At 72.3% G+C, this 42,038-nt stretch carries 35 protein-coding genes; 16 read left to right on the top strand and 19 right to left on the bottom strand.

The features are described 5' to 3' along the window. Positions 1–179 precede the first annotated feature (179 nt). From Asi02nite_RS30865 to Asi02nite_RS30875, 3 genes are read left to right on the top strand one after another with little or no spacing between them, the layout of a single operon-like run. The gene (locus Asi02nite_RS30865) at positions 180–497 is read left to right on the top strand and encodes a hypothetical protein (protein WP_203717525.1); all 318 of its coding nucleotides are present in this window, start codon (positions 180–182) and stop codon (positions 495–497) included. Beyond that, positions 422–1,036, top strand: coding sequence for a DUF4394 domain-containing protein (locus Asi02nite_RS30870; RefSeq protein ID WP_239127280.1), 615 nt, complete (start codon positions 422–424; stop codon positions 1,034–1,036). Before Asi02nite_RS30865 ends, Asi02nite_RS30870 begins: the two co-directional genes overlap by 76 nt. A gap of 37 nt (positions 1,037–1,073) precedes the next feature. After that, entirely contained in the window at positions 1,074–1,811 is a 738-nt protein-coding gene (locus Asi02nite_RS30875) for a class I SAM-dependent methyltransferase (RefSeq protein ID WP_203717526.1), read from the top strand. Positions 1,812–1,865: 54 nt separating this feature from the next. On the opposite strand, the gene Asi02nite_RS30880 is transcribed toward Asi02nite_RS30875, so the two are convergent. From Asi02nite_RS30880 to Asi02nite_RS30910, 7 genes are read right to left on the bottom strand one after another with little or no spacing between them, the layout of a single operon-like run. After that, positions 1,866–2,852, bottom strand: coding sequence for an ABC transporter substrate-binding protein (locus Asi02nite_RS30880; RefSeq protein ID WP_203717527.1), 987 nt, complete (start codon positions 2,850–2,852; stop codon positions 1,866–1,868). After that, positions 2,849–3,940, bottom strand: coding sequence for an ABC transporter permease (locus Asi02nite_RS30885; RefSeq protein WP_203717528.1), 1,092 nt, complete (start codon positions 3,938–3,940; stop codon positions 2,849–2,851). Before Asi02nite_RS30885 ends, Asi02nite_RS30880 begins: the two co-directional genes overlap by 4 nt. Next, positions 3,937–4,695 carry an ATP-binding cassette domain-containing protein gene (locus tag Asi02nite_RS30890; protein ID WP_203717529.1) on the bottom strand — a complete coding sequence of 253 codons (759 nt, stop codon included), beginning with the start codon at positions 4,693–4,695 and terminating at the stop codon, positions 3,937–3,939. The genes Asi02nite_RS30885 and Asi02nite_RS30890 overlap by 4 nt, the downstream gene beginning before the upstream one ends. After that, positions 4,692–5,597, bottom strand: a complete 906-nt coding sequence (locus Asi02nite_RS30895; RefSeq protein ID WP_203717530.1) for a hypothetical protein — start codon at positions 5,595–5,597, stop codon at positions 4,692–4,694. Before Asi02nite_RS30895 ends, Asi02nite_RS30890 begins: the two co-directional genes overlap by 4 nt. Continuing rightward, positions 5,581–6,963 carry an FGGY-family carbohydrate kinase gene (locus Asi02nite_RS30900; RefSeq protein ID WP_203717531.1) on the bottom strand — a complete coding sequence of 461 codons (1,383 nt, stop codon included), beginning with the start codon at positions 6,961–6,963 and terminating at the stop codon, positions 5,581–5,583. Before Asi02nite_RS30900 ends, Asi02nite_RS30895 begins: the two co-directional genes overlap by 17 nt. Next, positions 6,960–7,994 carry a LacI family DNA-binding transcriptional regulator gene (locus Asi02nite_RS30905; RefSeq protein ID WP_203717532.1) on the bottom strand — a complete coding sequence of 345 codons (1,035 nt, stop codon included), beginning with the start codon at positions 7,992–7,994 and terminating at the stop codon, positions 6,960–6,962. Before Asi02nite_RS30905 ends, Asi02nite_RS30900 begins: the two co-directional genes overlap by 4 nt. Continuing rightward, positions 7,991–8,995, bottom strand: a complete 1,005-nt coding sequence (locus Asi02nite_RS30910; RefSeq protein ID WP_203717533.1) for a 1-phosphofructokinase family hexose kinase — start codon at positions 8,993–8,995, stop codon at positions 7,991–7,993. Before Asi02nite_RS30910 ends, Asi02nite_RS30905 begins: the two co-directional genes overlap by 4 nt. 197 nt (positions 8,996–9,192) lie before the next feature. Here Asi02nite_RS30910 and Asi02nite_RS30915 point away from each other — a divergent pair, with 197 nt between their 5' ends. After that, positions 9,193–9,861: an AAA family ATPase gene (locus Asi02nite_RS30915; protein WP_203717534.1), complete on the top strand. Its 669-nt coding sequence runs from the start codon at positions 9,193–9,195 to the stop codon at positions 9,859–9,861. Between the two features lie 38 nt (positions 9,862–9,899). Next, positions 9,900–10,892, top strand: a complete 993-nt coding sequence (locus Asi02nite_RS30920) for a class I mannose-6-phosphate isomerase (RefSeq protein WP_203717535.1) — start codon at positions 9,900–9,902, stop codon at positions 10,890–10,892. Between the two features lie 47 nt (positions 10,893–10,939). Here the strand turns inward: Asi02nite_RS30920 and Asi02nite_RS30925 are convergent, their stop codons facing one another. Genes Asi02nite_RS30925 through Asi02nite_RS30940 form a run of 4 tightly spaced genes read right to left on the bottom strand, consistent with a single transcriptional unit; the run spans position 10,940 to position 14,376 of the window. Then, complete coding sequence (locus tag Asi02nite_RS30925; RefSeq protein ID WP_203717536.1) at positions 10,940–11,209, bottom strand: hypothetical protein; 270 nt, start codon at positions 11,207–11,209, stop codon at positions 10,940–10,942. Continuing rightward, the gene (locus Asi02nite_RS30930) at positions 11,172–11,612 is read right to left on the bottom strand and encodes an SMI1/KNR4 family protein (protein ID WP_203717537.1); all 441 of its coding nucleotides are present in this window, start codon (positions 11,610–11,612) and stop codon (positions 11,172–11,174) included. The genes Asi02nite_RS30925 and Asi02nite_RS30930 overlap by 38 nt, the downstream gene beginning before the upstream one ends. 32 nt (positions 11,613–11,644) lie before the next feature. Continuing rightward, the gene (locus Asi02nite_RS30935; RefSeq protein WP_203717538.1) at positions 11,645–12,229 is read right to left on the bottom strand and encodes an SGNH/GDSL hydrolase family protein; all 585 of its coding nucleotides are present in this window, start codon (positions 12,227–12,229) and stop codon (positions 11,645–11,647) included. Further along, positions 12,226–14,376, bottom strand: a complete 2,151-nt coding sequence (locus tag Asi02nite_RS30940) for an alpha-galactosidase (RefSeq protein ID WP_203717539.1) — start codon at positions 14,374–14,376, stop codon at positions 12,226–12,228. The genes Asi02nite_RS30935 and Asi02nite_RS30940 overlap by 4 nt, the downstream gene beginning before the upstream one ends. Positions 14,377–14,493: 117 nt before the next feature. On the opposite strand from Asi02nite_RS30940, the gene Asi02nite_RS30945 reads away from it, so the two are divergent. From Asi02nite_RS30945 to Asi02nite_RS30965, 5 genes are all read left to right on the top strand, one after another. Further along, entirely contained in the window at positions 14,494–15,453 is a 960-nt protein-coding gene (locus tag Asi02nite_RS30945; protein WP_203717540.1) for a carbohydrate ABC transporter permease, read from the top strand. Next, positions 15,450–16,340: a carbohydrate ABC transporter permease gene (locus Asi02nite_RS30950; protein ID WP_203717541.1), complete on the top strand. Its 891-nt coding sequence runs from the start codon at positions 15,450–15,452 to the stop codon at positions 16,338–16,340. The genes Asi02nite_RS30945 and Asi02nite_RS30950 overlap by 4 nt, the downstream gene beginning before the upstream one ends. Beyond that, positions 16,337–18,706 carry a glycosyl hydrolase family 95 catalytic domain-containing protein gene (locus Asi02nite_RS30955; protein WP_203717542.1) on the top strand — a complete coding sequence of 790 codons (2,370 nt, stop codon included), beginning with the start codon at positions 16,337–16,339 and terminating at the stop codon, positions 18,704–18,706. Before Asi02nite_RS30950 ends, Asi02nite_RS30955 begins: the two co-directional genes overlap by 4 nt. 111 nt (positions 18,707–18,817) lie before the next feature. Beyond that, positions 18,818–20,167, top strand: a complete 1,350-nt coding sequence (locus tag Asi02nite_RS30960; protein ID WP_203717543.1) for an ABC transporter substrate-binding protein — start codon at positions 18,818–18,820, stop codon at positions 20,165–20,167. 107 nt (positions 20,168–20,274) lie between these two features. After that, complete coding sequence (locus Asi02nite_RS30965; protein ID WP_203717544.1) at positions 20,275–21,447, top strand: ROK family transcriptional regulator; 1,173 nt, start codon at positions 20,275–20,277, stop codon at positions 21,445–21,447. Positions 21,448–21,511: 64 nt separating this feature from the next. Here the strand turns inward: Asi02nite_RS30965 and Asi02nite_RS30970 are convergent, their stop codons facing one another. Both Asi02nite_RS30970 and Asi02nite_RS30975 read right to left on the bottom strand, forming a co-directional pair. Continuing rightward, complete coding sequence (locus Asi02nite_RS30970; RefSeq protein ID WP_203717545.1) at positions 21,512–22,174, bottom strand: tetratricopeptide repeat protein; 663 nt, start codon at positions 22,172–22,174, stop codon at positions 21,512–21,514. An 87-nt stretch (positions 22,175–22,261) separates the two neighbouring features. Beyond that, positions 22,262–23,911, bottom strand: a complete 1,650-nt coding sequence (locus Asi02nite_RS30975; RefSeq protein WP_203717546.1) for a glycosyltransferase family 39 protein — start codon at positions 23,909–23,911, stop codon at positions 22,262–22,264. Between the two features lie 114 nt (positions 23,912–24,025). On the opposite strand from Asi02nite_RS30975, the gene Asi02nite_RS30980 reads away from it, so the two are divergent. After that, positions 24,026–24,742, top strand: a complete 717-nt coding sequence (locus tag Asi02nite_RS30980) for a VOC family protein (protein WP_203717547.1) — start codon at positions 24,026–24,028, stop codon at positions 24,740–24,742. On the opposite strand, the gene Asi02nite_RS42465 is transcribed toward Asi02nite_RS30980, so the two are convergent. After that, complete coding sequence (locus Asi02nite_RS42465; protein ID WP_203717548.1) at positions 24,663–27,470, bottom strand: ATP-binding protein; 2,808 nt, start codon at positions 27,468–27,470, stop codon at positions 24,663–24,665. The genes Asi02nite_RS30980 and Asi02nite_RS42465 overlap by 80 nt on opposite strands. A gap of 100 nt (positions 27,471–27,570) precedes the next feature. On the opposite strand from Asi02nite_RS42465, the gene Asi02nite_RS30990 reads away from it, so the two are divergent. The 3 genes from Asi02nite_RS30990 (at position 27,571) to Asi02nite_RS31000 (ending at position 30,093) form a co-directional block, all read left to right on the top strand. After that, a complete protein-coding gene (locus Asi02nite_RS30990; protein WP_203717549.1) occupies positions 27,571–28,374 on the top strand; it encodes a methyltransferase domain-containing protein in 804 nt (267 codons plus the stop codon). Positions 28,375–28,417: 43 nt separating this feature from the next. Then, complete coding sequence (locus tag Asi02nite_RS30995; protein ID WP_203717550.1) at positions 28,418–29,566, top strand: FAD-dependent monooxygenase; 1,149 nt, start codon at positions 28,418–28,420, stop codon at positions 29,564–29,566. Between the two features lie 83 nt (positions 29,567–29,649). Continuing rightward, positions 29,650–30,093, top strand: coding sequence for a VOC family protein (locus Asi02nite_RS31000; RefSeq protein WP_203717551.1), 444 nt, complete (start codon positions 29,650–29,652; stop codon positions 30,091–30,093). 13 nt (positions 30,094–30,106) lie between these two features. On the opposite strand, the gene Asi02nite_RS31005 is transcribed toward Asi02nite_RS31000, so the two are convergent. Then, the gene (locus Asi02nite_RS31005; protein ID WP_203717552.1) at positions 30,107–31,135 is read right to left on the bottom strand and encodes a lactonase family protein; all 1,029 of its coding nucleotides are present in this window, start codon (positions 31,133–31,135) and stop codon (positions 30,107–30,109) included. A gap of 555 nt (positions 31,136–31,690) precedes the next feature. On the opposite strand from Asi02nite_RS31005, the gene Asi02nite_RS31010 reads away from it, so the two are divergent. After that, on the top strand, positions 31,691–32,041 hold the full coding sequence (locus Asi02nite_RS31010) for a PadR family transcriptional regulator (protein ID WP_203717553.1): 351 nt from the start codon (positions 31,691–31,693) through the stop codon (positions 32,039–32,041). Then, on the top strand, positions 32,038–33,105 hold the full coding sequence (locus tag Asi02nite_RS31015) for a hypothetical protein (protein ID WP_239127281.1): 1,068 nt from the start codon (positions 32,038–32,040) through the stop codon (positions 33,103–33,105). The genes Asi02nite_RS31010 and Asi02nite_RS31015 overlap by 4 nt, the downstream gene beginning before the upstream one ends. 1,239 nt (positions 33,106–34,344) lie before the next feature. Here the strand turns inward: Asi02nite_RS31015 and Asi02nite_RS31020 are convergent. The 4 genes from Asi02nite_RS31020 to Asi02nite_RS31035 all read right to left on the bottom strand — a co-directional run. Then, entirely contained in the window at positions 34,345–35,655 is a 1,311-nt protein-coding gene (locus tag Asi02nite_RS31020; protein WP_203717554.1) for a DUF2399 domain-containing protein, read from the bottom strand. Beyond that, positions 35,652–39,836 (bottom strand): SbcC/MukB-like Walker B domain-containing protein, encoded by a 4,185-nt coding sequence (locus Asi02nite_RS31025; protein ID WP_203717555.1) that lies wholly within the window; start codon positions 39,834–39,836, stop codon positions 35,652–35,654. Before Asi02nite_RS31025 ends, Asi02nite_RS31020 begins: the two co-directional genes overlap by 4 nt. Further along, the gene (locus tag Asi02nite_RS31030; RefSeq protein WP_203717556.1) at positions 39,823–41,037 is read right to left on the bottom strand and encodes a DUF2398 family protein; all 1,215 of its coding nucleotides are present in this window, start codon (positions 41,035–41,037) and stop codon (positions 39,823–39,825) included. Before Asi02nite_RS31030 ends, Asi02nite_RS31025 begins: the two co-directional genes overlap by 14 nt. Then, on the bottom strand, positions 41,034–42,038 hold a 1,005-nt coding region (locus Asi02nite_RS31035; RefSeq protein ID WP_203717557.1), incomplete at its 5' end, for a DUF2397 family protein. The genes Asi02nite_RS31035 and Asi02nite_RS31030, both read right to left, overlap by 4 nt.

Consider the following 42,038-nt stretch of genomic DNA (forward strand, 5'->3'; position numbering starts at 1 on the left):
GGCGGCCCGCCACCCCGAGTCCCGGGGTGGCGGGCCGTTCCGCCGCTCACCAGCGAGACCCTGCGCCGCCCGCGGTGTCGGAAATCGGCACCGCCCCCGACCCAGCCCACGTACCCGGGTGCTCCGAATCAGCTATGTGCCGACCCGTCCGGGACGGTATGACCTGAGTGGAGGATCGGATGCGTACCAAGTGGATTGCCGGCGGCCTGGCCGCCGCGGGTGCGGTCGCGGTGGGCGCGCTCGCCATCGATGCCATGCGGCCCGGGCCGGCGCCGGCCGATGCCGTGCTCGTGGGCAACTCGGATCAGGTGCCGCGGGTCGTCGGGCTCACCCGCGGCGGTGACCTGGTGAGCTTCCGGGCCGACAAGCCCGGCGACGCCCGCCGGATCGGCGCGGTCAAGGGCCTGACCACCGACAAGCGGTGGTCGGCATCGACGTCCGGGTGCAGGACGGCAAGCTGTACGGCATCGGCGACAAAGGCGGCGTCTACACGCTGAACACGTCGACCGCGCGGGCCACCCGGGTCTCGCGGCTCACCGTGCCGCTGGCCGGCACGCGCTTCGGTGTCGACTTCAACCCCGCCGCCAACCGGCTGCGGGTCGTCAGTGACACCGGCCAGAACCTGCGCCACAACGTCGACGACCCGGCGGGCGCCCCGGCGGCCGGCAGGACGGCCACGGACACGATGCTGACTGTGCCGCCGGCGACCGCGGCCGCGACCGGCGTGACGGCGGCGGCGTACACGAACAACGACCTCCACGCCGCGACCGCCACGACGCTGTTCGACCTGAACACCATGACGGACCAGATCGTGCTGCAGTCGCCGGCCAACCAGGGGACGCTCGCCCCGACCGGTGGCCTCGGCGTCGACGCGGCCGGCGACGCCGGATTCGACATCGCGCGCGGCAACACGGCGTACGCGGCGCTGACCGTCGACGGCCGGCAGCGGTTCTACCGGATCTCCCTGCTGACCGGCCGGGCCGACCTGATCGGCGGGTTCCGGACTCCGGTCATCGACATCGCCGTCGGCAAATAGGTTTGCGAGCGGCGGGGTCGCTGGTTGGCTGGGTGTCATGAGCAGATTCGGCGACCCCGCGTTCTTCGGAGACCGCTACGCCCACGAGTACGACGGGCACAACGAGCTCGATCCCACGCCCGCCGTCGACTTCCTGGCCGGTCTCGTGCCGGCCGGTGGGCGAGCGCTGGAACTGGCCGTCGGCACCGGGCGCGTGGCCGTCCCGCTGGCCGCCCGCGGCGTCACGGTCGACGGCATCGAGGGGTCCGCGGCCATGGTCGAGCGCATGCGCACCAAGCCGGGCGGCGTGGGCATCCACACCGTGGTCGGTGACATGGCCGACCTCGCCGGCCTCGACGGCCCGTACGACCTGGCCTATCTGGTCTACAACACGCTGTTCAACCTGCCCACGCAGGAGCGACAGATCGATTGCTTCCGCAACGTGGCCCGGGTGCTGGCCCCCGGCGGCCGCTTCGTCGTCGAGGCGTTCGTCCAGGACCTGACCGTGTTCACCAACGGGCAGCGGGTCAACACCCGCGCGCTGACCGAGGACGAGGTCCGGATGGAGTACGAGCTGCACGACCCGGTCGCGCAGACGGTGACCTACCAGCGGGTGACCATCGACGCCACGGGGCGCACGACGCTGCGCCCGCTGCTGCTGCGCTACTGCTGGCCGAGCGAGCTCGACCTGATGGCCCGGTTGGCCGGCCTGCGCCTGACGGCCCGCTACACCGACTGGGACCGCTCGCCGTTCACAAAGGACAGCAGGCGACACGTCAGCGTGTACGGGCGATGAGGGACGGCCCGGCATCCCGCGCGTGCGGGATGCCGGGCCGGTTTGTCGTACGGGTCAGCAGCTCGCCTTGTAGGCGGCCGCCTTGCCCTCGGGGCTGTCGATGGTGTCCTTGGTGATGATGGTCGAGCCCGTCTGGATGTTGGCCTCGTTGGCCTCGCCCTTCAGGGCCTTGACGGCCTGCTGGACGCCCTGCACGCCGATGTCGCCCGGCTGCTGGGCGATCAGCGCCTGGACGGTGCCGTCCTGCAGCGCCTTGATCTGCTCCGGGCCCGCGTCGAAGCCGACGACGTTGACCTGGCCCTGCTTGCCGGCCTGACGGATGCCGGTCGCCGAGCCCTGCGCCGAGAACAGGTTCGAGGCGAAGATGCCGACGATGTCGGGGTCCTTCTGCAGCGCGGCGGAGACGATCGAGGCGGCCTTCGCCGGGTCGTTCTGCGAGTACTGCACGCCCAGGTAGGTGAACTTCGAGTCGGCCTTGGCGGCGTCGGCGAAGCCCTTGTCGCGGGCGTCGGTGGTGCTGATGCCGGGCTGCACGCCCACGCCGAGCACCTTGCCGCCGTTGGGGGCCAGCTTCTGGATCGCCTCGAACGCCGCCTTGCCGCCCGCGCTGTTGTCCGACGAGATCGCCGAGACCGCGACCGACGGGTCGTTGAGCGTGGTGTCGACCAGCACGATCTTGATGCCCTGGGCCTTGGCCTGGGCGATCGGCTGCTGCATCGCCGCCACGTCGGTCGGCGCGATCAGGATCGCGTCGGGCTTGGAGGCGATCACCGACTGCAGCACCGGGGTCTGCAGCGTCGGGTCGAACTTCTGTGCACCCTGGACGGTGACGGTGGCGCCCTGCTTGGCCGCCTCCTCCTTGATGCCGCACTCCATGGTGATGTAGAACGCGTCGCCGGCGACGCCCTGGACGAACGCCAGCTCGTAGCCGTCCGACCCACCACCGGCGTTCGAGCCGCCGTCGCTGTCGGAACCACAGGCGGCCGCGCCGAGCGCGACGGCGGCCAACACGGCGACTATGACGGTTGACTTGCGCTTCATGCTGATCCCTTTCTCGATGCGCTTCCCGCTCCTCCTGCTCGGGACAGGAATGGCAGGCGTGGTGACGTGCCGCGCAGAGCCGCGGCACGACGGAGCTGGTCGACGTAGACGACGGCGACGAGCACCGCGCCGACGACGACCTGCTGCCAGAACGGCTGCACGCCGACCTGGATGAAACCGTTCTGCAGCACGATCGGGATGAACAGTCCGATGACGGTGCCGAACACGGAACCGATGCCACCGAACAGGCTGGTGCCGCCGATCGCGACACCGGCGATGACGTTCAGCGGCGTGTTGCTCTGGCCGCCGATCGTCGTCGACTGGAAGAAGCCGAGGTTGAGCAGGCCGGCGAAACCGGCGAGCAGCCCCGCGAACGCGTACACCTTGATCAGGTGTCGTTCGACCTTGACGCCGGACCGGCGGCCGGCCTCGGCGTTGGACCCGATGGCGTAGGTGTAGAGGCCGAACCGGGTGCGGTGCAGCAGCACGATGCCGAAGACGACGACCACCGCCGCGACGACCGCGATGGTCGGCACCTGGCCGACGATGTTGCCGAATCCGATGTCGTTGACCAGCGCCTGCGGCGCGTCCCGCAGGTCGAGGCCCTTCGTGATGATCTGCGCGAAGCCCAGCGCCGCGCTCAGCGAGCCGAGTGTCACCACGAGGGGTGGCACCTTGGCCTTGGCCACCAGCACGCCGTTGACCAGACCCCAGGCCAGGCCCGAGGCGAGGGCGGCGACGAGTCCAACCAGGACGGTGGCCCAGCCCTGCCCGCCGTACCAGACCATCACCTTGTCGGCCACGACGCCGCTGAACACCAGCACGCTGCCGACCGACAGGTCGATGCCGCCGGTGATGATGACGAACGTCATACCCACGCCGAGTACGGCGTAGATGGCGGTGTTCTGCACGATGCCCCGGATGTTGAACCCGGTGAGGAACGTGTCGGGGCGTAGCGCCGTGAACACCGCGATCGTGACGACCAGCAGGATCAGGATCTGCAGCGCCTGCAGGCGGGAGATCCGGGAGAGGCGGCTGGCCGGCGCGTCCTCGGTGGCCACGGTCGGTGTCGTCTGCGTCGCACTCATGACGCCTCCTGCGCCAACGCGCCGGTCATCGCCGACACGAGTTGTTCCATCGAGGTGTCGGCCTTGTTGTAGGTGGCCACGCGGCGGCCGCGCCACATCACCTGGATGCGGTCGGCCACCTCCATCACGTGGGGCATGGAGTGGCTGATGAACACCACGCCGATGCCCTCACCGCTGACCCGGCGGACCAGTTCCAGCACGTTCTGGGTCTGCACCACGCCGAGCGCGGCGGTCGGCTCGTCCAGGAAGATGACCTTCTGCGCCCAGGCGGCGGCGCGGGCGACCGCGATGCCCTGCCGCTGGCCGCCCGACATCGAGCCCACCGGGCCGTTCAGGTTGCGGACGGTCGCGCCGAGGCGGTCGAAGGCCGCGCGGCTGCCGTCCCGCATGGACTTCGCGTCCATGAAACCCAGCTTGCCGAGCAGGCCGTTCCGCATGACCTCGCGGCCGAGGTACATGTTCTGCACCGGCGACAGGTGCGGCGCGAGGGCCAGGTCCTGGAACACCGTCTCCATGCCGAGCGCGCGGGCATCGGTCGGCGAGCTCAGGTGGACCGGCCTGCCGTCGAACAGGATCTCGCCCGAGTCCGCCGGCTCCGCGCCGGAGAGGATCCGGACCAGCGTGCTCTTGCCGGCACCGTTGTCGCCGATCAGCGCGACCACCTCGCCGGCCTGCACGTCGAAGTTGGCGTCGGCCAACGCCTCGACGTGTCCATAGTGCTTGGTGATGCCACGGGCCTCGAGCACCGCGCTCATCCCGCCACCTCCGTCCAGGGCCGGGCCCGGCCCGCCACGGTGTCCAGGCAGGTCTGCAGGCGCGGGCGGGCGACGGTGTCGAGGAACTCCCGCCGCGCCGGGCCCGCCAGGCCGATCGCCTCCTTCCAGATCGAGCGGCCCGCGATGAAGCCGGACGCGCCGCCCTCGTCGCAGGAGACCCGCAGGACGGTCTGGAACTCCTCGAAGCCCACGCCCGCCGAGAGCACGGCCCACGGCGCCTTGACCGTGTCGGCGACGCGGCGGCAGCCCTCGGCCGAGCCCGGGTACTCGATCTTCACCAGGTCGACGCCGGTGTCCGCGATCTGGACCGCGGCCTCCACGATCAGGTCCTCCCGCTGTTGCGCGGTCAGTTCCTCACCCGGCAGCGCGTAGACGAGGTTCTCCACGACCGACGGGATGCCGGCTTCCCTGCAGTCGGCCGCCACGGCGCGGACGATGTCGAGCACCTCGGCGGCGATGTCCGGGCCGTCGCCCACCGGCCGGCCGGGGCGGAGTTGCACGAGGAACTTCACCGCGTCGCCGCCCTGGGCCCGCACCCACGCGGCGTCCTGCTTCGGGTCGCGATGCGTACGCGGCTCGCCGTTGTAGTTGCCCCGGTCCGCCGGCTCGGCCGCGACGAGCAGGCCGCACCTCCCGGCCCGGGCGCCCGCCTCGGTCGTCGCGGGCACGCCCCACGTGGGGTCGAGCAGGATGCCGCTGGCCAGTGGCGTCAGGGCGGCCGCGACGTCGATCTTCGCCTGGCGCAGGTCGGCGTCGCCCGCGTCCGGCTGCCCGACGGCGGCGAACATGCGGCGCAACGTGTTGCGCTGGTCCATCGCCACGATCGAGAAGACGCCGTCGGCGTCCGCGATCGCGGCCAGACCGCTATTTCGGTCCGTCATGTGTGGTCCTTTCCGCGGTGTCGTGGAACTGCCGCGTCACCTTGTCGAACGGGACGTCGTAGGCGGCCCGGGCGGCGAACATCGCCGCACCGCGCACGCCCGGTTGTTCGAGGGCGGAGATCCGCAGTCGCGGGATCACCTCGGCCTTCGCGCGCCGTACGCTGGCCATCCGGGTCCAGCCCCCGGCCGCGACGGCCGTGCGGTGCTCACCGACCACGGAGTTGACGGCGGCCAGCAGGGCCGCGGTCTGCTCGCCGAGGTACGCGAGGGTGGCCGCCCAGAGCTGGTCGGGGCCGGCGCCGTCACGGATCCGGATGGTCACGTCGTTGTCGTGCGGGGCGGCCGGCAGGATCGTGACGCCGTCGCCCGCGCCGGGGCTCCACCCGTCGTCGAGCGCGGCCCGGCGGTCCGCGTCCTGGGCGCCGATCAGGGCGAGCACCCGGCGCATCACGAGGCCCGAGCGCATGCCGCCGATGAGCACGGCGTGGTCCGGCAGCACGTGCCGGCCCGCGTCGATGCCGAGGCCGACCAGGGTGGCGCGCTCGTCGTCGGTCAGGATCCGGGGCACCGAGCGCAGCAGCACCTCGGCCGTGCCGCACGAGTTGAACAGGTCCTGCGGTCCGGTGGCACCGGCGCCGATCGCCGCGACCGGGTGGTCGTGGCCGGCGACGGTGACCGCGGCCCCGCGGATCGCCGTGCTTCCGCTGGTCACGTGCCCGGCCGGCTGCCCGGCGACGCGCGTCTCCGGCAGGAATGCGGCACCGGCCCCGATCCGGTCCAGCGCCTCCGGCCAGGGCCGGCCGGTCGACTGGTCCAGCAGCCCGGTACGGGAGGCCAGGGACGGCTCGCTGACGAGCGCGCCGGTGAGCGCGTACGCCACGTACTCGGGCATGTTGAGCCAGCGCGACGTGTGGTCGATGCTGATCCCGGCGCCGCGCATCCACAGCAGCTTCGGCAGGCTCCACTGTGTGCCCAGCGGCAGGCCCGTGCGGCGCGGGAACTCCTTGACGAACGCCGCGCCCTGCGCGGCCAGCTCGGCGGCGCCGCGCTCGTCGAACCAGGCGATGACGGGTGAGGTCTCCCGGCCCCGAGTGTCGAGCACGACGCCGCTCTCGGCGAGACCGGCCAGGCCGATCCCGGTCACCCGGACGGGCCCGAGGGTGCTCTCGGCGACCGCGACCGCGTCTTCGAGGGTACGCAGCACGTCGCCCGCCAGTGCGGCGCCCGTCGTCTCCAGCCGGCCGTCGGCGGTCGTCGTCCAGCTCGTCGCGGTGCGGGCGAAGGCGACGGTCTCGCCGTCGGGCCGGGTCAGCACGGCCTTGGTGTCGGTGGTGCCGAGGTCGACCCCGGCGACGAGCTCGGTCATGGCCGCGGCCGGTCGGGCGCGAGCTCGCCGCTGCCGCGCGCGACGATCCGCAGCGGGGCGAAGATGGTCTCGACGGGTGGCTCGTCGCCGGCGAGGCGGCTGAACAGCCGTTCCGCGGCGAGCCGGCCGATCGCCTCGGGCGAGTGGTCGACGATGGTGATCGCGGGCGTCAGCGTGTCGGCCATCGCGAAGTCACCGAACGAGACGAACCCGAGGTCGGTACGGCGCAGCCGGTGCAGCGTCGGCAGCGTACCCAGTGAGCAGCGGGTGTTGGCACTGAAGATCGCCGTCGGCGGCGCGGGCAGCCGCAGCAGTTCCTCCGCCGCCACCCCCGCGTCGCCGTCGGCCGGCTCGACCTCGGCGACCAGCGCGTCGTCGGCCGCGATGCCGGCCCCGTCGAGGGCGTCCCGATAACCCAGGAGGCGGTGGCGGGCGGTCGCCGTGCTCAGCCGGTCGCCGATGTAGGCGATCCGCCGGTGCCCGTGGCGCAGCAGGTGCTCGACCGCCATCCGGGCGCCACCGCGGTCGTCGACCACCACCGCGTCGGCGGCCAGGTCCTCGGCGGCACGGTCGATGAAGACCAGCGGGCAGCTCGAGTGCCGCAGGTAGGCGTGGTTGTCCGAGATGGACGCGATGATGAGGCCCGCGACCCGGCGTTGGTAGAGACCGTCGAGGACGATCCGCTCGCGCTCCTCGCGGCGCCGGGTGCTGGCGATGATGACCGAGACGTCGCGGTCGATCGCCATCCGCTCGATCTCGCCGATCACGCTGGCGAAGAACGGGTCGCCGACCTCGTCGACGACGACGCCGATGGTCTCGTCTAGGCCGCGGCGCAGCGACCGGGCGAGCGGGTCGGGCCGGTAGCCGAGGTCGAGGACGGCCTGCTCGACCCGCGCCCGGGTCTCCGCGGCCACCCGGTCGTCGCCGTTGATGACGCGGGACGCCGTCTTGGTGCTCGTACCCGCCGCCTCCGCGACGTCCCGCAGCCGGGCGCGTTGCTGGCGTGCCGAGCGCGCGAGCCGGTCGGTCATGGCATCGGCTTCTCTGTCACGGGCTGGCGCTCGACGAGCGCCAGCAGCTCGGCGGCGCGGCGCGGGTCGACGCCGCCGGCGAGCAGGTGCTCGCAGGAGGCGCTGGCGGTGGCGGACCCGCGCCGCACCGCGGCGCCCCACGCCTCCCGCGTCTCGAGCGCGAGCAGCACGCCGGCGAGGAACGAGTCGCCGGCGCCGACGGCGCTGACCACGTCGACCTTGACCGCGGGGAACCAGCGGATCCGCCCGGCGCCGGTCTCCGCGAGCGCGACGCCGTGCGCGCCGGCCGTGACGGCGGCGTTGCGGGCCCCGAGCCGGCAGAGCGTGGCGGCGGCGTCCATGGCGCGCTCGCGGACGTCGCTGTCGGCGTCGGTGAGCAACAGGCCGGAGGCGCCGGTGATCGCCGCCTCCGCCTCCTGGAGGTTGGGCTTGACCAGGTCGGGTCCGCTGGCGAGGCTGGCGCGCAGGGCGCCCGGCGCGGAGTCGACGAGGGCGAGCACGCCGGCCTCGTGGGCGAGCGCGACGAGCTGGCCGTAGCCGTCCTCGGGTGCGCCCGGCGGGAGGCTGCCGGAGCAGGCCAGGGTCCGGGTCCGGCTGCTGTCGAGACTGCGCGCGACGGCGTCGCGGTATCTTCCCCAGGTCCCGGCGTCGATCGTGGACCCTTGCTCGTTGACGATCGTGGTGCGCCCGCCCTGCTCGATCATGATGACCGCGTTGCGGGTGTCGCCGGGCATCGGCACGTCGACGACGTCGGCGCCCTCGTCGGCGAGCAGCCGCAGGAGCCGCGCGCGGTCGTTGTCGGCGACGAGCCCGACGACGGTCGCGGGGCGTCCGTGTGCCCGGGCGACGCGCGCGATGTTGACGCCCTTGCCACCGGCCGTGACCTCGACGGACCGGGCGCGCATCACGCCGCCCAGAACGAGTTCCGGGACGAGCTGTGTCCTGTCCAGACACAGGTTGGGCGTCGCGATCAGCACTGATCGGGTCCCCTCTACGCGCATCGGGTAATCGTTGTCAGCAGACGAGGTAATCGATGTCACAGCGGTGCCCGAACTATGTGCACGGACCTTCATGACTGTCAAGATGACGAAGAGTTTTCGCGGACGTTTCGTGACTGGATCGTTTCCATGGCCGCGGTACGCGACATCGAGAGTGACCGTTTCGTCACCGGATGTCGTTCCGGGGAGGAGGTGCGCGCGTGCCACCGCTCGCTGTGCTCGTCGGCGGCCCGCCGGCAAGCGGCAAGACCGCACTGGCACGGGCGTTGGCGGCTCACCTCGGTGCGACGCTGCTCGACCTGGACGTGCTGACGGGAGCGCTGACCGCGGTGGTCGCGGAACTGGTCGGCGCCACGGACCTGGACGACCCGCGGCTCGCGGGCGTGAGCCGGGAGGCCCGTTATGCGACCGTGTTCGACGCCGCGGCGGACAACCTCGCGATCGGCAACGCCGTGGTGCTCGTGGCGCCGTTCACCCGCGAACGTCGGTCGCCGGCCGCTTTCGCGGCCGCCGCGGAGCGGCTTACCACCGCGGGCGGAGTCGCCGCCGCGTTCGGGCCCGACGCCGCGAGCATCGCCGCAGACCGGACCGCCGACGTGGGTGGGGTCGAGGCGGCGGGTCCGGTCGGTGCGGTTGTCGGGCGTGGCCGGCCCGTGCTCGTGTGGCTGCGTGCGTCGCCGGAGCTCGTGCGCGCGCGGATCATCGCGCGCGCTGCCGACCGGGACCGCGACAAGATCGCGGACGTCGCGGCCTTCCTCGAGCGGGTCGATTTCGGCCCGCCCCAGGTCGACCACGTGCCCGTCGACGCCGCGCTCCCGGTGGCCGCGCAGGTGGAGCTGGTGGTTGACGCCCTGCGCCGCGCACCCTGATGATCACCGACAGCCCCCGTCTCCCGGAGGAGAACGTCATGAGCGTCGTCGTCCTGCCCGCCAACCAACCCGCCGACCGGTTCTATCTCGGCGGTGACCGGATCGCCGCCTTCCGCGGCACCGCGCCGGCCGGCGACCACGTGCCCGAGGACTGGGTGGGCTCCGCCACGACGGTGGCCGGCTTCGACGAGGTCGGGTTGACGGTGCTGCCGGACGGCCGGTTCCTGCGGGCCGCGCTGGCCGAGGATCCGGTGCGCTGGCTCGGTGCCGCGCATGTCGCCCGTTTCGGGGCCAAACCCGCGCTGCTCGTCAAGCTGCTCGACGCGGGCGAACGGCTGCCCGTGCACGCGCACCCCGACGACGCGTTCGCCCAGTCGCATCTCGGTTGCCGCAACGGCAAGACCGAGTCCTGGATCATCCTCGACGCCGAGCCGGGCGCGAAGGTCCACCTCGGCTTCCGGGAAGACGTACCGCCGTCGACACTGGCGTCGTGGGTCGAGACCCAGGACCGCGAGACGATGCTGGGCGCGCTCCACGACATCGAGGTGACGGCGGGCGACACGGTGTACGTCCCGGCCGGCTACCCGCACGCGATCGGCCCCGGCATCCTCCTCCTGGAGCTGCAGCAGGCGGCCGACCTGTCGCTGCTGCTGGAATACGACGGTTTCGCGATCGACGGCCCGCGCGACGGCCACCTCGGCATCGGCTTCGCCGCGGCCCTCCCCTGCGTCCGCCACGAGGCGGTGCCGGCCGGGACGCTCGAGGAGATCAGGGGCAGGATCGACGACCGACACATCTTCCCGGCGTACGCGGACAGCTTCTTCCGGGCCGATCACCACAGTGGACCGTCCACGTGGGAGCCCGGCTTCTCGATCGTCGTCGTCCTGTCCGGCACCGGCCGGCTGACCTGGGGCACGGACTCGTCGGTCGACCTGCGCCAAGGCACCACCGTGCTGGTCCCCCACGACGCCGGCAGCATCCGGATCGACGGCGACGTCGCCCTGGTCCGCTGCCGCCCGCCGGCGGCCTGACGGCGTGGGGCACCCTGCGGCTCGACCCGATGATGGCGCCGGAGCCCCTACTCGGCCCGGTCTCCGAGCCACTCGCCGGGGTGGGCGACGCGGAACTCGGCGAGTGCCTCGTCGGTGCGGGCTGAGATCATGAAGAAGTCGCCGTGGCGCTTCAACAGGATGTCGCGGCTCGCGTGCCACACCGCGGTCCACGGCTGTGGCGGCAGCAGCCGGTCGAGCGGCGTGAACCCGGCCAGCAGGTCGCCGTCGTAGTCGTTGACCCGGCGGCAGTCGGTGCGCTCACCGGCCTCGATGTTCTCCAACAGCACGAGGTCCACCAGGCTGAGCGAGAAGCGATCCGCGTACGGGCGGGTGCCCACGAACACCGGCGGGTCGTCGCTCCACGGCCGCAGCCGCGCGGAGAAGAACGCCGTCGCCCTGGTGGGTGCACCGGAACTCCAGCATCCCGTCGCCGCGGTCGTACTCCAGCTCGTCCAGCTCGTACAGGTCGTCATGCCGGCTCGTCAGGTGGCGATGCCGCCCCACCAGCCGGTAGCCCTCCCGCACCGCCTCCGGCAGCCGCACCCCCAACCGCTCCTCGACCGCGTCGAGCTCCGCGTCGGTGACGTCGTCGGCCGCGTCGACGGGCGTGGCCCACGCGGCCGCGAACGCCCGGACGAACCGCCACGCGTCGTCCCTGGTGTCGAGCTGCCCCAGCCCGGCCACGACGTCGAAGATCATGGCCACCGAGCATACGAGGCCGGGCAACGGTTCTAGGCCGGCAGGTGCGCCTCCGCGTGTTCCAGCCACAGGGCCGCGAGGACGTCGTGGCCGCGGGCGCTCGGGTGCACGCCGTCAGGGGCGATCTCGGCCGGCGTGCCCGCCGCGGCCAGCGCCGCGTCCGCCGGCACGAGCACGGCGCCGTACTCCGCCGCCAGCGTGCGGACCACCGCCAGCTTCGGGTCCAGGTCCGCGCGCCAGGTCACCTGCTCCGCGTCGATCGGCAGCAGGAACGGCTCGATCAGCACCAGCGGTACGCCGGCCAGCGGGTCCAGCAGCGCGCGGTAGTTCTCCTCGAACGCCGCCTCCGTCGTGACCGTGCCGCTGTCGTACCGCCGCCACGTCTCGTTGATGCCCACCAGCACGCTCACCAGCGACGGGCGCTCCGCCAGCACGTCGGTCGTCCACCGGGCCCGCAGGTCGCCGGCCGTGTTGCCGCTGATCCCGCGGTTGACGACCCGGACCTCCGGGCCCAGGGCCGACGCCAGGCGCCGCACGTACCCGTCGCCCAGGCCGGCCGGGTCCGTGCGCCGCTCGCAGTCCGTGATGCTGTCGCCGGCGAAAACGATGGTGGTCATGAGGTCCTCTCGATGTCGAACAGCATTGCCTGTTGCGGGTTCAGCGTCGGCAGCGGCACCCCGGCCACCGCCAGCACCGCCCCCGACAGCTCGATCGGCGCGTGCGCCACCCAGTCCGGGTCGTCGGCCTGATGCCGGCTCGCCGCGCCCAGTTCCGTGCGGACCACGACCCGGTAGCGCGCCGCCGGATCCAGCCCCGGGAAGCGGACCCGGCCCGTCTGCCCGGCGGGTGAGGTCCGGAAGCGCAGCCAGGTGAACAGCGCCCGCGACCCGTCCCGCGCCACCGTGCCGTACAACGCGACCGCGTCGTCCGCCAGGTCCGCGTTCACCACCCGCCCGGTGTGCAGCAACGGCCGGAACTCGCGGTACAAGGCCGACCACGCCGCGATGATGGCGAGGTCGGCCGGAGACGCGGCGGTCAGATCCTGCTCGATGCCCGCGTGCGCGGTCAGCGACACGGCGAGCCGGAACGACAGGTCCGTCGTCCGGGACGTGGTGTGCGACCGGGCGGCACCGAGGTGGGAACCGATCAGCTCCGGGGGTACGAGCACCCGCGTCCACCGCTCGATCTGCGCCCGCTCCACCGGGTCGTTGCAGTCCGAGGCCCACACCCGGTCGGTGCGGTCCAGGATGCCGAAGTCGACCCGGCCGCCACCGCCGGAGCACGTCTCGATCTCCAGGCCGGGGTGGCGGGCGCGCAACTCGTCGAGCAGCCGGTAGAGCGCGAGCGTCTGCCGGCGCACCCCAGGCCGCCCGGACGGCCGGCTCACCGCCTCCAGCAGGTCCCGGTTGTGGTCCCACTTCAGGTGGTCGACCCCGTGGGCGGCCACCAGGGCGTCGAGCCGCGACAGCAGATACGCGTACGCGTCGGGGCGCGCGATGTCGAGCACGTACTGCCGCCGCGCGCTCGGCCCCAGACCGTCCGCCGGACCCAGGATCCAGTCGGGATGCGCTCGGGCCAGCTCCGAGTCGAGGTTCACCATCTCCGGCTCGAACCAGAGCCCGAACTGCATCCCGTGCGCCCGCACCACCTTGACGAACGGTTCGAGCCCGTCCGGCCAGACGTCCGCGTCGACGAACCAGTCGCCGAGCCCGGCGTCGGCCGCCCGGCGCCCGCGGAACCAGCCGTCGTCCAGCACGATCCGCTCGACCCCGACGGACGCGGCCCGCTCGACCAGCGCGGTCAGCCGATCCAGGTCGTGGTCGAAGTAGACGGCCTCCCAGGTGTTGAGGACGAGCGGCCGGGCGGTGACCGGATGGCCGGGACGGGCCCGCAGCCGCCGATGCAGGCGGTCCGCGACACCGTCCGTGCCCTCGCCGGACCAGACGAACAGCACCGGCGGCGCGTCGTATCGCTCGCCCGGAGCCAGGATCACCTCGCCCGAGCGCAGCGACTCGCCGGCGCCGACCAGAGCCGCGAACGCCCCCGCGCCCTCCGGCAGCCGCTCGGCGAGATAGCGCTGCTCGCCGCTCCACGCCAGGTGTGCCGCCCAGATCTCGCCGTGCCCGAAGCCGAAGCCCGAGGTTCCCGCCATCAGCAGGTACGGGGAGTCGTGGCCCGGCTTGCCGCGCCGGGTCGCCCGCAGGTGGGTCCCGAACCCGAACGGCGCGCGCTGCGGAGCCCGCTCGCGGCACCACTTCCCGGTGAAGTCGACCAGCTCGACGGCCCGGTCGGGCACGGGCAGCAGGGCCAGCAGACCATCCAGTGTGTACGGACGGTCGGCCGAGTTCCCGACGCTGAGCGAGACGGCCAGCACGCCGAACCGGTCCAGCTCGTAGACGACCGTGCCGCGCAGCCCGCCGTCGGTGAAGCTCAGCTCGAGCCGCCCGCCGACCCCGTCGTCCGGCACGTCGACCCGGTGGCCGGCCAGCACCGGGCGCGGCGTCGTGCCGTACCCGGCGAAGTTTCCGCTCTGCGCGGGCGTCCCGGACCAGCCGTCGCGCTCAGTCGGCCAGACGGAGAACACCCGCGGCGAGTCGGGCGAGTTGTTGAGGACGGCCGGCCCGGCGGTGCGCCGGAGGTCGTCCGCGGGGGCGTCGAGGTCCGCGCCCCAGTGCAGCACCGCGGGCACCGGTTCGCGGATCTCGACGACGAAGGCCGCTCCTCCGGCACGCAGGGCGATGACGGCGTTCGCGCCGGATTGCATGTGCAACAGCCTCCGCAGACGTTACGACAGGGTTACTTGACGGCGTAAATAAACCATGTTTAGTCTGGCGCGGCAAGCGCCGGGCAACGGCCGGAACATGCGGAAGCAGGCAGACCAATGGCGGTCCTGGAAACAACGGCACGCGAGCAGCGGCCACCGCGCGAAGCGGTCCGGCGGCGCCGTGCGGCCGGCTTCACCTCGCCGGCCCATCGCGGCGACGCCCGGCTCGCCTGGGTGCTCATCGCGCCGGCGCTGATCGGGTTCCTGGTCTTCGCGGCCTATCCGACCGTGCGCGGCATCTACCTGAGCTTCACCGACTTCGCCGTGCTGAGCCCGCCCGAGTGGATCGGCCTCGACAACTACACGCACCTGCTGCACGACGAGGTCTTCTGGTCGGCGCTCGGTGTGACCGTCTACTTCGTCGTGTTGTCGGTGAGCATCAGCCTCGTGGTCTCCATCGTCACGGCCGCGGTGCTGCACCGGCTGACCTCCTCGACGGTGATCCGCGGCCTGATCATCCTGCCGTTCCTCATCTCCGCGGTCGTCGCCGGCACCGTCTGGTCCTGGATGCTCGACACCCAGCTCGGCATCGTCAACATCGTCATCAAGGCGCTCGGCGGCGACGGCATCCAGTTCCTGACCTCGCGCGGCTGGGCGATCCCGTCGATCGCGCTGATCAGCGTCTGGAAGCAGATGGGCTACACGTCCATCATCATCTTCGCCGGGCTGCAGACGATCCCGCCGACCATCTACGAGGCGGGCCGGGTCGACGGCGCGAGCGAGCTGAAGATGTTCCAGCGGCTCACGTTGCCGCTGCTGCGCCCGATCCTCGCGCTCGTGGTCGTCCTCAACGTCATCGGCGCGTTCCAGGTCTTCGACATCGTCCAGGTGACCACCAAGGGCGGCCCGGCCAACGCCTCCAACGTGCTGCAGATGTACATCTACAGCAAGGCGTTCGGGCAGTTCGACTTCGGGTACGCGGCCGCGATGTCGCTGTCGCTCTTCGTGATCCTGATAGCCATCACCTTCCTGCAGATGCGCCTGCTGCGGGCCAACGAATCGGACACCAACGCATGACGCCGCGCCGTCGCACGTTGCGCATCGGCCGCACCGCCGCCTGGACCTACCTCGTCGCTGTGCTGTTCGTGACGATCTTCCCGTTCTACTGGATCCTGCGGACCGCGCTGTCCGACAACTACGCCCTGAGCGCGAACCCCGCCTCGATCCTGCCGGTCGGCTTCACCTGGGGACCGTTCCAGCGCGTGCTGGGTCTGGCCACGACCGAGCAGTCGATCGCCGAGGGCGGCTCGGGCGCGTCCATCTCACTGGGCCACTATCTGGTCAACTCCATCGTGTACGCATCGGTCTCGACCGGCCTCATCGTCTTCTTCTCGACCCTCGCCGCGTACGCCTTCGCCCGCCTGCACTGGCGCGGCCGGGACTTCATGTTCAGCCTGTTCCTCACCGCGCTGATGGTGCCCGGCATCCTCACGCTGCTGCCGAACTTCGTGCTGGTGAAGGAGCTCGGGCTGCTCAACACGTACGCGGGCCTGATCCTGCCCGGCGCCCTCTTCTCCGCCTTCAACATCTTCTTCCTCCGCCAGTTCATGCTGGGCCTGTCGACGGAGATCGAGGAGGCCGCGCTGCTCGACGGCGCCGGCAAGCTGCGGGTGCTGTTCGGCATCACGCTGCCGATGACGAGCGGGCCGATCGTGACACTGTCCATTCTGGGCTTCATCGGCATGTGGAACGACTACTTCTGGCCGCTGCTGGCCACGAGCGACGACTCGGTGCAGCCGTTGACGCTGGCGCTGGCCGTGTTCAAGCAGTCCTCGCCGCAGGCCCAGCCCGACTGGGCGGGCCTGATGGCCGCCACGCTCGTCGCCGCGCTGCCGATGCTGGTGCTGTTCATGGCGTTCGGCAAGCGGATCGTCAACTCCATCGGCTTCTCGGGGATCAAGTGACGACCGGGAACCTGCGCCTGTCCTGGGCGGCGCCCGCGACCGACTGGGTCGAGGCCGTCCCGCTCGGCAACGGCCGCATCGGCGCGATGGTGTTCGGCGGTGCCCGGGCGCGGATCCAGGTCAACGACGCGACGCTCTGGTCGGGCCACCCGGCCGGGCCGGCGCAGGCCCTGGACGCGGTGCTGGCGGCGGGTGCCGGTCCGGCGCGGCTGGCGGAGGTGCGGGCGGCGATCGACGGCGCCGACCTCCGGCGGGCCGAGGCACTGCTCATGACGTTCGAAGGGCCGTACTCCCAGGAGTTCCTCCCGTTCGTCGACCTCGTGCTGGACACCCGCGGCGTGCGCGGCGCGCCGGCCCGGGTCCTGGACCTCGACGAGTCGCACGTGACCGAGCGGCTCGACGTCGAGGGGACCCGCGCCACGCGGCGTACCTTCGTCTCGGCGCCGGCCGGGTGCCTGGTCGTCGAGTACACCGCCGACGGGCCGGTCCTCGATGTCGACGTCGCGCTGTCGACGCCGCTGCGCGCGGTCGGGCGGGAGGTCGACGGTGCGGGGATCACGCTCGACGTGGTCGCGCCGGCCGACGGCGCACCCCTGCACGAGCCCGGTGTGGAGCCGGCGCATCGCTACGCGGACGACGGCTTCGACCACTTCGCCACCGCGGCGCTCGCGGTGCACAGCGACGGAACGCACGGTCGGGACGGCGACCTGCTGCGGGTCCGTGGGGCGAGCCGGCTGCTGATCGCCCTGTCGACGTCGAGCCGGGCCGGCTTGTGGTGGGACGACCCGGACGGCGACGACTGGCGGACCTCCTCGCGGGAGGAGATCCGGGAACGCGCGCGCTCGACCGCGCGGGCCGCCCTCGGGCGGTCGACGGACGAGCTGTTCGCCGCGCATCTGGCGGACATCCGTGACCACGTCACGGGAGCGCGGTTCGCGATCGGCGGCCGGCGAGCCGGCACCTGGGACGTCGCCCGCGACGTCCTGCGGGGGACGGATGAAGGCCTGCGCGCGACCGTGGTCGCGGAGTACGGCCGTTATCTGCTCGGCGCCTCGTCCCGCGCGGGCGGCCCGGCCGCCAACCTGCAGGGCATCTGGAACCAGGAACTGCGGCCGCCGTGGTCGTCGAACTACACCATCAACATCAACACGCAGATGAACTACTGGCCGGCGCCGGTGGTCGGACTTTCCGACCCGGGCGAGCCGTTGGCCGCGCTCGTCCGGCGGCTCGCCCGCACCGGGCCCGACGTGGCCGCCCGGCTCTACGGCGCGCGCGGCTGGGTCGCGCACCACAACAGCGACCTCTGGGGCTGGAGCCTGCCCGTCGGCCTGGGCCACGGCGCGCCGAGCTGGGCGATCTGGCAGCTCGGCGGCGTCTGGCTCGTCCACAACCTCTGGGACGCGTACGAGTTCTCCGGCGACCGCCGGCTGCTCGGCGACACGGTGTGGCCGCTGCTGCGCGGCGCCGCGCTGTTCTGCCTGGACTGGCTCGTGGCCGATCCCACGACCGGCGGGCTGCGCACGATCCCGTCGACCTCGCCCGAGAACCTGTACGTAGGCCCGGACGGGCGACCCGAGGCGCTCACCGTCTCCGCCACCGCGGACATCGCGCTGATCCGGGCCCTGTTCGCCCGCGCCCGCACCGCCATCGCGGACCTCGGGCTCGACGACCCGCTCGACGCGGACCTGGCCGCCGCGCTGGACCGCCTGCCCGCGTTGACGGTCGGCGCCGACGGGCGGCTGCGGGAGTGGTCGACCGACGTGGCGGACGAGGACCCGCACCACCGGCACCTGTCGCCCCTCGTCGCCCTCTATCCGCTGGACCTCGTCGACACACCGGAGTTGGCCGACGCCGCCCGTCGGTTCCTCGACGGCCGCGGGCCTGGCGCGATGGGCTGGTCCTGGGCCTGGAAGATCGCATTGCGGGCGCGGTTGGGCGACGCCACCGAGGCACGCGCCCTGCTGCTGGAGGCCATGACCCCCTTCGACCGCGACCACCGCGAGCACTCCCCGGTCGACGGATCCGAATGGGGCGGGCTCCTGCCGAACCTGTTCAGCACGCACCCACCTGTCCAGCTCGACGGCAACTACGGCTTCACGGCGGCGATCGCCGAGCTGCTCGTGCAGAGCCACCGCGGCCGCGTCGAGCTGCTGCCCGCACTGCCGCCGCAGTGGCCGCACGGCCGGGTGACCGGCCTGCGGGTCCGCGGCGGGCTCGAGGTCGACCTGTCCTGGGTCGACGGTGCCGTGGCGAGCGCGGTCCTGCGCGACGTCCGCGGCGCGCCACACCACGTCGTCGTGGCACACGACGGCCGACTGTCCGAACTCGACATCCCGGCCGGCGGCGAGGCCTCGCTGATCGGCTGACCCATTCCGCCCCTGACATCGGCCGCCGAGCGTCCGATGTGGATACCACCTGCCCTCGGGCGGGTCCTGGACACCCACCACACCCCCGTAGAAACCGACAGTGAGGATCCGATGAATCCGAAGAAGATCGTGGCGGCGGTCGCGCTCGCGCTCACGGCGACCGCGGCGCTGTCCGCCTGTGGCAACGACAGCGACAGCGGCGGCGGCGAGGCCGGCGGCAAGACCGTCAACTGGTGGACGTGGGACGAGCGGCAGGCCGCCTCGTACAAGAAGTGCCTGCCGGGCTTCGAACAGGCCAACCCGGGCATCACGGTGACGATCTCGCAGTACGCCGTCGACGACTACTTCACGAAGCTGACCGCCGGCTTCGTCTCGGGCTCCGCGCCGGACGCGTTCCAGAACAGCGTGCCGCTACTCGGCGCGTACGCGGGCCAGAAGCAGATCATGGCTCTGGACGACCAGATCAAGAAGACCGACTACGACCTGTCGGTCTTCGACATCGGTGTGGAGTCCTGGAAGTTCACCGACGGGAAGCAGTACGGCATCCCGCTGGACTGGGCCGGCGCCGCCATCTACTTCAACGAGGACAAGGCGAAGGACGCCGGCGTCACCGCGGAGCAGATCCGGGACATGACCTGGAACCCCGACGACGGCGGCACGTTCGACGACATCGTCGCCAAGCTCACCGTCGACAAGAACGGCAAGCGCGGCGACGAGCCCGGGTTCGACAGGACGAAGGTCGCCACGTACGGCATCGGCAGCCTGGCCTCCGGCGACTTCAACGGCCAGACCTCGTGGAACCCGTTCGTCTCCACGACCGGCTGGCGGCTCGGCGACAAGCCGGCGTGGCCGTCGAAGTTCCCCTACGACGACCCGAACTTCGTCAAGACCCTGGAATACATCAAGAGCCTCGGCGACCGCGGCCTGATGCCGAAGTTCGGCCAGCTGACCGTGGCCGGCAGCCAGCAGATCGGCTCGGGCACCGTGGCGATGGTGCAGGGCGGCACCTGGGACGCGACCTCGATGACGAAGATCCCGGGCGTCAAGGTCGGCGTCGCGCCGACGGTCAAGGGACCGCAGGGCCGCTCGATGATCAGCAACTCGAACGCGAACAACATCTACGCGGGTACGAAGAACCTCGACTCGACGTGGAAGTGGGTCACCTACATGGGTTCGGAGGCCTGCCAGTCCGCGGCCGGCGCGGACGCCACCTTCCTCCCGTCGATCGCGAAGTCGCTCCAGGTCGCGGTGGACGCCCAGAAGGCGCAGGGCCTCGACCTGTCGGGCTTCGTCACGGCGCTGAACAACGGCGAGCTGTACCCGGCCCCGCCGACCGTCAACGGCCAGGAGATCGTCGACACGATCCAGCCGCTGTTCGAGGCGTACTTCAGCGGTGAGCGCGACAAGGCCGTGTTCCCGGAGATGGCCGCGAAGACGCAGGAGATCCTCGCCAAGAAGTAGCGGTGTCACCGGTGCCGGGGCGGGCAGGTCGCTCGCCCCGGCACACGGGCTGCCGTATCGTCCATCTGCGACTCCCGCCGGCGTCGACCCGATAGGAAACCCCAGCAATGCATGATGCAGCCGCCGCCATCGCGCTCCTCGAGGGAGCGTCCGCGGCAGCGGCCGACGTCTTCCGGGCCATCCTCACCCGGGGCCCGATCAGCCGGATCGACATCGCCCGGCTGCTGGGCCTGTCCCAGGCGGCGGTCACGAAGGCGGTCGGCCCGCTGCTCGAGGTGGGCCTCGTCTCCGACGAGCTGTCGCTGCCGCGCGACGGGCAACCGGGCCGGCCGGCCAACCCGCTCATGGTGGTCGCCGACGCGCTGGTCTCGATCGGCGTCAAGGTGAACGCCGACGAGATCGTGGGCGTGGCCACCGACCTGACGACGAGCGTCCTCGCCGTCGACCGCCGCCCGCTGAAGACGACGAGCGTGTCGTCGGTGGCCGACGCGATCGAGGCCTGCACGGCGACGCTGGTGGACGCGCTCGGCCCGCTGGCCCCGCGGTTGTGCGCGGTGGGCGTCAGCGTCTCCGGCGACGTCGACACGCACCGCGGCGTGGTCCGCGAGTCGGCCATCATGGGCTGGACCGACGTGCCGCTCGCCACGATCCTCACGGACCGCCTGGGCCGCGACGTCCTGGTGGAGAACGACGTCCGCGCGCTGACGGTCGGCGAGCACTGGTTCGGCGTGGGCGTCGGCACCGACCTGTTCGCGATCGTCACGATCGGCCGCGGCATCGGCAGCGGCCTGCACATCAACGGCGACGTCGTCGAGGGCGCCTACGGCGTGGCGGGCGAGATCGGCCACCTCCCCCTGACGTCCCCGGAGCACCTGTGCCCGTGCGGCCGCCGCGGCTGCGTCGAGGCGGTCGCGGCCACGCCGGCGATCGTCGCCGCGGTCTCCCGCGGCCACGGCCACGACCTGACGATCGGTGAGATCGTCGAGTTGGCCCACGAACGCGACCCGATCGCGGTCCACACCTTCGAACACGCGGCGACGGTCATCGGCACGGCGATCGCGACGCTGGTCAACCTGACGGGCCCGCAGCTCGTCATCATCGGCGGCGAGGCGGTCAGCAACTTCGACCTCTTCGAGACCCACCTGCGCGCCGCGTTCGAGGAGCACGCCTTCGGCGCGGCGGGCCGCTGCGAGATCGTCACCCGCCCACACACCTTCGAGGACTGGGCCCGCGGCGCGGCCGCCTCGGCCATCCGCCGCCTGGCGGAGAAGGGCGCCTGAGCGCGGCCACGTCGGCTGCGGCCGCATGCTCGTCCCGGCGCCGCCACCACCGTGACGGCGATGCTCAGAGGCGTGGACCCAGGTTCAGGCGTGCTTCGGAGACCCAGCCGGCGACCGCGTGGGCGCCTGACTCGACCGCCAGCGTCGCGGCCTCATCGAGGAGGGCGCTTGGGTCGCCCGGGCCGCCCTCGGCGGTGAAGTAGGCCTCCGCCACCAGGTTGGCCGCGACGCCCGCCGTGAAGCCGAGGTCGCGGCGGAGCCTGGTCGACTCCGCCAGCGCCGCGTGGGCCTCCGCGACGCGGCCCGCGTGCTGGGCCGCGAAAGCCAGGTGGCGCAACGCGTACGAGCGGGTCAGGTCGTCGCCCGCCGCCTCCGCCAGGTCGCGGGCGCGGGCGAACATCGGCTCCGTCGTGTCCATGTCGCCGCGGACCACCTGGTGGTAGCAACCCACCAGGAACTGGGCCTCGGCCTCGCCGCGGGTGTCGCCCAGCGACCGGTAGAGCTCGAGCGCCCGCTCGAACAGCGCGATCTCGGTCGGGTCCTCGGCCGGCTGCTCCCCCGCCGCGCGGGCGGAGAGATAGCGGGCGTGCCGGATCCGGCCGCGGGCCAGGGCTGTGTCGGCCTCGACACCGTCGAGGGCCCGGTCGGCGGTGTCCAGCCCGCCGTCGGCCCCGGCGAACACCGCGGCCTCGTAGCGCTCCCGCGCCTCCAGTAGTCGATCATCCATCGCGTCCCAGTCTAGGGAGGGCTCGCACCACGGAACGGAACCCCTCCCCGTCGGTCGGCTCCACTGTGGTGCCGCGCGCTGGTCGGGTCAGCGGTAGCAGCCCGTGACCGGCGCCCATTCGCCGGCCGGGCGGAGTTCGACCACCATCGCGAGCCACTTCGACCCCTGCGAGCGGTCCGCGACCACCGTGCCCATCCCGGCGAGGTCCGCGCGCACCTGCGCGCCCGTCGTGGCCGGCTGGCCGTCCTTCAACGCGCCGTAGACGAGGACCCGCTGGAAGCCGTCGACGATCGCCCGCAGGTCGCGCCCCGCACAGGCCGTCCCCGGCGGTGGCGGCGCGGCCACCGGCTCGCGGCGGGGCTGCAGTTCGTGGTCGGCGTACCAGCCCACCGCGTGGCGGCTCAACGAGAGCACCAGCGTCACGTCACCGGGCCGGTGCTCGGCGGCCAGCCAGCGGACCGTGGCCCGCTCGTCGAAGTCGCCCGCCGGCAGCGGACCCGTGCGGGCCACCGCCAGCGGACCGAGCAGCGCGAACACCAGGACGACCGCGGCCGCCCCGCCGGCCAGGGCCAGCGCGCCGCGCCAGGTCCGCCGGGCCCCGCGCGCGGCCGCCACCGCCAGCTCCGCACCGGCGTCGGCGGCGAAACCGACCGCCACCCACACGGCGGGCAGGATCCAGATCGCCATCCGCATGTAGAGCGGCACGACCTCCGCGAACGCCAGCACGTACGCGAAGAGCACGACGCCCGCCAGCAGCGCGCCGAAGGGCCGGCTGCGGCGGGCGGCGGCCAGGCAACCCAGCCCGGCCAGCAGCCAGAAGACCCTGGTCACCGCGGCGAGGTAGCGGCTGCCCTGGTCCGGCGGGACGAGGCCGAGCGGGTCGCCGGCGAGCAACCGGAGCCGGCCCAGCGACCAGGTGACGGTCTCGCCCAGTGACGCACCCGGCGGCGGGTAGCCGCGCCCGCCCCAGAAGGTGGCCATGTACTCGCTGCCGACCACGTACCGCAGCGACACCAGGTAGTGGACGACGAAAACCGCGAGCCAGACCAGGAACGGCAGCGCCGCCCGCAGCGCCGACCGCCATCCGGACCGCAGCCAGGCGGCACCGACCAGGACCGCCGCGAAGACGGGGGTGGCGAGCATCGCGCCCATGCTGAACAGGCAGGCCAGCGCGGCCAGCGACCACCAGAGCACGTACTGCCGGACGGTCGGCCGCGCCCGCTCCAGCAGCAGCATCGTCGCGCCGAGCAGCAGCATCGTCCAGAACAGGTCACCGGAGTACTGCTTGACCTCCGCCGCGTAGCGGATCGCGGCGGCGCTGGTGGCGACGAACGAGACCAGCACGACCGCGCCGACCGGGCCGAGCCAGCGGCGGCCGATCAGCCAGGCCAGCACCAAGGTGCCGAGCGCGGCGAGCAGGGGCAGCAGGCGCAGCGCGTACTCGTCGGTCCCGAGGATCGTCGTCACCGCGTGCTGCGCCCAGAGCCAGCCCAGTGGCGCGCTCTGGTTGTAGTCGAGCGCGCCACCGAGGTCGAGGAAACCGCGGTCCCGGATGTTGCGGGCGATCATCTGCTCGTCGCCCCAGAGCGGCGCACCGGCGGCATAGGCGCGGACGAACAGCACCACGCCGGCGACCAGCGGGATCAGCGAGAGGTCGGCCCAGGTGAGCCTCCACCATGGCCGGCCCGCGGGCGGCGTCGTGGCGGTCGTCGGCGCGGCAGTCGTCGCGGTGTGCATCGGCACGGACGCTAGCCCATCGACCGTTGGACGCGCGTCTCACCATGGGCATCGCCGCGAAACTGTCCATTGCGACCACTGTGCGCGCGACCGCCGGTCCGGAAAGCTGGCGGGATGATGCCGCCCGCCCAGCTCGACCACGTCTCCCTCGCCGTGCCCGCCGCGGCACCGGCCTGGCCGCTGCTGCGCACCCGGCTCGGCGGCGCGTGGGCGATCGGCGGCACGGCGCCGACCTTCCGGTTCAGCACGCTGCGGTACGCCAACGGCATGTGCCTCGAGCTGCTCGAGCCGCGCCCGGAGTCGGCGTTCGTCACCCGCTTCCTCGACCGGTCGGGGCCCGGCATGCACCACTTGACGTTCAAGGTGCCCGACCTGCAGGCGGCCGTCGACGCCGCGGCCGCCGCCGGCTATCCGTGCTTCGGCGTCAACACCGACAACCCGGCGTGGCAGGAGGCGTTCATCCACCCGCGGGTCGCCGGTGGCACGCTGGTGCAGCTCGCCCGGTCGCTGCCGGACGAGCCGCCACCGGCGCCCGCCGACCTGCCACCGGCGGGCTCGGCCCCGGCGACGCTGCGGACGGTCGAGTGGAGCGCGACCGACCCCGCCCGGGCGATCGCGTTGCTGCGGCTGCTCGGCGGCCGGGTCACCGGCGGCGTGCCCGGCCCGGTCGAGGTCACCTTCCGGACGACGCGGATCAGGGTCCGCGACGTCGCGGGGCCGGCGCGGCTCGAGTTCGAGGGCGTCGACCCGGTCACCCGGGTGAGCTATGCCGGGCGCGGCGGCGTGCCGTTCCGCGATCCGACGCTCGGCGTCGACATCGTGCTGCGGTAGGCGCCGCGCGGGAGTGGATGCGCAGCTTCTGGTAGGCGTGCGCGAGGTGGGTCTCCACGGTGCGCCGGCTCACCGTCAGGCGCTCGGCGATCTCGCGGTTGGTCAGGCCGCGGGCGGCCAGGTCCGCGACCCGTTGCTCGCCGTCGGTCAACGCGTCCGGTCCGCGTACGGCGTCGCGGCGCGGACGGGCACCGGCGGCGTGCAACTCGTCCCGGGCCCGCCCGGCCAGCCGCTGCGCACCGCCCGCCGCGGCGATGTCCAGGGCGGCCCGCAGCGGCTCCCGGGCCTCGGTGCGCTGGTTGGCCCGGCGCAGGGCACAACCCAGGTCGAACAGGGCGTACGCGTAGGCCAGGCGGGCCGGTGAGCCGGCGGTCTCCCGGACCGCCGCGCGCAGGAGATCGATCCGGCCGCCCCGGTCGAGCAGCGCCGCCGCCCGCAACGCCGCCGCCCGCGGGCCGGCCGTGCCCGCGCGTTCCGCCAGCTCCGCGTGCTCGCGCACCAAGCGGGCGGCCTCCGTGCGCTCGCCGAGCGCGAGCAGTGGTGCCACCGCGTCGGCGCGCCAGGTGACCAGGCCCGGATGCACGACCTCGGCCGCGGCCCAGCGGACGCCGGCTTCGCGCAGGTCCTCGAGCGCCTCCCGCGGGCGGCCCTGCACGAGCCGCAGCCGGGCCCGGCTCTGCAGCACCATCGGCGTGCTCACGGCGTCCGGCGGCAGCTCACGCGCCTCGGCGAGCGCCGCCTCGGCCTCGGCCGGACGGCCGGCCTCGACCAGCGCGTCGACGAGCGGTGCCAGCGCCCACTGCAGCGCACCCGCCGGGGTGGCGCCGCGCAGCTTGAACGCGACCGCCGCGCCCGCCTCCGCCGCCGCGGGACCGACCTCGCCGGCCGCCAGCAGCGCGTGGGCGAGCAGGAACCGGCCGTGGGCGGCGGTGCTCGGCCAGCCCCGCTCCTCGGCCGCGACGACCGCCGCCCGGCACATCGCCCGCACCCGGTCGAGGTCCTCGACCAGGATCAGGCCGATCGTCGCGACGGTGGGCAGCAGCGAGTCGGGCTCGGCGGCGAGCAGGTCGTCGTCCAGCACCGGGTCGAGCAGGGCGTGGCAGTCGGCCGCGGTGCCACCGGCGAAGACCGCCGCCGTCGCGGCGTTGACCCTCCACAGAGGAACGGCCGTGCGCGGCCGGCGCAGCGCGGCCCGCAGCAGCGGCAGGGTCCGCCGGTCGGTCCACGCGGCCGCGACGAGCTCGGCCTCCAGCCGGGCGAGGGCCGGCTCGGGTACGCCCGCCGGGTCGTCGAGCACCATCCGGTAGAGCTCGATCGCGGCGGCGCCGTCGCCGGTCAGCGCGAGCCCGCGGCCACAGCGCAGCGCGGCGTCGGCCCGGGCCGCCGGGGCGTGGATCCGGGCCACCACCTCGCGGGCCAGCTCGGTCGCGCCGGGCCGGCGCTCCGCGGCCAGCGCGAGGGCCAGGTCCAGCCGGATCGCGGCGTCGACCTCCGGGTCGCCGGGCGGCTCCGCGAGCGCGCGGCGCAGGAACGTCGCCGCCGCCTCCGGCGCGCCGCGGGCGGTGGAGCGCTCGGCGGCGGCCCGCAGCAACGCGACCGCGGCCGGGTCGCCGGCGGGCGCCGCCCGCAGCAGGTGCGGCGCGGCCCGGGCGGGGTCGCCGCCGTCCGCCGCGAGCAGCCGGGCGGCGCGGGCGTGCCGGACGCCGCGCTCCCCCGGGCCCAGACCGTCGTGCAGCGCCGTCGCGACGATCGGGTGGGCCAGCGCCAGCGTCTCGGTGGGCGCGAGGATGCCGGCCGCCCGTAGGGTGTCGGCGAGCACCGCGGCCCGGTCGAGGTCCAGGCCCGCGAGCGCGGCGGCGTGCCGGGGCTGCGGCGCCGGCCCGAGCACCGCCAGCGTCCGGGCCAGCTCGGCGCAGCCGTCGGGGAGGGTCCGGAGCTGCTGGTCGACCCAGCGGCCGACCCGCTCGGGGCCGGGCGTGCCCGCGGCGGCCACCGCGTCGGGCGTCATCGGGCCGCCGGCGAGCTGGGCGAGCAGCGCCCCGAGCAGGAACGGGTTGCCCGCGGCGGCCTGATGGCAGGCGTCCGCGAAGGCGGGGCCGGCGGTCGGCAGCGCCGCGCGGACGAGCGCGGCCGCCGGCCCGGGCGGCAGCGGGCCGAGCCGCACGGACGCACCGGCCAACAGCTCGCCCAGCACGCCGGGGTCCTCACTCGGCACGCCGGTGCGGACGGCCGCGACCAGCGCGACGCCCAGGTCGTCGACCCGGCGGGCGACGCCGACCAGCCAGCGCAGCGACGGCAGGTCGGCCCAGTGCAGGTCGTCGACGCAGAGCACGGTGCGCCGGGCGGCGGCCTGGTTGGCGGTCAGGCAGAACAGGCCGTGCGCGGCCGCGGCGGTCGCGTCGGCGGCGCCCGCGGGCGGCGGCACGGCACCGAGCACCCGGTCGGCCAGCGCGGCCGGCCCCCGGCACAGGTCGGGCCAGGACGGCCCGGTCTGCAGCGGGGCGAAGAGCTGCCTGGCGATGCCGAACGGGAAGTCGCGCTCGAGCGGGTTGCCGCGGGCCCGCAGCACCGTGATCCCGCGGTGCCGGGCCCGGGCGGCGGTCGCGTCGAGCAGCGTGGTCTTGCCGATGCCGGCCGGACCCTCGACGACGAGCAGCGCACCGTCACCGGCCGCGACGGCGTCGAGCGCGGTGACCAGCACCGCCAGCTCCGCGTCGCGCCCGATCATGCGTACTCCCGAAATCTCCGTATGCCCTCCACGATGGGCCGGTCCGCCCGGCTGGTCCAGCCTCGGGGCACAAGGCCGACAACTTTCTGGAGGTGCGGCGATGACGTACGTGCTGGGGCGGACCGACGCGGAGTACGCGCGGCTGCGCGAACAGGCGAGGATCTGGGCGGACGCGACGGGCGCGCTGCTCGACGCGGTCGCGCTGAAACCGGGGGCGCGCTGCCTGGACGTCGGCTGCGGCCCGGGCGAGACGATGCGGACGATGGCCGCGCGGGTCGGTCCGTCGGGGCAGGTCGTCGGGGTCGACGTGGACGGTGACCTGGGGCGGACGGCGGTGGCGGCGCTGTCCGCCGAGGGCTACGGGAACTGCGCGTTCGTCGAGGGAGACATCGCGTCGGGGGACCCCGTACCCGCCGGCGGTTTCGACCTGGTCTTCGGGCGGTTGATCCTGCTCCACGTCGCCGATCCGGTGGCCGTGCTGCGGCGGATGTGGTCCTGGACAGCGCCGGGCGGGGTGCTGGTGGTGCAGGACTACGACATGCGCGGCGTCGACACGTACCCGCCGCTGGCGGTGCTCGACGAGTGGCGGCGGGTCTTCCTGGGGACGTTCACCGCGATCGGGCGGGACGTCGGGCTCGGTCGGCGCCTGCCGTCGCTGTTCGCGGAGGCGACGGGCGCGCTGCCGGACGGCACGCAGGTCGCCGGGCGGCTGGACCGGTTCGCGACGAGCGGCGGGATGCTGGCCGCGACCTACCGGAGCGTGACGCCGGCCGGGATCGCGCTCGGCACGGTGACCCAGGAGGAGGCGGACGCGTTCCAGGCCTCCATCGCCGAGGCGATCCGCTCGTACCCGGACCATCAGGCGCTCTGGCCGCTGCTCGTCGGCGCGTACCGGCGGCGCTGAAATCGGACTGCCACGGACGGCATCGATCCGCGATGATGCCGTGATGCGGGCGGTCGTGGTCGGGGGCGGGATCGGCGGACTGGTCACGGCGCTGGCGCTGCGCCGGGTCGGCGTGGAGGTGCGGGTCTTCGAGCAGGCCGCGGTCGTCGGTACGGCGGGTGCGGGGATCCAACTGGCGCCGAACGCGACCCGGATCCTCGCGTCGCTCGGGCTGCTCGGGTCGGTGCGGCAGGTGGCGGTCGCGCCGACCTCGTTCGAGTTCCGGCGGTGGGACGACGGGCGGCTGCTGTCCGCGACGCCCCTCGGTCCGGCGGTGCTCTCCGCGTACGGCGCGCCGTACCTGCACGTGCACCGGGGTGACCTGGTCGCCCTGCTGGCCGGGGCGGTGCCCGTCGAGGCCGGCGCCCGCTGCGTGGACGTGTCGCCCGACGGGGAGGTCGTCCTCGCCGACGGGCGGCGGGAGCGGGCGGACCTGGTGGTGGGCGCGGACGGCATCCACTCGGTGGTGCGGCGGTCCATCCTCGGCGCGGCCGACGCGCGGTTCACCGGCCACGTCGCCTACCGCGGCCTGATCCCGGCCGACCGGGTGGCGGGGCTGCCGGTTGCCCGGACCGCGACCGTACGGATGGGCCCGGGGCGCCACTGCGTCCACTATTTCGTGTCGTCGGGCCGGTTGCTCAACGTCGTCTGCGTGGTCGAGGAGTCGCGCTGGACGCGGGAGTCGTGGACGGACGTCGGTGATCCTCTGGAGGTGAGGGCCGCGTTCGCGGGCTGGGACCCGGTGGTGTCGGCCCTGGCGGGCGCGCTGTCGGCGCCGCTGAAGTGGGCGCTGTTCGACCGGGAGCCGATTCCACGGTGGAGCAAGGACGCGGTGACGCTGCTCGGCGACGCCTGCCACCCGATGCTGCCGTACGGCGCGCAGGGCGCGGCACAGGCGATCGAGGACGCCTTCGTGCTGGCGGCGTGCGTGGCCGACTCCTCGGACGTGCCGGCGGCGCTGGCCCGCTACGAGGCGCTGCGGCACGACCGCACGGCCCGGGTGCAGGACCTGTCCCGCGGCAACGCGACGCGCTTCCACCTGCCGGACGGCCCGGCGCAACAGGCCCGCGACACGGCGATCGCGTCGACCAACGGCCTGTCCGCGGACCTGGACTGGCTCTACGGCTTCGACCCGCTCACCGGCCGGGCGTGACGACCGACCGCTGGAAGGATGTCGAGGACGGCCTGGCGGTTCCGTCCCAGCAGCGGACACCGAGCGGTAGGGGGAAGCACCGTATGACGATCAAGCGGATGGACAACGTGCTCATCGTGGTCGACGACCTGGACGCCGTCGTCGCGTTCTTCGTCGCGCTCGGCATGGAGCTGGAGGGCACGGGGCCGGTCGAGGGGCGCTGGGTCGAGCGGGTCATCGGGATCGACGACGTGCGGCAGGACGTGGCGATGCTGCGGATCCCGGGCGGCGTCTCCGGGCGGATCGAGCTCGCGCGCTTCCACGCGCCGAAGGCGATCCGGTCGGAGCCGACCGACGCGCCGGCGAACACGCTGGGCATCCGCCGCGTGATGTTCGCGGTCGACGACGTCGACGCCGTGCTCGCCCGCCTGCGCCCCCACGGCGGTGAACTGGTCGGGACCGTGGAGAACTACGAGAACGTCTACCGGCTCTGCTACGTACGCGGGCCGGAGGGCATCGTCGTCGGCCTGGCCCAAGAGCTCGGGTGAGACGCGCCCCGGGTCAGGCCGCGGCGAGGCCGGCCGCCGTCGGTGGGAGCCCACCCCAGGAGCCGATCGCCGACAGGGTGCCGTTGGCGCCGACCGACCAGCCGAAGACCTGCCGGGAGTCGGCGTCCAGCGCGTAGAGGAAGCGACCGTCGGCGCTGAGGTCCTCGTCGCGCAGCCCGGAGTGCCCGTCGATGCCGACCGCGGCCGCCGGGTCGTCGAGGGTGAGGCTCCCGTCGTCGCCGATGGCGTACCGCGAGACGCCGCTGTCGGCGAAGTTCGTCGTGTAGAGGTAGCGGTTGTCGTCGGACACGACCGCCCAGCAGATCTCGCTGCGTCCATTGGGGACCGACGCGGAGACGGGCGTGACCTCGTCGCCCGCGGTCGCGTACGAGGACGTCGCCGCCCTGCCCTCGGCCGCGCCGAACGCCTCGACCACCAGCAGCGTGCCGTCGTCGGTGAAGGCGAAGCCGTACGGGGTCCGCCCGGAGGACGAACGGGTCCGCGGCTCACCGAGTCGACCGTCGGCGCCGACCGGGTAGCTGACGATCGCGTCCGCCATCCGCTGCGTGACCACCAGTGTCGAGCCGTCAGGGCTGAACCCCACCTGGGCCGGATCGGACCCGGCCTCCAGCGGACGCGTCGACCCGGTGATCGGCTCGAGGCCGCCGGCACCCAGCCGTAGCCCGCACACCGACGGGTCGCCGGTGTTGAGCACGTACACCAGCCCGTCGTGCTCGGTGACGCTCTTGGGCGCCGACCCGACCGCGGTCGTACCCATCGCCTCGGGCCCGTCGCCGTCGACCGCGAAGAGTGAGACGTCGTCGCTGCCCGCGTCGGTGACCAGGAGGCGCCGCCCGTCGCCTGTCAACGCCAGGGAGCCCTGTGACGCGAGATGCGCGGTCCCGTCGCCGGCGCCACCGGTCGCGATCGGGCCGGGTCCCCACAGCACGCCGTTCGGACTCGTCCGGAAACACAGGAGTTGGTTGCCGTCACGCTGGTTGCTCTGGACGTAGACGGCACAGGGTTCCGAATCAGGGCGCATCTCGAGAACCTCCCCCGGCAACAGGTTCAAACACTCGCCATACCCGTTGCCGGCGGCACCAACCACCAATCGGGAACCCGACCGTCGTCAGCACGGGACTTCTACTCGCGCGTGCTCGGCGGCACCCCAGACAAGGCCGGTACCACGGTCGTCGACCACGAGCCCGGCGACACGACCTCGATCTTCCTGAACCTGCGCCTGGAGGACCTATCGGGCTGATACGGGCCACGAGCGGGTCAGCGGCGCCAGCGGGCCGCCGTGGACGCCGAACGTTGCCGCCTCCAACTCACCCGCCTGCGTCGAACGGGTGGAGTCAGACTCTGCCGGCTGGTCCGCGGCGCTGTCGCGGGAACAGTACTCATGCCGGACCTTACTGACCGTCGCCGCCGTAACCCGTTCGCCTTACTTGTGCTATCCACGCGCGGCCGACAGTGGACACGTGCGCGGACTGTGCCGTGCAGGCCGCGCCTTATCGGCGCTAGGTGAGCGTGCCTGGTCTTGCTGTCGGCGCAACGCACTGTGTCGCTATACCTTCGCAGGCGATATATTGTCCGCATGGAAACGCCGCTCCGCGAACCCACATTCCTGATCCTCACCGCCCTGGCCGGCGAGCCGATGCACGGGTACGGCTTGATCGCTGAGGTGACCCGGCTTTCCGACCACCGCATCTCGCTGCGGCCTGGCACGCTCTACGGCGCGCTCGACCGCTTGGTCGACGCGGACCTGGTCGCCGTCGATCACGAAGAAATCGTCGACGGCCGGCTGCGGCGTTACTACCGGCTCAGCGAGGCGGGCAACAGGTTACTGGCCGCCGAAACCGAACGCATGCGCCGCAACGTGGAAGCGGCGACCAATCGGCTGCGCGCCACCGCGACCTCGCCTCGCCTGAGTGGAGAACTCGCATGAGCCCGGTGAAGAGCCGACACGACAGCCCTGGCGACCATGACGAAGGGCGAACTGCCGTGACCGGGCTGGAACGCCACTACGGGCGTTGGACGGCACTGTTCTATCCGGCCGACTATCGGAGAGAGCGCGGTTCCGAGCTGATGGATACGTACCTGTCTCTGGCAGCGCCCGGCCGGAAGAGGCCCTCCCCGGCCGACATTGCGGACCTGGCGACTGGAGGCCTGCAGCAGCACCTACGGATCGCACAGGGACTCGGCCCCGGAGTCCGGCTCGCCGGCCAGCTCGCGCTGATGACGGCGACCGTGTTCGCCACCGGGTCGATGGTCTTCGAGGTGCTCGCCCCTAGGCAGCCCTGGTTTTCGCACGTCGGGCCATTCCAGTCGCTCGGCGCTGCGGCATGGGCGGCGTGGTTGCTCGCCGCCGTGGTGCACGTCGTGGCGAGCGCGCGGTGGTTGCGCTGGACGGTCAGCCTGGCCGTACTGGTAACGGCCGGCGTCGTGCCGGTCGCGGCGTTGACCGGATTGCCCCGCCCGCCGCTGGCGGTGCTGCTGCCTCAGATCGTGCTCGGTGTCGTCGCGCTCGGCGTGGCCGGTCGGCGCCCATGGTGGGTCCGGCTGATGCCGGTCGCCGCCACCGCGGCGACCGTCCCAGTCGCCATCGACACGGCGCCCGACCTGTCCTATTACACCGGTTACTCCGATCTCAGCAGATCTGTCTTGCCGGCCGCTGCGGTGACGCTGCTGATCGTTGCGCTGCTGCTCGGGCTCGGCCTGGCCGCCCGGCGCGATTCCCGCGGCGCGTGGGCGATGCTGATGCTGCTCACGCCGATCGGGATGCTCGCGGTGAACCCGCTCGGCGCGGTGCTTGACGACTCCGGTCCCGGCCAGGCCGTGATTCCGGCGTGGTCGGCCATGGTCGTAGTGTCGGCGCTGGTCGCGGTGATCGGACCGATGCTGGTACTGCTCGCCCTGGTAGCACGGGGCCGGCTGTCGCCGGGCCACCGTCCACCCGGGACAGACATATATCGCTGCCCAACCTGCGGCGAACCTTCGCCAACCGTGTAGTCCACCGCAGGACCGAGCTCAGCCCGCGAACCCAGACAACACGGGCCTCGGCCACACCCGAGCAAAGGGCGGGCATGGCGGTAGAGCTTGCGGCGCCCGCTCATCACCATGCTCGAATGCACCGTTCTCGGTATGAGAGTGCGTTGTCCGGCTAGGCGTAGCGGCATGAAGGGTCGTTTCTCACCGCCACAGACCAAGCCAGCGAAGCCATATGCGGCCGCGGACCAACCTGCCGCACCCGTTCGAGGCTCGGCGAGGCCGCCGAGCATTCGGACCTGCCCCATGACCGGCTGCAAGCGGCGCACTTGCAGCAATTGCCAGCCGGTCCGCCGCGCAGCGGCGCCACGTCGAGGTCGTGCGCCGGGACGCAGCGGGATCCGGACGGCCATTGCAGTGGTCAGACGCTGCGAGCGGGCGTGACACGGGCACGCTGGAGTCGCTCGGAATTGCTCCCGGCTACCGTGCTGACGGTGTCGCCGAGTATTGGTATCCGGATCAAGACACCGTCGCTGTCCTTGGAACGTGCGGAGTCAGCGGCGACTGCGACCAAGGCATCGCACCTGGCGTTCGCGGCTAGCAGCCGGGCGGCGGTAGACGCCTTCCACGCCGCCGCCGTGGCAGCGGGGCGCACGAGCCGACACGCTCCGAGGTTTCGGAGTCAGTACCGTGCCTACTGCGCGTTCGTCAACGATCCCGATGGCAACAACATCGAGGCCGTTCACAAGGAGGTCCAGTGACGGCTCGGGCCTGGTCAAACCGAGCCACGGCACGGGACGCATGCCCAACGGACGCCCTCTAGCTGATGCAGTTGCGTTCGCGCCGTCCGGGGGGGAACGCGAGGCACTGTCAACAGGGGTAGCCCCGTAGAACCGTCGCCACAACTCTCGCGGAGCCATGCGTGATCCGCGCACCTACGCACACCGCGAAGATGCGCAGGTATTCGCACCAGCTGCCACCCAGTAACCCTTAGGTCAATCGCCGACGTAGGGATACGTGACCAGGTAACACCCAAGACGCAATCTTGAACCATAAGGTCTCTCAGCTAGTAGACCAACCGTCAGGTTGAGCAAAATCCATGATGACTTGGCACTAATCGCGGCCCGCGCGGGCCTGCAGGTTCAAGACGCCAGTCGGTGAGATTGTGAAGCAGCCAACCTGCGCACGCTGTCCGGATCGGCCGTGATGAAAGTTCAGCCCGTCGTTGAGTTGCAGCCACGATGGCGCGATCTGCGCGGCGTGTTACTGCGGTGGGTGCCCTGCCATGAGGTCAGAGAGGAGCGCCTCAATCAGGCTCTCCTCGTATGCCGCTTGGCCGCGCTCGTCCATGGCGGCTCGAAGTGCCGGATCCCACGGTGTGTCGGGAACGGCGTCGTGGCCTAGCCGGACTCGGTCATCGGCTGGCGCGGTCGCAAGACTGGCGAGGTAGTCGGCTGGGGCCATTCGCCACGGTCGGGAGGCTGGTACTCCTCTGAGTAGCGCGTTGACGTGTCGTAGTCCCGCCTGGTCGAAGTCGGCCCGGACGGCGATTCGCCATCCGGTTTCTGCGAGCCGGTTGATGGCCGAGATTTCGAGCGTCGAGGGGGTCCCGACGGTGCACAGCAAGCGGAGGCCGGTAGCGGGCGGGTTCTGGGCGGCGAGTCGGTCGGCGGCTGCGGTGACGACAGACGGGTTCTCGGTGACGAATATCCACTGGCCGTGTTTGGTCGGTGTTGGCCATCCGCACTTGGCGAGTTCCCTGGGCGGCAGCGTAACTACTGCTTCCGGTGGCAGGAACCAGCCGACGGGATGGATGCCGAGCGTGAGGAGGCCGCCGGTCAGGTCGTCGCAGTCGACGCCGACCGCTGCCCAGGCGGCCCGCGGCGGCAGGCCAGTCGTCATCGCACCGGCCGCAGCGAGGATTGACAAGACCAGGCCGGGTAGCGGACCAGCGTCCAGGGCGTGCGGAAAGCGAGTGACGGTATCTGCGAGGCGACGGCGGTCGAGTCGCTCGCCGTCGGCCGGCAATGCTGCGATGACCGCTGCGGCTTGGTCGATGAGGGCCGTCCCGTCTGGCGCTGCCGACAATCGGCCGATCCATCCGTTGCGTTGAAGAATCGGCCAGATGGCGTCGAGGTCGAGCTGGACGACGGCTGCTTCTTCGAGCCGGTCGAACGAGTCGGTCATGCGCTCTCGCAGCCGCGCGACGGTGTCGCGACGCTGTGCCATTTCACGGATCCGCTCGCCGAGCCGGCGTTCGGCGGTGTGGGCGGCGATCATGCCCGGCGTGAGCCGTACGTCGTGGGCATGCAGGCGAGTGGTCAGATCCGTGAGGTTGATTCGGATGCGCTGATCGGCGCGGGGGCTTCGGCCGCCGAGCAGTCCGAGCACGGCCGCGCGCTGCGACGGATTGCCTGGTGCGGTGGCCGTGGCGAACCCGGTGGTGAGATCGTGGTCGCCGCGTCGGTCCCCGATGTCGGCGAGTTGTCGCCAGAACCAGTCGATGTGGGCACCACGAACTGGCGTGAAGTCGATGCTGTCGCATTCGTTTGTGCACCACGGGCACGGAGTCACGCGGGCTCCCACGACACGTCGTCGGGAAGCGGGTGCAGCCCGCGGACGAGCATTGGGAAGGCGACCACGGTGGTGTCCGGTCCGGCTTCCAGGTCCCAAGCGTCGACTCCGTCCCACGCTCCGGGCGCCCCGTCCCACAAATAGCTCGTGCAGATGAGGTCCAGGTCGAGTTCGGCGATGTAGCGGGCGAGTCCTTCCCGGCCGCGTTCGTCGACCTCGGCTGGTACCTCATCGAGGGCAGCGAGACGCAGCCCGGCCAGATCGAGCTGGTCGTAGAAGGCGGCGACCGCGGCGAGCATCGGCGCGAGGACGACGAGACGCCGTTCGCCGCCAGACAGTCCTGTCTTCGACGTCCAGCGGCTGATCTGCCCGCCCGGGCGCACGATCTCGTACGAGATGTCGAGCCACTTGCGTACGTCGACGGCGCTGGTAAGTCGTTCGGTCATGGTGGCGCCGTCGGCGGCGTCGATGAGGGCTCGGAGCGCGTCGCCGACCTCGGCCTGCTGGGCTGCGGTCAGTGTAGATTCCTTGCAGGCCAGCCGGTGGACGGTGAGTTCGGCGGCGCTGAGGTCCTTCACCAGGGCCTTGCTGATGCGCACGCCAACGCCTGACGAGGCAGCGGCCTTCTGCATCTTGCGGTTGACGCCCTTGATCCAGTCTTCGATGCTCACCCATGCGGTGCCGATCGCCAGCGGCAGACGGCCGATGACGAACTCGCGCAGTGCGGACTCCTCGGCCTGGTTGAGCGCGGCCTGGGCGCGGTCCCGGAGTCGGCGGCCGGCCTCGGCCGCTGCGGGCGGCGGGTAGGCGGCTCCGTCGTGGGTCAGGACGTAGGTCTCGAGGCCGTCGCGGGGATCGTCGAGATCGAGTGTCCACAGGCCAGCGAGCTCCGCGCGGCAGCTGTCGTACCGCTCTCGTAGCAGGCGGCGGCCAACCGAGCGGCGGCCCATCAATGCCTGCCGGACGAGGCCGACGACAGGGTCGTCCCGTTCCGCGTTCTCGATTGGCGGTAGTAGGACCGGTACCGGCTCGAACAACACTTCGGGCACGCCGGGCACATCAAGGAGGCTGCGTAGCGCTCGCCGCTCCGCAGCCACCGGCACCAGCGCAGCCTCGGTCTGCTGTACTGCGTGCTCTAGCCCCAGCTTCAAGCCATGCATCTTGTCGTGGGTGTCTCGTTCGTGGCGCTCGGCCCTGAGGATCTCGCCGGCCAACGCCCTGCGCTCGTTGACGGCTTCGGTGTGCTGGGCGATCGCCTCCGCGGCGTTGAGACCGACGGCGCGAACCAGGGCCTCGTGCTCTGCGGCGAGCTGCGCCGCCTGGTCTGCGGCCGCTACCGTGTGGGCGTGCTGCCCGGCGAGATCACCGGTTCGCTGCGCGTCATCGTCGGCTTCAGCGGTGAGTTCGCTGAGTCGCTGGCGGATTCGGCCGCCGAGCTTCGCCAAGGCCTCGCCAAGGCCTTTGGCTCGCTGGGCACCGTCATCGCGGAGGTGCGCCAGGTCGCCGACGTTGATAGGCAGACCGGTCGACCGGGTGCGCCGCTCCCACTCAAGGCGCAGGACTCGCGCGATCTCGGCTTGTTCCGCAGCCGCATCTGCCGTGTCCTCGGCCGCCTGGCGGAGTTCGGCGGCGCGTTTCGCTGCGGCCGACCGGGCGGCCTCGGCCCTGGTTGCCTCGGCGTAGGGCGGGAACGTACGCAGCGCGCCGACGATGCTGGTGGCGCCGTCCCGGTTCCGGGCGGCAACCTCCCTCTGCCGGTCGGCCTCGCCGTCGAGCTCCGCTGCCTCGGCCTCGAGTTCCGCTGCCCGGGCGAGAGCCGCCGCGCGTCGCTGAGCAGCGCCGACGTACTGGGCGGAGGGAGTGGGTGCGTCCATCGACAGCGGCCGGCCGTACAAGGGCCCGGCGGAGAACGTTCCGTCCCGTCCGATCGCCAGGCAGGACGTCCCCGTGGCCGGGCCGGTGGTATCCCGCAAGGGTATGCGGCCGAGGATCTCCCGCGCGGTTGCCGCCAGCGGATGTGCTGCCTCAGCGATCAGCACCTCGGAGAGACCGGCTTCCGCCGACGTGCCTGCCAAGGCGTCGACATACCAGCGATCGGTGTGCGCGCCGTCCGTCGCCAGGGCTGCGCCGAGCAGGCCGCTGGCGGTCAGCGCAGTTTCGATGAGCGCCCGGGCCGATGGATCAGTGAACGCGGGCTGCCAGTCGATCGCATCGACGAACGCGGTGCCATCGGGCGCCGGGCCAGCCCAGGCCGGGCGCGGAACCGGGAGGAGCTCACCGCCACGGAGCTTCCGCGCCTCCGCCCGCTGCCGGTCTCGTTCAAGCTCCAGGTGCCGGATCGCGTCGAGGGTGACGCGATGCCGGTGACGCAGGACAGCGGCGGCGGACTCCCCGGTCAGTCGGACGAGGGCGGCGATGCCGTCGAGGCCGGCGAGGGCCTGCGCCGGTTCGTCCTGGGCCACTGCGTCAAGGTCGGGTCGCTGCCATGCGATTCGCTCGTCGTCGTTCGCGTCGAGGTGTTCGTCCTGGTGCGTCGTCTCGACGACGAGGGCGATCGCGCGGTTGTTGCTGAACCACGTCTCGACGGCGTCGACGACCCGCCGAAGGGCCGACCGGCCCGCCCGTTCCGCCCGAGCCAGCCGCTGTTGCTCCTCGTCGGCGACTAGGACCGCGGTGCGTGCCGCTGCCGCCGCATCGCGCGCCGCGCCCTCGGCGCCGTCGGTTTCCCGCCGGTCGATCAGCGCAAGCGAAGCCGCGTTCGCTCGGGCCTGATGCTGCTGCGCGAGGGTGTTCCACGACTCGACGACACCGTCGATCCGGTCCTGGTCGACCTCGATGACGATTCCTGGCCCCGGATCGGCGGACGTGTCGGCGACCAGGTACGCCTGTCGTGGCCGCACGCGGTGGCGGAGCAGCGGTTGATCGGGCCGGGCGCGGCCGTCATACCGGTCCGCGCCCGCGACGATCTCGTCGAGTTCGTCGGCGAGATTCTCGGCGTTCTTGCGCAGCATCTCGGCTCGGCGCCGGCTGCCGTCGACCTCGGACCGGAATGCGGCGACCTCGGAGGCGGCGACCTTCTTCTCGGCCTCGACGCGGCCCTGGAGGTCGGTCAGGCGACCGGCAGCCTTATATTCGTCCGACTCCTCGAGCCCACGAATCGTCGCATCAAGGCTCTGGGCACGCCGCCGGAGCGCGCTGAGACTGGCGTCGGCCTCCGTGTGTGTCCGTTGGGCCGTCTGGAGGTTCCGCTCGAGGCCCTGCTGGGCCCGTTTGGCCTTCGCGGCATCGTTCATCGCCGTCACAACCGCGTTGTGCGCGGTGCCGACGACTTCGACCACGTGGCCGGTCCACGCGTCGGCGAAGCGGTCTAGGGCTGCTGCGGCGTCGCTGTCGCGTTGGAACGCCTCTCTGGTCGCTTCAGACTCGGCGAGTGCCTCGGCGGTGGCGCTGATGACGTCGTCGGATACGCCAGGCAGCGCGTCACGCAGTGCGTCGGCAGCGGCGCGGGGCGACACGTCGCCGAGCAGCGTGGGATTGCGGACCGCCCGGATGCGGTTTGCCAGCTCGAGCGGTTCACGATTGTCGGCGGCCCACATCCGGGTGGCAAGGTGTGCGATGTATGCGTCCTCGTCAGGGAAGACCGTGCCGCCAGCGCCAGTGATCGCATCGGTGAACTGTTCGGCAAAGAGGGCTGCCCGGTTCGGGCCATACAGTGGCACGTCCTGCAGCGGCACACCTGGTGTCACGAACGGCGTGACCCGCACGGCAGGGGAGCCGCTTTCGCTGTAGAGCAGCCGGACGCCGTAGGAGTACCGGCCCTCGCCCGCCGGTGCGGCGACGGTCAACCAGACATAGCCGCACCTGCGCTTATTGCCGTTAGATCCCTCCCGCATGAGCAGCGCCAGCGTCGTGGGCCGTGCCTTGCCCGCAGCCAACCGCTGCGGGTTCAAGTCGAGCAAGTAGGGCCACAGCGCCTCCAGCGCCGTGGTCTTGCCGGTGCCGTTCGGGCCGCGTAACAGTAGCCGGCCGCTGGGGGCTTCAAGGTGGAGGTCGCCATAGCGCCATACGTTGGCCAGGCCGGCGCCGACCAGCCGCCAACGAGTGGCGAACCGTTCGCGGTGGCCGGCCGGCTCGATCAGGTCCTCCCCGTCGAACAGCGCAAGTTCGTCAGGCAGTGCCATAACTCTCCCCTCGGCGCGTCCGACCCTTCTGCGGCTCTGGCGGTTGCTCCCATCGTCCGGTCGCAGGCGCGAACCACCACGTCTCGTCCTCGATCCGGAGTAGGTTGGCCCCGCTCAGGAGCCTGGCGACCTCGGCGGCCAGGCCGGGTAGGTTGCCGACGTGCTCGGCCGACCAGCCCTGGGTCGCATACCGCTCCGCAAGCATCGCCAACTGCTCGGCGATCCGATCGCGAGGCACGCCGCGCCAGCTCTGCCGGTCACCGTCGACGGTGCCGTCGGCATTGGCCATGTCGCACAGCAGCAAGCCGGCATGGGCCACTGTTCCGCCGCTCGGGAATGGGCGATCGCCGAGCTCGCTGCGGGATCGGAATGCTTCATCCGGCAGGACGAACGCCGCGCCTTCGGCTCGGCGCTCCAGGTGCAGCCCGAACGCTTCCGCCAGCGGCAGGCCGTCATCGCCGCGGACCCGTCGCGACAACCAGTCCGCCTCGTCCGGGTCCAGTTCACCGGCGTAGACCGCGGTGTCGTCAACGAGCCGACGTCGCATGCGTCGCGCCGGCTCTGGCTCCCGTTCCACCATTTCCAGCCATCCTGCGGGGTCGCCGACGGGGTCGGCCACGGCGAAGTTCGCGATCACGTGCACCAGCCGATGGTGATGGATCGCCAGCAGGACAGGCGGGTCGTCGTTGCGCAGGAACTCGTTCACGTCGCCGTCGAGGCTCTCGACCACCCCCCGGTCGTCAAGCATCCGCAACGCGGTGAGGATCGCGTGCCGCTCCGGCCGATCGTCCGGCGCCGCAACCCCGGCCTCAGCAGCAGCGGTACGTGCCGCTGCGACCAGCTGGCCGATGCTGACCCGCGGTGGCATCGACTCGGCGGCGGCGACCAGCAGAAAGAACCATGAGCAGGCCAGCGGAGTCGGGCCTCCTGCCGCCCAGGCTTCACGCCGAACCGGCGGGGACTTGCGCAGACGCACGAAGTCTCGGTCTAGGACCAGCACCCATCCGAGCCGTGAGAGCACGTCGCGGATGGCCCTCTCGTTCCGGCGCACTGTTGCGATGGCGCCGTCATCCCGCCCGGCAATGAGCCACGGCCGCACCATGAGTAGGCGCAGGATGGTTGCGGTCTCCGCCGCGGCCTCGGGCGCTTGGGCGCCGCGCTGCCGCCAAGCTTTGGCGCCCGACGATCTCACGCTGGTCACGCCGCGCCTCGGACCGGCTCGAGGATAGCGACGGCGCGATGTTGCGGATCTGGGGTCGCCTGGCGTGGCGCTGAAATCCACTGTCCGGGTTGGTGGAAGATCGGCAGTCGTCCGGGCAGCAGGACGCGCCAGGTCGGTCCGCGAACCACGCCGACGTCGGCACCTACGTGGAAGAGGGTACAGGACAGTCCATCTCGTGTGCCGGTACGACGGTCGGTTGTACCGGGTGTCAGACCGACCCGCGCGGCGGCCATCAGCGACGCGAGCGCCGCACCCGCGGCCCGGACCGACAGTAGCTGACCGGGAGTGGCTGCTAGGACCTCCTCGATCGCCACGGCATGCTCGGCCAGCCTCCGTTGCCGTGCAGCCTGTACCGCCGCTCGGGCGGCGGAATCGTCGCGGGCGGCTGGTGCTCGGCCCCGCGCGCCGGTTCGGCCTGTCGTGCGCAGCAGCTCCGGCACGTCCACCGCTGGCCCGCCCCGCCAGGTTGGATTGCTCGCAAGTTCTGTGTCGTCGGCCTCGCCGTACAGCTTGCGCCATGGATGGTCGCCGGTAGCTGCCTGCAGGATCGCCGTGCCGTACCGGTCGTCGAGGCACGCCCGGGCCAGGAGCAGCGCCCGTGTCCGGCCGGTGGCGTAGCCCGCAGAGGTGTGCAGCCGTCGCAGGTTTGCGTGCATACTTGGTAGCGCCCGTACCAGCCGCAGCGCGAACCGGCTGGAGCGTCCGGTATGCGGGTCACACCAGGCGGCCAAGCCCTCCCAGTCGGCCACCCGGCCGCCCTTGGATGCGGTCAGGGCACCCCGTTCGATGAGGGCCCGTGCCTGCGATTCGGCCACCGCGACCCCGGCGAGAGTTTCGAAGTGCGGACGCAGGTGTCGATGGAGGATGTCGAAGGCCCGGTGAGCGCCGCGCTCCAACTCGCCGGCGACGTGCGTCGCGTAGTCCACGAGAAGACCCTTGAGCTCGGCGGTCGACTCCCGGTCCAGGTCGAACCGGTCGGC

The organism is Asanoa siamensis, assembly GCF_016862555.1.
GTDB lineage: Bacteria > Actinomycetota > Actinomycetes > Mycobacteriales > Micromonosporaceae > Asanoa > Asanoa siamensis.

Coding starts and splice junctions, on each gene's coding strand:
- Asi02nite_RS42465 (WP_203717548.1), bottom strand. CDS start 27,470: ATGATCGGGCGCGACGCGGAGCTGGCGGTGCTGGTCACCGCGCTCGAC.
- Asi02nite_RS30995 (WP_203717550.1), top strand. CDS start 28,418: ATGCGGGCGGTCGTGGTCGGGGGCGGGATCGGCGGACTGGTCACGGCG.
- Asi02nite_RS30935 (WP_203717538.1), bottom strand. CDS start 12,229: ATGACCACCATCGTTTTCGCCGGCGACAGCATCACGGACTGCGAGCGG.
- Asi02nite_RS30890 (WP_203717529.1), bottom strand. CDS start 4,695: ATGAGCGCGGTGCTCGAGGCCCGTGGCATCACCAAGCACTATGGACAC.
- Asi02nite_RS31025 (WP_203717555.1), bottom strand. CDS start 39,836: ATGGCACTGCCTGACGAACTTGCGCTGTTCGACGGGGAGGACCTGATC.
- Asi02nite_RS30880 (WP_203717527.1), bottom strand. CDS start 2,852: ATGAAGCGCAAGTCAACCGTCATAGTCGCCGTGTTGGCCGCCGTCGCG.
- Asi02nite_RS30945 (WP_203717540.1), top strand. CDS start 14,494: ATGGCGGTCCTGGAAACAACGGCACGCGAGCAGCGGCCACCGCGCGAA.
- Asi02nite_RS30965 (WP_203717544.1), top strand. CDS start 20,275: ATGCATGATGCAGCCGCCGCCATCGCGCTCCTCGAGGGAGCGTCCGCG.
- Asi02nite_RS31005 (WP_203717552.1), bottom strand. CDS start 31,135: ATGCGCCCTGATTCGGAACCCTGTGCCGTCTACGTCCAGAGCAACCAG.
- Asi02nite_RS30930 (WP_203717537.1), bottom strand. CDS start 11,612: ATGATCTTCGACGTCGTGGCCGGGCTGGGGCAGCTCGACACCAGGGAC.
- Asi02nite_RS30895 (WP_203717530.1), bottom strand. CDS start 5,597: ATGACGGACCGAAATAGCGGTCTGGCCGCGATCGCGGACGCCGACGGC.
- Asi02nite_RS30910 (WP_203717533.1), bottom strand. CDS start 8,995: ATGCGCGTAGAGGGGACCCGATCAGTGCTGATCGCGACGCCCAACCTG.
- Asi02nite_RS30975 (WP_203717546.1), bottom strand. CDS start 23,911: ATGCACACCGCGACGACTGCCGCGCCGACGACCGCCACGACGCCGCCC.
- Asi02nite_RS30980 (WP_203717547.1), top strand. CDS start 24,026: ATGATGCCGCCCGCCCAGCTCGACCACGTCTCCCTCGCCGTGCCCGCC.
- Asi02nite_RS30905 (WP_203717532.1), bottom strand. CDS start 7,994: ATGACCGACCGGCTCGCGCGCTCGGCACGCCAGCAACGCGCCCGGCTG.
- Asi02nite_RS30990 (WP_203717549.1), top strand. CDS start 27,571: ATGACGTACGTGCTGGGGCGGACCGACGCGGAGTACGCGCGGCTGCGC.
- Asi02nite_RS30875 (WP_203717526.1), top strand. CDS start 1,074: ATGAGCAGATTCGGCGACCCCGCGTTCTTCGGAGACCGCTACGCCCAC.
- Asi02nite_RS30885 (WP_203717528.1), bottom strand. CDS start 3,940: ATGAGTGCGACGCAGACGACACCGACCGTGGCCACCGAGGACGCGCCG.
- Asi02nite_RS31015 (WP_239127281.1), top strand. CDS start 32,038: ATGAGCCCGGTGAAGAGCCGACACGACAGCCCTGGCGACCATGACGAA.
- Asi02nite_RS30960 (WP_203717543.1), top strand. CDS start 18,818: ATGAATCCGAAGAAGATCGTGGCGGCGGTCGCGCTCGCGCTCACGGCG.
- Asi02nite_RS30940 (WP_203717539.1), bottom strand. CDS start 14,376: ATGCAATCCGGCGCGAACGCCGTCATCGCCCTGCGTGCCGGAGGAGCG.
- Asi02nite_RS30970 (WP_203717545.1), bottom strand. CDS start 22,174: ATGGATGATCGACTACTGGAGGCGCGGGAGCGCTACGAGGCCGCGGTG.
- Asi02nite_RS30950 (WP_203717541.1), top strand. CDS start 15,450: ATGACGCCGCGCCGTCGCACGTTGCGCATCGGCCGCACCGCCGCCTGG.
- Asi02nite_RS31010 (WP_203717553.1), top strand. CDS start 31,691: ATGGAAACGCCGCTCCGCGAACCCACATTCCTGATCCTCACCGCCCTG.
- Asi02nite_RS30920 (WP_203717535.1), top strand. CDS start 9,900: ATGAGCGTCGTCGTCCTGCCCGCCAACCAACCCGCCGACCGGTTCTAT.
- Asi02nite_RS30900 (WP_203717531.1), bottom strand. CDS start 6,963: ATGACCGAGCTCGTCGCCGGGGTCGACCTCGGCACCACCGACACCAAG.
- Asi02nite_RS31000 (WP_203717551.1), top strand. CDS start 29,650: ATGACGATCAAGCGGATGGACAACGTGCTCATCGTGGTCGACGACCTG.
- Asi02nite_RS30865 (WP_203717525.1), top strand. CDS start 180: ATGCGTACCAAGTGGATTGCCGGCGGCCTGGCCGCCGCGGGTGCGGTC.